We start from the raw sequence: 56,065 nt of genomic DNA, 5'->3' as shown, positions 1-56,065 counted from the left end.
GAGTTCGCGATTGCGTTCGACTACGTCGCGGGCAAGTTCCAGTCGCGCAGCTGAAGCGACCGCCTCGATGTAGCGTTCGCGCACCATGCGACTCAGCTCAGCGACCGACAATTCTCCAGAAAGCATTGCCACGCGCGCCTCGGCCTCGGCCGAGCGAATGCGTGCGCCCCGCTTGCCGCCTAGCTCGAGGCGCTGACTCAAAGACAGCGTATATTCGGTTGCTTGCAGCCCTGAAAAGGCACCGCTTCCTGCGATGTTCTCCGCTTCAAAGGCAAGCTCAGGATTTGGCCGAAGCCGTGCCTGATCGATAAGCGCGCGTGCCGCGTCCGTTTCGGCCTGCGGCCCGATCAAACGCGGATTGTCTGATTGCACCTGCGCGCTTTCGTCCACACCCGCACGCGCGAGAGCTTCGTCGAGCGTCAACACCGCGCGTTCTTGTGCACGCACCGCACCGGGCAGTACTGCGAGGCTCAGCCCTGCAAAAAGGGCGCCTCGCCAAATAATGGCAAACATGAATTGATTTTTCCTCTACTGACATGCCGAATGCGCGCCGACATTGCGGCGGCAATACTGGACGTCAGATTCGAGGAGGGGGCGTCAAAATCGCTTGCTGGACTGCAGTCAGGCCGACGGGTTCGAAGAAATGCTGTGCACCGGATGAACGCTCACCGGCCCCGATATCCGCATTGCCTGCAAATTGGACTCCATGATGGCAATGGCCGTGGGCGCAGATGCCATGCTGCTCATTCGGGCTGTCCGGCAAGTCTTGACCAGTCTCGCTACTTGCAGCTTCGACACTTGTAAGTTCGCCAATTTCAGGCCCGCATACCGCCGCGTCCACGCTTACGCTGAACACCAGGCCGAAGAGAATCAGCATGGCGAAAAACGGCTTCAAGGCAAGAAGGGGCATACGGAGGGTCATGACACTTTGGCCCCGCTAGCAGGACCAATCACATGGCACAAGTCGATATTCTCTTCGAATTCCGAAGCCGTCGCGCAGCTCAATGCATAAGAACGAACAAATGCGCTATTCATGTACCGACCTGGGTCGACACAAACGCCGTAATAGAAAGATATAATATCACACTGCATCGCGTGACCGGTCATTGTTTGATGCTCGGGTGTGATTAATCCAGAAACCAAGTAAAAGTACGGATGCCATTGCAAGTTGAGCGCCAATCACTTGGAACGTCGGATAAACTCCAAGCATACTTAGTCGCGGACCGCCGGCTATCGGCGCAATTCCGATCACACCCGCTTCCTGCAAGCCCGCGATCCCTTTGCCAATCAGGACAATCGCAAGCAGGGCGATGAGCACCGAACTGTAGGCAAAGAACTTTCCGATCGGCAGCGTCCGGCTGTAGCGCAGCAGCAGCCAGGCGATGACGACAAGGAGCAAACCGGCCGTGGCAGCGCCCGCCAGCAGATAGCCCGTACTTCCCTGAGCGGACAGCGCAGCGTAAAAGAGGATGGTTTCGAAGACCTCTCTATAGACGACAAGGAATACGATCCCGAACAGGAACCAGAGCGATCCGCGCGAAAGCGCCTTGCCAAGCTTGTCGCGGATATAGCGCTGCCAATTGTCTGCCTGTGATTTTCCGTGCATCCAGACGCCAACCGACAGAAGGACCAGCGCTGCAATCAGCGAACCGAATGCCTCGATCGATTCCCGGCCGGCACCGCTGATGTCGAGAAGATAGGTCGCCGCAAGCCAAGTAAGCGCGCCTGCCACCAGCGCACCGGTCCACCCGCCATGAACAAATCGCAATGCCCGATCCTGTCCCGCCTTCCTCACGAAAGCGATCATGGCGATCACGATCAGCAATGCCTCCAGACCCTCGCGGAGGAGGATCGCGAAAGATGCCACGAAGGTTGACCAGCCCGTCGCAGATTCCGGCGCAAGGACATTTTCAGCCTGTACGAGCAAACCCTCGATGGCCCGGATCCGTTCGCTTATCGCAGAGGTCGGCAGATCTGCGTCGATGGCTGCACGCAAGTCCATCATCCCGCTCTCGATACGCACCAGAAGATCCGGATTGCGTGTCGCCAATATCGGTTCGACGGGTTCGAACCCGTCCAAATATGCCGACAGTGCGAGCTCCTTGGCCCGGGAAATATTCCCGTTCGCGTGGGCGCGTTCAGCTTCTGCGAGCCGGGTACGTGTGATGCCAAGAGGCCCCGCTGCATCGGCGATCGCCGACGGGTTGGCCCGAAGATAGGCCATGAGCGCGTCCGCGCGCACTTGCCCGATCTCTCCTGCCAGTTCGTCCGGCGTGATCTTCGTGAGAGCGGCAAGATCGGGAAAGCGTTTGCGTAGTTCGGAATCTGACTTCCATAGACGCGCCCCTTCGTCGACCGCCTCAAAGGCGACGGATCCCGAATAGAAGGCCAGGGCCCAACGATCGTCGGAGGAGAGCTGCGAGAAACCGGGCATGGCGGTGCCATCGATCCCTTGGTCGATAACCTGATAGAGACCCATAATGCTGCGCTGACGCGCGCGATCGACGTCGGTAAATGCGATCGGCGGTGGATCAAGGCCCGCAGACGCCGGCCCGCGACCGTTTCCTGACACCCCGTGGCAACTGGCACAAGTCTCCTGGTACAGCAGTCTTCCGCGCTCAAGATCGGGCGCCCTCGAAGGCGAGAGCGTGATCGGATAGATGGCTAGGAGATCCGCAGCGAGCTTTCTGGCTGCCGTGGCAACTTGATCAACGGGGGCCATCGAGAGGATATCGGCTTCAAGTTGCTTCGCGTTTGCCTCTAGCCGAACGCGACCGGGGCGTTCAGGCAATTCCGCAATACCCGATCGTACCGTACCGGCGAATTCGACCATTTCCTCATATTCGACTTCGTTGACGACTTCGCCGTCCTCGACGGCAGCTGCATAATCTACCGCCATGTAATCGAGCAGGCGCCAGATCGTGTTGGGTTCTGCCGCCAACGCTTGCGCGCTGCCGAACGACAACAGAAGGGCCAGGCAAATGCCGGACAGGCGCGCCAAATATTTCATCATGCAATCTGCTGCGTTTTCATATCGCTGCGCGCATGGCGGATAATTTCGAGAGCCGAATGGAGGAACAAAAACGCAATCGCAGCGGCCACGATGATATCAGGCCATGCGCTTCCCAACCAATAAACCAAACCGGCTGCGACGATGACCGCGACATTGGCCAGGGCATCGTTGCGTGAAAATAGCCATATCGCGCGCGCTTGAGCATCGCCTCCTTTGCGAAAGCGAGCGAGCACAAAAACGGCGGCAAGGTTGATAAGCAGGGCGACAAAACCCACCCAGCCCATGATGCCGGCTTCCGGCTGCACCATATCGAACATGCGCCAGATCGCCGCGCCGATCACACTCACACCAAGCGCCGCCAGAAACAAACCTTGCGCGAGCGCCACCCGAGCACGCGTCGATGCCGTCCATCCGAGCGCAAGCAGTCCGATGAAGGTGATCGAGCCATCGCCAAGGAAATCCAGCGCGTCGGCTTTGAGCGCCTGGCTCGCGGCTAAAAACCCGGCGGCCAGCTCGATCATGCCGAAACCGACATTGAGGATAATCACGATCCAAAGCGCGCGGCGGTATTGCGGATCGTCAACCGCCCTCTCGGGGTCGCCGGTGCAACCACAGTCTTCCGAATCATCTAAACTCATGATTTTTGAGCTTTACAATCTCCAGTTACTGGAGGATCAAGGACTTTCTGCGCACCTTTCGCAGAAAGTCTGACGGCCGATGTGCGATTGCGTCGCGGAGACACACACCCTGCGATGGCCATCATCGAGGATTAAAGAATGCAGATAGGAAAAATTGCCCGCGCGACCGGGACCAAAGTCAACACCGTTCGCTATTATGAAGAGATCGGTCTTCTGAAGCCCGCTCCGCGCTCCCAGTCGGGACGAAGGATTTACGCAGACGCCGATGTCGAACGGCTCGCATTCATCCGGCGGGCTCGGGGTTTGGGCTTTTCGGTGTCCGAAGTTCGCTCGCTGCTCGAAGTGTCGGACGCACCAAACCGGGATTGCAAGGACGCTGCGACTTTGGCACGAAATCATTTGCGCCGGGTGGAAGAGCAGATCGAACAGCTGCAGGCGATGAGACAGGAACTGATCGGCCTGGCACGGGCCTGCGATGGGGGCACTGCCACCGACTGCGGCATCATCGGCGGGCTTGCTAGAAAATCCGCCTGAAGATTGCCTTGGCAAAAGCGCAGAATCTACACTTTCGGCGCGGTGCCATCGTCGCGCTGCGTTTCTCCGGACCACCAGGTAACGAGAAACAATGCCACTCCAAGGACTATTCCGACATCCGCGAGATTGAACGCCGGCCAGTGATAGCCGCCGACATAGAAGTCGAGAAAATCGGTGACCGCTCCGTCCGCCAGTCGGTCGGCAACGTTACCCAATGCACCGCCAATGATCGAACCTATCGCGGCGGATTCGAGGCGTACGGTACTGCGCCAGAGCCATCTGGCCAGAACGCCCACGACAAGAAGCGCGAACCCGGACAGCAAATAGGGCGCGATTGGATTGCCGGAACTCAGGAGGCCGAATGTAACACCGCGATTATATCCGAGCACCAGATTGAAGAATGGAAAAACATCTATCACGCGGGCAGGGTCCATGACCACATTCACAATAAGCCATTTTGAAATGAGATCGCTCGCGAAGACTGCGACGGCGATCGAAAGACCAAGACTTCGGTACATATTGGTTCCTTGGATGATCGGCAGATATCTCTGATTCTCTGGACGATAGAAATCAGGTCTGGGCCCGGTACTCATCGATCATGTCAATGCAGAGAGGTCAACTGTCCCGCCGATCACTGGCCCAGCCATTCAGGCATCCGAATGTCATCGGCACGTGATCCCAGCGCGGGAAAATATCTGTCTCCGCCATGCCTTGATGGGCAAGCAAAACATTTTCGCCGATGTCGCAAATTGCACCGGTTTCGCGTGGGGGCACACGAGGTGGATCGCGGACTCATACTGCGGCGGTGGGAATGTCAAGAAACGGAGTCCCTACCTTCTTGCCAAATCCAAAGGTCATGTTTTTAGGATACTTTTTGCGGCTACGCGCATTTCAGAACATTCGCTGAACGGCATGGTGCGAATGAGGCGAGGCTCCTTGCGTCTGTGACTCTCTTTGCGGTTGTAGTGAGAAAGCATTGCCGTAGGGCATTCATGCTTCTGAAAAGGGAATATCGAAAATGAAAGCCTCTGACTTGTTTATCGCTGCATTAGAGGCTGAAAAGGTGGAATACATCTTTGCCGTTCCCGGCGAAGAAAACCTCGACCTGCTGGAATCCCTGCGCACGTCCTCAATCGAATTGGTATTGACGCGCCATGAGCAAGGTGCGGGCTTTATGGCGGCGACCTATGGCCGTCTGACCGGCAAGGCGGGGGTTTGCCTCGCAACTCTCGGGCCTGGTGCGACGAACCTGACAACTCCGGCGGCCTATGCCGCGCTCGGGGCCTTTCCGCTCATCATCATCACCGGGCAGAAACCGATAAAGACATCGAAACAGGCGCAGTTCCAAATTGTCGACGTTGTTTCGCTGTTTACTCCGCTATGCAAGGCTTCGACCCAGATCGTGAACGGCAATCGCATCCCCTCGCTCGTTCGCGAAGGTTTCCGACTTGCTCAGGAAGAAAGACCGGGCGCTGTGCTGCTCGAGCTTCCGGAAGATATTGCTGAAGAGGAAACGATCGAACCGGTCATACCGCCGCATCAAAGGCGTTATGCGGTCGCCGGAGATGCGGCGCTCGACGAAGCGGCCGAGCGGATCATCGCGGCTGAGCGGCCACTGCTGCTAATCGGAGCCGGAGCAAACCGCCGCCGCGCTTCGAAGGCGCTGCGGAAATTCGTGTCCGATACCGGTTTTCCCTTTTTCGACACCCAGATGGGCAAGGGCGTGGTCGACGAAGATAGCGAACTCTATCTGGGCACCGCGGCCCTATCTTCGGACGATTATGTTCACTGCGCGATCGAGAAGGCCGATCTGATCGTCAATATCGGTCACGACGTGGTGGAGAAGCCGCCATTCTTCATGGAGCCGGACGGTCAGACTGTCATTCATATCAATTACAAGGCGGCCGAAGTCGATCAGGTCTATTTCCCGCAGCTGGAAGTCATCGGTGACATTGCCGGTTCGGTCGAGCGGCTGGGAAACCGTTTGGATGGCAACTTGCAGTGTGATCGCAGCTACTACACCGCCCTGCATCACGAGATTGCTTCGCACATTTCCGAAACCAGCGACGACGACCGTTTTCCAATGGTTCCCCAACGCGTCGTTGCCGACGTTCGCAGCGTAATGGCACGCGATGATATCGTCGCGCTCGACAACGGCATCTACAAGATCTGGTTCGCTAGAAACTACATCGCTCATGAGCCTGGCACCATTCTGCTCGACAATGCATTGGCGACGATGGGCGCGGGCCTTCCATCCGCCATGATGGCGGCGATTCTCACGCCCGGGCGCAGGGTTCTCGCGGTGTGCGGCGATGGCGGGTTCATGATGAACTCGCAGGAACTGGAAACGGCCGTCAGGCTTGGCCTGAACCTCGTCGTGCTCATCCTGAACGACGCGGCATACGGCATGATCCGGTGGAAGCAGGGCCAGCTCGGCTTTCCGGACTACGGCCTGACCTTTTCCAATCCCGACTTTGTCACTTATGCCAAGAGCTATGGAGCGACCGGCCACCGTGTCGAGCGAAGCGCGGATCTGGTTTCGGTCCTGAACGCCGCATTCGAGGCTGGCGGCGTGCACCTTGTCGACCTGCCCGTCGACTATTCCGAAAACAAGAAAGTGCTGATCGACGAACTCGGCGCGAAGGTGTGCGAGCTATGAAAACGATCGTTCACAATCCCTTCGACCGCTCGCCGATTGCAGAAGTGGCGCTTGTCGACTGGGCTCAAATCGATGAATGGCTGAATGAAGCGCAGTTGCTCCACCGCGAACGCAGTTGCTGGCTTGCTGTGCATGAGCGTATCGCCATCCTCCGGCGAACGGCGGATATCATGCGCGAACGAGCCGAAGAACTGGCTCTCCAGATCGTCAGGGAGGGCGGCAAGCCCCTGGTCGATGCGCGGGTGGAAGCCGGTCGCGCGATCAATAGCGTCGACTTGTGCGTTCAGGCGCTGAGCGATGGCGGGGGCCACGAGATCCCCATGGACCTGACAGAAGCGGGTGCGGGTAGGACGGCGTATACATTCCGCGAGCCGATCGGTCCTGTCGTGGCGATCTCGGCATTCAATCACCCCCTCAACCTGATCGTCCATCAGGTTGGACCGGCGGTAGCAGCCGGGTGCCCCGTTCTTATCAAGCCTGCGCTGGAAACACCTCTGTCATGCCAGAGCTTCGTGAGCATTCTCCATGAAGCCGGCCTGCCTGAGGCCTGGTGCCGGTTCGCACCTTGCGGCAACGACATCGCCGAAAGAATGGTAACCGATTCGCGCACGGCGTTCTTCTCATTCATCGGTTCTGCGAAAATCGGCTGGATGCTTCGCTCGAAGCTGGCGCCGGGAACCCGCATTGCTCTCGAGCACGGCGGTGCGGCGCCGGTAATCGTGGACAGCGGCGTGGAGCGCGCAGCAGTGATCGCCTCGTTGCTCAAAGGCGGGTTCTATCATTCGGGTCAGGTCTGCGTTTCCGTACAGCGCGTATTCGTCCCTGCTGCAGAATTGAAAGACTTCGCCAATGACCTAGGGCGAGCTGCCGAAAAGCTCGTCGTGGGCGATCCCGCCGTTGCTGAAACCCAATGCGGCCCCTTGATCCGGACGGAGGAAGTCGACCGCGTCGAACGCTGGGTCGATGATGCCATCGCAGCAGGCGGCACCCTGGTGTGCGGGGGAAGCCGTCTGAGTGACACTCTTTTCTCTCCGACCGTCATTCTCGATCCTCCCGAAAGTGCCAATGTGTCCCGGCAAGAAATCTTCGGCCCCGTGATCTGCGTGTATGGCTATGACGATATCGACCTGGCTATCGAGCAGGCCAATGCCCTGCCTTACGCCTTTCAGGCCGCTGTATTCACCGATCGGCTGTCAATCGCCAATCATAGCATCGGCTCTCTGGCTGGATCGGCTGTGATGGTGAACGACCATACGGCATTCCGCGTGGACTGGATGCCCTTTGCAGGCCTGCGCCGCTCCGGCCTTGGTGTCGGCGGGATCGCCTACACGATGGCGGATATGAGCCTTGAGAAAATGGCCGTCTGGAACTGGCCAGAGGATGGTTTTCGATCAGATCGATAGGAGCGTTCGATGATTGTCCCGCACACGGACTATTGAAAAAGCAGTTACTTATCGCTGCTACCCGATCTTCAACATCATGAAGACTGAGACGAGAGATGGCCGCGAATTCTTCATAAAGCGGGCAGACACTTGCATTAGGGCGGCTATCGCTGCGGAGACTGTGAAGAGCAATGAAGCGGGCCGGTGCCTGTGCCTCACGCCTCTCGGCGGACCCATACTTCTGTATTCCTGGGCTTCTGGGTAAGGCCTATTCAGATGCTAGCGCCTTCCATGAGGTGGCGAATGCCATTCTACAGCTTTCGTTCGGCATGACCGTGCCCGTTCGTCCATATCGATTTCATCCGGAAATGCGAGAGGAACATTATCCGGCGCCTCGCCGTTGCAATGGTACGCAAATATTCAGGTATTTAATAGAAATTGGAGACATATCATGGAAGCCAAGAATGTGATGACCTCGAATCCTGCATGCTGCAATCCTTCGACCAGGGTACGGGAGGCCGCTAATCTCATGGTGAAAAACGACTGCGGCGAAATTCCGGTTGTAGATGATTCCGGCACACTGGTCGGAGTGATTACCGATCGTGACATTGCTTGTCGCTGCGTCGCAGACGGCAAGTCTTCTGACACGTCGGTAGAAGACGTGATGACAAGCTCTCCGATTACTGTCACACCCGACACGAGTGTCGATGATTGTCGCAGCAAAATGGAGGACAACAAAGTTCGGCGGCTTCCTGTTGTGGACGAGAGTGGCAAATGTTGCGGCATCGTTTCACAAGCCGACATTGCTCGGCACGCGAACGAAAAAGAGACCGGCGATCTGGTGCGTGAGGTATCGGAACCCACCGAGGAAGCGTCAAAGTCAGGTTGCTGTTAGGCAAATTTGAGCAATAGGTTTGGGCTTCGGGTTTGCTGAAGCGAAAACATAAATCTGACCTTTGTCTTCAGCCTGATAACCGACTTGCACATCGTATGCGTTCGGACTATCCCAAACCGGTGACGTATATTCGTGCTCTTACTTTGATCTGCTTCAGCTTCGGCCTGTTTGTGCAGGACGCAGCACAGGCAGCTGTTCCGCAGATTGAAGTGGCCGGAACGACTGATTGCGCTGAAATGGTGCAAGGCATGCCCAATCACACAATGCCCGAGCAGGTGATGGCCGATAAGGACAATGCCGAGCAGCACGGGCCTTGCTGCGAGATGACACTCGATTGTCTCGTTGCGATGAATTGTTTTCCGCCCCTGGCGCTTACCGGCTCGGGACTGGCGCATACAGAACCGCTTTTTGTTGCGCCTCAGTACCTTTCCGCGAGTGCCAGCAGGCTCGAGAGCCAGCCGCTACCGCCGGAATCGCCACCTCCACAACGCCAGCTCACCATCTAGCATTTCCCGGGCGGTGCATCGCATCGCTTGCGAGCTTGACGGATAAACAGGCCCAGCGCCCGGTCGATTGACCGCGTGCGCCGTGGACCTTCCCGGTCAGCTTGCTTTGAAAGAGTGAGAATTATGGATTGGCGAATTGGCTGGGTGCCGTTTTCGGCCCTGCTCGCCGCGCAGACTGCACAAGCACAGTCTGTCGGATACGAGGAAGCACTTGCAGCGGTACGGGGCGAACAGCCCGTTCTGGAAGCTGGCGCGCTGCGTGTTCAATCACGGCGCGAGGCAGCGGAAGCGGCGGACGAGCTTCCCGATCCGCGTGTGCGTGCAGGGATCATGAACCTTCCTGTGACCGGACCTGCCGCGTTCGACCCAGACCGGCAACTCCCCACGCAGATCGCAATCGGTATCGAGCAGGAAATCCCCAATCTCGCCCGTCGACGGGCGAGGTTCGGCGTTGCCAGTTCGGAAGTGCGCCTCGCCGAGGCACGCCTTGGCATGGCCGAGCGTATTCTTCTCGCCGATGCGGGAACGGCCTGGGTCCGGCTCCATTATGCGCAAGCGCGGCTTGATCTTGCCCAGGCTGCGCTGGACGACCTGAGAGCATTCGTTCCGGTTGCCAACAGTGCAGTTGCTTCGGGGTCGGCCCGCCCGGCGGAGAGCCTGGCAATCCGGCGCGAGCTACTCGGAATTGAAGACGCGATTACCGCTATCGAAGCCGAGCGCGAGACTGCGCAAGCGCAGATTTCCCGATATATACCGCTCGCAGATCCGGTTGCTCTGGGAGCCGCGCCATCGGCTGTCCTCGATGAGGAGCAGCTGCGGTTCGAGCTCGAAAGCAATCCCGAAATCCTGCTGGCCGATGCCGAACGAGGCCGGGCCGAAGCCGGTGTCGCGCTCGCACGCGCCGAGAAACGACCCGATTTCGGGGTGAGCGTCACCTATGGTCGCCGCAATCCTGATTTCGGCGATGCGGTGTCGATCATGGGGTCCATTACACTGCCGATCTTTACCGACCGGCGGCAGAATCCGCGCATTGCCGCTGCCGAAGCCGAAGCCGCTGCCGCATCGGCCGAGCGCGAGGATCGCAGGCGCGCGTTGGTTGCCGGTTTCGAAGCTGATCTGGCAACCTGGCGCAGCACAGTGCGGCAATGGGGACGCGCGCGTGACGAGCTTCTTCCGCTGGCGCGCGACCGCGCGGACCTCGATACAGCGAGTTTCGCGGCCGGGCGTGCCGATCTCGTCGATGTGATTGCGGCGAAATCCGCGCTCGCGCTGCTCGAACTGGAGATACTCGAGCGCGAACAGGCAGCTGTCGAGGCGGCGGTGAGGCTGCGACTGACCTACGGGGAGAGCAGGCCATGAACTCCGCGCTCGAACGATTCACACCGCGCCAGCGCATGTATGCGGCTGGACTTGGTATTGCTCTGGTCAGTCTGTTGGCGGGCTACGGTCTCTCAATGCTCGGCAGCGAGAGCGGCGGCGATGCAGCGACAGATACGGGCTGCGAGGACGTGCTCTATTGGTACGATCCGATGGTCCCTGACCAGCGCTTCGACGAGCCGGGCAAATCTCCTTTCATGGACATGCAGCTGGTCCCCAAATGCGCGGGCGGCGACGCGCAGGGCGCCGGGGGTGTGAGTATCGATTCGACGCTCGTCCAGAATTTCGGGATCCGGACTGCTGAAGCGGAATATGGCGTGCTGGAGCCTGAAATCAGCGTCACCGGCACGCTCGCATATAACGGCAGCGAGATGGCGATCGTTCAGCCGCGCGCCGGCGGCTATGTTCAGCGGACCTACGGCCATGCACCGCAGGACCTGATTGCCAGAGGCGCTCCGATCGTCGACATTCTTGTGCCCGAATGGGGCGGCGCACAAAACGAGTATCTTGCTGTTGCCGCAACCGGCGACGAAGCGTTGACCCGGGCCGCCCGCGAGCGCCTGCGGCTGCTTGGCATGCCGGACTCGATGATCGCCTCGGTCACCCGAAGCGGAAGACCGCAAACGATCATCACCGTCACAGCACCGCAATCGGGCGCGATCACGTCGCTCGCAGTAAGGCCGGGCATGACCGTGGCGGCGGGCCAATCGCTGGCCGAGATCAGCGGGTACAGTCCGATCTGGCTCGAGGCGGCGGTACCCGAGGCACTGGCTGGCAACGCGCGTGTCGGGCAGCCGGTGAGCGCCACGCTCACTGCCTTTCCCGGCGAACGGTTTGCCGGACGCATCATCGCCATTCTGCCGAGCGCGCAAGATGCGAGCCGCACGATAACCGTGCGGGCAGCGATGCCCAATCCGGGCCTGCGGCTCAAGCCGGGAATGTTTGCCCAAGTGATGCTCGCGCCTGAACGGCGCGAAGCGCTGCTGGTCCCTTCGGAAGCTGTCATTCGCACCGGCGAGCGGACCCTGGCGATGATCGCGCAGGGAGGTGGCGGCTATCGGCCCGCCGAAATCCGTATCGGCCGCGAAGCGAACGGACGGACCGAAGTCCTTGCCGGGCTGGCTGCAGGAGAGAGAGTGGTCACCTCGGGCCAGTTCCTGCTCGATTCCGAAGCCAGCCTTGCGGGCATCGACGTGCGTCCCGTCGATCAGGCACCATCCGGTGCGAGCGAAGACCGAGGGTCGGACGATGCAGATGAACCGCAGACTTATCGCGCGACCGGGACGATCGAGCGCATAAACGCCAACAGCGTGACCTTGCGCCACGGTCCGGTGCCTGCGCTCGAATGGCCGGCAATGACCATGCCCTTTGCCAGCGAAGGACCGGAACAGCTGCGCGGTTTTGCGCGCGGCGACCGGGTCTCCTTCACATTTGTGCAAGCCAGTACGGGGCCGCGCATCGTCTCGATCCGGAAAATCGGCCAATGATCGCGCGCATCATCGATAGCTCGATCGCCAACCGCTTTTTCGTGGTGCTGGCAGCGATCGGGTTGGCGCTGGCCGGTTTCTGGGCGGTACGGACGACGCCCGTCGATGCCCTGCCGGACCTTTCCGATGTACAGGTGGTGATCCGCTCGAACTATCCAGGTCAGGCGCCCCGTATCGTCGAGGACCAGGTGACCTATCCGATGGCCACGACCATGCTGTCGGTCCCCGGTGCCAAGACCGTGCGCGGCTATTCCTTTTTCGGAGACAGCTACGTCTATGTGATCTTCGAGGACGGGACCGACCTCTACTGGGCGCGCTCTCGCGTTCTGGAGTATCTGAACCAGGTCCAGAACCGCTTGCCCGACGGGGTTCAGAGCACACTCGGCCCTGATGCAACCGGGGTGGGCTGGATCTACGAATATGCGCTGGTCGACCGCAGCGGCGGTCACGACTTGGCCGGGCTCAGGAGCCTGCAGGACTGGTTCCTGCGCTACGAGCTGAAAACCATTCCCGGCATCGCCGAAGTCGCCAGCGTGGGCGGCATGGTCAAGCAGTACCAGATCGTGCTCGACCCCTATCGCATGGCTTCGCTGGGCGTGACGCACGCGCAAGTGGTCCGCGCGGTGCAGGCAGGCAATCAGGAAACCGGGGGCTCTATCGTCGAAATGGGCGAGGCCGAATATATGGTCCGTGCCTCGGGCTATCTCGGCACGCTGGCGGATTTTCGCAGCATACCCTTGCGCGCCGAAGCGGGCGGCACTCCGGTAACGCTGGACGATGTGGCCAATATCCAGATCGGCCCGGAGCTGCGGCGCGGCATTGCGGAACTCAACGGCGAAGGCGAGGTTGCCGGCGGTATCGTCATTCTGCGCCAGGGCGCCGATGCGCGCAGCGCAATTGCGGCGGTCGAAGCGAAGCTCGAACAATTGCAGGCAAGCCTGCCCGAAGGGGTCGAGATCGTCACCACCTACGACCGTTCGCAATTGATCGATGCTTCGGTCGAAAACCTGACCTCCAAGCTCATCGAGGAATTCATTGTCGTTGCCCTGGTGTGCCTGCTGTTCCTGTGGCACGCGCGCTCGGCACTCGTCGCGGTCGTCACCCTTCCGCTCGGCGTGCTCGCGGCCTTCATCGTGATGCGCTTTCAGGGCGTAAACGCGAACATCATGTCTCTTGGCGGGATCGCCATCGCGGTCGGCGCGATGGTCGATGCTGCGGTGGTGATGATCGAGAACGCCCACAAGCATCTGGAGCGCTGGGCCGAGGAGAACCCTGACACGGTTCTGTCCGTCCAGGAGCGCTGGCGGATCGTCGCGGATGCCTCGAAGGAAGTCGGCCCGGCGCTGTTTTTCAGCCTGCTGATCATCACCTTGTCGTTTCTGCCGGTGTTCACCTTGCAGGCGCAGGAGGGACGGCTGTTCGCACCGCTGGCCTTTACCAAGACCTATGCCATGGCGGCTGCTGCGATCCTGTCGATCACTCTGGTTCCGGTGCTGATGGGATGGCTGGTGCGCGGAAAGATTCCGGCAGAGGACAGCAACCCGGTCAATCGCGTGCTGACCCGGGCCTATCGGCCCGGGCTAGACTGGGTGATGCGCCGCCCGAAGACCGCTTTGGTCATCGCTGGGCTGGTCTTCCTGACCACGCTCGTTCCCTTCTCGCGGCTTGGCGGCGAATTCCTGCCGCCGCTCGACGAAGGCGACCTGCTCTACATGCCCAGCGCCCTGCCTGGATTGTCTCCCGGAGAGGCGTCAGCGCTGCTACAGCGCACCGACCGGCTGATCATGACCGTACCGGAAGTCGAAACCGTGTTCGGCAAGGCCGGGCGCGCCGATACCGCCACCGATCCCGCCCCTCTCACAATGTTCGAGACGACCATCCGCTTCAAACCACGCGATGAGTGGCGCGAGGGCATGACACCGGATATGCTGGTCGAGGAACTGGACCGCGCCGTGCAGGTGCCTGGCCTTGCCAATGTCTGGGTGCCGCCGATCCGCAACCGGATCGACATGCTCGCAACCGGGATCAAGAGCCCGATCGGGGTCAAGGTTTCGGGCGAAGATCTCGGCGAGCTGGAACGCGTCGCGCTCCAGATCGAACAGGCGGCAAAGAACATTCCCGGCGTCAGTTCTGCGCTGGCTGAAAGGCTGTCGGGAGGCCGCTATGTCGATGTCGATATCGACCGGCTGGAAGCGGCCCGCTACGGTCTCAACATCGCCGACGTGCAGCAGATCGTCTCCGGCGCAATTGGCGGTGCCAATGTGGCCCGTACAGTCGAAGGCCTCGCAAGATACCCGATCAATGTTCGCTATCCGCGCGAGATCCGCGACAGTGTCGACGAGCTGCGCAATCTGCCGGTGCTGACCCCGTCTGGTCAGCAGATCACGCTTGGTACCGTTGCGCAGGTGCGTGTGACCAGCGGCCCGCCCATGCTCAAGAGCGAACAGGGCCGTCCCACAAGCTATGTCTATATCGATGTGCGCGGGCGCGATCTGTCTTCTGTGGTTGGCGATCTGCAGGAGGTTATCGCGGCCGAGGTCGATCTGCCTCCGGGCGTCAGCCTGTCCTATGCCGGGCAGTTTGAATATCTCACGCGGGCCTACGAACGTCTGCAGATCGTCGTTCCGGCTACGCTCGCGATCATATTCCTGCTGCTTTACCTGATCTTCCGCCGGTTCGACGAGGCGCTGCTCATCATGGGCACCTTGCCGTTCGCGCTGACAGGCGGCTTCTGGCTGCTTTACCTGATGGGATACAACCAGTCGGTCGCGACCGCCGTCGGCTTCATCGCGCTGGCCGGGGTGTCAGCCGAATTTGGCGTCATCATGCTGATCTATCTGAAAGCTGCGCTGGAGCGGCGCGGTGAGGACCCGGATGCGGAGGAAGTCTCCGCCGCCATCCGTGAAGGGGCATTGTTGCGCGTCCGGCCCAAGGCAATGACCGTCGCGGTCATCCTCGCCGGCCTGTTTCCGATCCTGATCGGCACTGGGGCTGGCTCCGAAGTGATGAGCCGCATCGCCGCGCCGATGATCGGCGGGATGATCACCGCGCCGCTCCTGTCCATGTTCGTGCTTCCCGCAGCCTATCTGTTGCTGCGTCGTCCCCGGCCGGAACGGCCAACCCAACCCCAAGGAGAAGAAGAATGCGTCACACAACCCTCATAACCCTATTGGCCGCGCCGCTGGCGCTGGCAGCCTGCGATTCTGGCCAGGACACTGCCGAGATGGAGGACATGCCGATGGCTGAAGATGCAATGATGATGGACGGCCAGGATATGCCGATGGCGGATACCGGCAACGCAATGCAGTCCGCGAGTGCGCAAGGCACCGTCACCGCCATCGACGCCGAAGCGGGTACGATCACCGTCGACCACGGCCCGGTTCCCGCAATCGAATGGCCGGCAATGACCATGGCGTTCGAAGCCGATGAGCAACTGCGCAGCGAAGTAAGCGTCGGTGAGGGCATTGCCTTTGAATTTCGTACTGGTTCTGAAGGCAGTGTGATCACGTCGATCACGAAGGAGTAAATCGGTTGGGCGGTGCCAGGCAAATCTGGTGCCGCCCATCGCGAAACAGGAGGAGCATGATCCGGACACCCCGCATAACCCAGGCATTCCCCGTGGACCGCCGCACACTGATCAAAAGCGCTGGTTTTGCTGCTGCAGGCTTTGCCGCGTTCCCGCTTGCGGGATGCAAAGCGCAAGACGCATCGATGCTGGACAGCACTGACGGATCCAATTTGCTCGCTATACCGCCCTTGCAGCGTGGCGAGATTGAGCAGGGCGCACGGGTTTTCCGCTTGTCTTTGACCCCAGGCCAGAAGGAATTCGTCACCGGTGTTGCTTCGCCCACCATCGGCATCGACGCACCCTATCTGGGACCGACGCTGGAAATGCGCCGGGGCGAGTGGGTGCAGTTCCATATCGACAACAAGCTGGCCGAAGGCGCTACGGTCCATTGGCATGGTTTCGAACTTCCTGCCGCAGCCGATGGCGGACCGCATCAGTTGATCCGTCCCGGCGAACGCTGGAGGCCTTCTTTCCAAGTTCGCCAGCGGGCTTCGCTCTACTGGTATCATTCACACTTGGAGCGCGGAGCCGGGCCGCAGGTCTATGCCGGGCTCGCCGCACCGATCTATGTTCGCGACGACGAGGAAGAGCGCCTCGACTTGCCGAGCGACTATGGCGTCGACGACATTCCGCTGATCGTGCAGGACCGCGTGATCGATGGATCCGGCCGCTTGGTGTACCCGCTGAGTATGCACGCGCGGATGATGGGCGTGCGCGGGAGCCGGATATTCGTCAACGGCACTGAAAACGCTGTGTTCGACGCACAGACAGGCCAATTGCGGCTGCGCATCCTCAATGGATCGAACGCCCGCCTTTACGATTTTTCGCTCGAAGGTGATCGTTCGATGCAACTGATCGCGAGCGATGGCGGCTTGCTCGATCGTTCGCACATCGTCCGCTCGGTCAGGCTCGCCCCGGGGGAGCGCGCGCAGGTAATTATCGATCTCTCGGAAGGACGCCCGCTTCGCCTTCTTGCCAGCAGTCCCGAAAACGCCATGGGCATGATGGGCGGACGCGGAATGATGGGCGGCGGGATGATGGGGCGCGGCGATAGCGGCGATGCTTCCGCAGACGTGTTTCAAATCCTCGATATCAGGCCGGCAAGTTCGGCCCAGCGCATCAGGGTGCCGACACAACTGGCATCGCTTGCTCCAACCGACCCGTCGTCAGCCGTCCGAACCCGGCGTTTCGTTCTCGACATGGGCATGATGGGCGGCGGAATGTCCATTAACGGTGCTGCGATGGACATGAATGTGATCAACGAACGTGTGCCAGTCGGCCAATGGGAAATCTGGGAGATCGCCAACGCTTCGATGATGGCCCACCCGTTTCATATCCATAACGTCCAGTTTCGTGTGATCGACCGCGATGGCCGAGCGCCCCCACCATTGGAAACCAGTTTGAAGGATACCGTGATCGTCAACCCGCGCGAGCAGGTACGCCTTCTCCTGCGTTTTGAAGAACACACCGACCCAGACCTGCCCTACATGTATCACTGCCACATTCTCGAACACGAGGATGCAGGCATGATGGGGCAGTTCGTAGTCGTGAAGAGCTAGGAAGGACAGGCGATGAGCAAGGACCAGAGTGTGATCGAGGGTACCGCGATCGACCCGGTATGCGGCATGAGCGTTGCAATCGACGGGGCTCAGCATATCGCGACGCATGAGGGCGCGACACACTATTTCTGTTCGCCGCGCTGTCACGACAAGTTCGTCACCGATCCCGAGCTCTATCTCTCGGGCGCGCATCTCGACGCGGTCGAGGATGTGCCCGAAGGCACGATCTACACCTGTCCGATGCACCCTGAAATCCGCCAGCCCGGGCCGGGTTCATGCCCGATTTGCGGCATGGCGCTCGAACCGGAAACCGTTTCGCTGGGCGATGGCCCCGACCCCGAACTGGTCGACATGCTGCGTAGGTTCTGGTGGAGCGCGCTGCTCACGCTGCCTCTGTTCGTCTATGCGATGAGCGACATGGCACCGGGGCTCAGTTTCGACCGTCTGATAGAACCGGCCTGGGCGCAGTGGGCGCAATTTGCGCTCGCAACCCCGGTGGTTCTATGGGGCGCCTGGCCGTTCTTCGTTCGGGCCATCCAGTCGCTCAAGACGCGCAATCTCAACATGTTCACCCTGATCGGGTTCGGCGTGGCCATCGCCTATCTTTTTAGCGTCGTGGCGACGGTCGCGCCCGATCTGTTCCCTGCAGCGTTCCGCGACCATTCGGGACGGGTCGGGGTCTATTTCGAGGCGGCAGCGGTCATCACGACGCTCGTTCTGCTCGGACAGGTCCTCGAGCTCAAGGCCAGGGGTTCGACCTCGAGCGCCTTGCGCGCACTGCTCGAGCTGGCACCGCCCAGCGCGGTCAAGATCTTTGGCTCAGGCGACGAGCGCGAGGTGCCGCTCGATCAGCTAACCACAGGCGATCGTCTGCGCGTTCGACCCGGCGACAAGGTTCCCGTCGATGGCGAAATCGAGGAGGGATCGAGCGCGATCGATGAATCCATGATCAGCGGCGAACCGCTTCCGGTCGCCAAACAGGCTGGCGACATTGTCATCGGCGGCACGGTCAACCAGACTGGAGGGTTCGTCATGCGCGCAACCGGCGTGGGCAAGGACACGATGCTGTCCAAGATCGTCCAGATGGTGGCCGACGCGCAGCGCAGCCGCGCACCGATCCAGCGGCTCGCCGATCAGGTGGCTGGCTGGTTTGTGCCTGCGGTGGTTGTGATCGCCATCGCCACCTTCGTGGTCTGGGCAATCTGGGGTCCCGCCCCTGCGCTTGCCTACGCATTGGTCAATGCCATTGCGGTCCTGATCATCGCTTGTCCCTGCGCGCTTGGCCTCGCTACGCCGATGTCGATCATGACAGGCACAGGCAAGGGTGCCCAGCACGGCATCCTGATCCGCAATGCCGAAGCGCTGGAGACACTCGAGAAGATCGATACGCTGGTGGTCGACAAGACCGGCACGTTGACGATAGGCAAGCCCGATCTGGTGGCGGTGAAGCCTGCAGACGGCATCGACGAAACTGAATTCCTGGCAGCGGTTGCAGGTGTCGAAATGGGCAGCGAGCATCCGCTGGCCCATGCCATCGTCGAAGGCGCAAAAGCGCGCGGCGTCTCGCCCGCCAATGCCACGGATCTCGCTTCGACGACCGGGGAAGGTGTTGAAGCCAATGTCCAGGGGGGCCGGGTTGCGATCGGCAACGAAAAGATGATGCGGCGCGTCGGGATCGATGACGAGGCCTGGCTCGGCTCGGCCGAAAATGGCCGCAAGCAGGGTCAGACGGTGATGTTCGTTGCGTTCGATGGCCGTCCGGCAGGGCTCATCGCGGTGGCCGATCCGATCAAGCCTACCAGTGCAGCGGCCATTGCGGCTCTGCACAAGCGCGATATCCGGGTCGTTATGCTCACGGGCGACAGCCGCGGCACTGCCGAAGCGGTCGCGCGCGAAATGGGTATCGACGAGGTACACGCCAATGTCTCGCCCGAAGACAAGCACCGCAAGATCGAAGAGCTGAAAGCGCAAGGTCGCCGGGTCGGCATGGCCGGGGACGGGATCAACGATGCTCCTGCGCTGGCTGCCGCCGATGTTGGTATTGCCATGGGCACTGGTACCGATGTGGCGATCGAAAGCGCCGGGGTCACACTGGTTCGTGGTGATTTGACAGGAGTGGTGCAGGCCACCGTGCTGTCGCGCGGAACGATGCGCAACATCCGGCAGAACCTGTTTTTCGCCTTCGCTTACAATACGCTCGGCATTCCGGTCGCAGCAGGCGTACTGTTTCCATTCTTCGGAGTGCTACTCAGCCCGATGATCGCGGCAGCGGCGATGAGCTTGTCTTCGGTGTCTGTGATCGGCAACGCCCTGCGTCTGCGCGGCTTGAGCTTCGCCCGGTGAACAGCAGTGTTGATCCTTCGGACAATTCGGTTCGAAAAGGCAGCGATCACGTTATGGCTGTTATCGCCCATTGGCCGCTTATGAAGATGCCAACGAGGATGATGACCGCCGCGAATATAAAGTTCAGCGCTCGTTTGCGCTTAGCCAACAGGTTCGATGCGCGAGTACCCAGCCAGCCGCCTATACCGCCGCCGCCGATGAAAAACGCGGCAATCTCCCAATCGACGAGTCCGTCGAGGGCGTAATTGGCGGCTGTGGTCGTACCGAAAGCGGCTACAGAGACCAGCGAGGAGCCGATCGCGTTGAGAATCGGCATGGCCGTCGCGGCAACCAGACCCGGCACCACCAGAAAGCCCCCGCCGATACCGAAGAAACCGGACAGTCCGCCTACCAGCAATCCTCCGAACGCGAGGCGCGGGGTGAGGCGCAGCGCCGTGGCTCGGGTGAGCTGGACATCCGGGTCGGATCCGCCCGATTTCTCGCGCAGCATCGAGAGGCCGACGACAATCATCACCAGACCGAACAGGCCCAAAAGCAGATCGCCCGATGTAATTTTTCCCAGGCTTGATCCGGCGGCAGCTCCGACAACGCCGAATGCTGCGAATAGGCCTGCGCAGCGCCACTTCACATTGCCGCCTCGCGCATGGAACAATAAGTTTGCCAAGGCGCTGGCCGCCACCGCAGCAGCGGACGTGGCGATAGCGACATGGGTGTCGTGAACACCGACGACATACACAAGCAACGGCACTGCGAGGATCGATCCCCCACCGCCGAGTAGTCCAAGCGAAAAGCCCACGAGGAGGCCCGAGGTAAGCGATAGGAGCGCCACGATGACGCCGATATCCATCATCCGGGATTGTCCAACATAACTGAAAGCCTGTTCAATGGCCGTCTGCTGGACCGGTCGTATCGTCGGCGGAGCTGCAATAGATGGCGTAGAGCGTTTCCAGCACCCGGCGCGGCGCATCGCCGCAAAGCGAATAATGGATCGTGCGGCCATCGCGCCGCGCTGCGACCAGGCCATCCTTCCGCATAAGCGCCAGATGCTGCGAAACCACGGTTTCCCGAAGTTCCAGCAGTTCGGCCAGCTCGCCCACGCTGCGCTCGCCTTCAACCAATTGGCAGGCGATCATCAGGCGGTTGTGGCTGCCCAGCGCCTTGAGCAATGCCACCGCCTTTTCGGCTTGATCGCGAATATCTTCGGCTTTCATACTTGCATATATGCGAAGGTATGAATATAAAGTCAATCGTAATCTGCTGCCGCGCAATCGCGGACCCGGACCTTTGAACCTGAACCAGGATGATGCCTTATGACCCAAATCAAGATCCTCAATGGCAGATTCGCCGTCTCGACCGCTCCGCCTTCCGAGGGCGACCTGCGCGCATTGGCGGAGGATGGTTACAAGGCGGTCGTCAACCTGCGCTGCCAGGATGAGGCGGATCAGCCTCTCGCCCCGGACCGCGAAGGTGAAGTGGTGGCATCGCTCGGCCTTGAATATTGTCACTTGCCGGTGGCGGGCGGCACCATATCGGACGAGCTCGTCGATGAGTTCAGGGCCAGTGTCGAAGCGCTTCCGAAGCCGGTGCTGGTCCATTGCGCCTCGGGCAAGCGCGCAGGAGCCTTCACAATAATGCATCTGGCGTCGCAGCAGGGAATGAGCGGCGATGCGACCCTACAGAAGGCGGCGGATATGGGCTTCGTGTGCGACGAACCGGCGCTGGAAAACTTCGTCCGTAATTACGTCGACCGGGCGCAGGACTGACCTACGCAGAACCGCTCTCAACCAGCATACGAAAAGACTATTCGATGAAACCCGACATAGAGGCATTTTTCGACACGAACACGAACACCGTGACCTATGTCGTGTCCGATCCTGCAACCAAGGCGTGCGCGGTGATCGATCCGGTGCTCGATTTCGATGCCGCAGCGGCGCGAACGGCGACTAAGTCCGCCGATAAAGTGATCGAATTCGTCCGGCAAATGGATTTCAAGTGCGAGTGGATCCTGGAAACCCATGTCCATGCCGATCACCTTTCCGCCGCACCCTACATCCGCCGCGCACTAGGCGGCAAACTTGCTATTGGTAGCGAGATCACCGTCACGCAGAACACCTTCGGGCCGATATTCAATGCCGGAGTGGACCTGCCACGCGATGGACGCCAGTTCGACCATTTGTTTGCCGATAATGACAGCTTTGACCTAGGCGCCATATCGGCCCAGGCACTCCATACGCCGGGACATACGCCCGCGTGCATGACCTATGTTATCGGAGACGCCGCCTTTGTCGGCGATACGCTGTTCATGCCCGATTACGGCACGGCGCGGGCCGATTTTCCCGGCGGCGATGCACGCACGCTCTATCGCTCTATTCGCCGGATTTTCGAGCTACCGGAGGAGACGCGGCTGTTTATGTGCCACGACTACCTGCCGGAGGGCCGCTCGCAGCACCAATGGGAAACGACGGTGAAAGAACAAAAGCACAGCAACATTCATATCCATGCCGGGGTCGACGAGAATGCATTTGTAGCCATGCGTGAGGAGCGCGACAACCAGCTGGGTATGCCGCGCCTCATCCTGCCATCAATCCAGGTCAACATTCGCGGAGGGAATATGCCTCGCGCAGAAGGAAACGGTACGATCTATCTGAAACTGCCGGTCAACGTTTTGGGTGAACCACAGACGCCTCCCGAAGAAACTGGTCCGCGCACCCAATAAGTCTGCCATCGACGTATCAACCTGAGGGGGAAAGAACTCTATGATCCGGAATATGGAAAACAGCCTAGCGACATGGGCCGCAAAAGTGCGATTGATCGATCCGGTCTTCCGCCTCTGTTTGAGCCTCATATTCATCATAGGCGGATTGGGGCATTTTCTTGCGCATGAATATATGCTGGGCCGGATGGCATTGTCGCCATGGAAAGATCACGTTGCTCTAATTGGAGATGCGTCCATTCTTTTGTGGCTGTCTGGCTTGGTTTTCATCGGTGCAGGAACATCACTGGCCTTGGGGTGGATGACCCGGCTCTCATGCACCGCGTTATTTCTTACCCTCGTTCCGATAACTCTTGCGATCCATATCGCCCCAGGTCACACAGGTCCTTTGCTCAAAAATATCGCTATCCTGGGGGCGCTGGCATTCGTCTTCGTTCGAGGACCAGGAAGTCACTCGATGGATAAAGCGCCCGGTCGCGCTGCTCGTTGAGCGAAGAGCAAGCTCACCTACCACATACGAGCAAAATCTCGCAAAAGATTTTGGCTTGCTTTTCAAGATTTTGGCGCTTCAGCCGGAGGCGTTTGTCCACGCCCCCATAGAGCCCAGATAGATATCGAGGTGCTCGAAACCCTTGCTGGCCAGCCAACCCGCCGCAACGCTCGCCCGCATGCCGCTCGCGCACATCAGCGTGTAGTGGCGGTCGCGGTCGAGCTCTTCCCACCGCGTGTTGAGCTCACCGACATAGATATGTCCTGAGCCGTCGATGCTTGCTTCTTGCCGTTCGTCCGCGTCGCGCACGTCGAGCAAGGTCCACTCGCCGCTGTCTTGATCGAGCCTGCGCGCGACTTCCTCGGTGCCAATCATGGGAATGCTGCGCATCGCTTTGCCCTGTGCGGCGGCTGGAACCACGCCGACATAGCCGCCCACAACATTATCGAGACCGATGCGCACCAGATGGGCCATGGCCTGGGCTAGCTGGCCTTCCTCGGAAGCAATGAGGGCGATCCTGTCGCCTTCACCGAGGAACCATCCGGCAAAGGCCGGTATCATTCCAACCGGAAGGCACATGGCACCCGGCAGATGGCCGGCAGCGTAGGCGAGCGGCTCGCGCACATCGACCAGGTGATCGGCGCCGCTCTCGCTAAGGTCTTCCAGCCCCAGACGCCTTGGCCGCATGACGCGCGGCGCGGCATCGGACCCTGCAAGGTTGAGCCGCTCCATCAGCCGGAAATAGGGCGGCTGGTAGTGGTGCTCTGCTACCTTCGCCTCGATGAACTCGTCGCGGTCGGAGATGCGCAGGCGCGGGTTGTTGCGCCGCTCGTGGCCGATTGTCGAGAATTCCCGGTCCGCCATTCCCGACCCGCAGACCGAGCCCGCACCATGCGCCGGGTAGATAATCGCCTGATCGCCGAGGCCGCAAAGTTTCTGCAGGGAGTCGAATAGAAGGCCCGCGACTTCTTCCTTGCGCTCGGGATAGAAATCGGTGCGCCCGACATCGCCGACGAACAGGGCATCGCCGGTAAAGACGCCGACCGGCCCCTCGGAATATTCGCTGTCATGGATGACGAAAGCGAGATGATCGTCGGTGTGTCCAGGTGTTTCAAGCACTTCGATCTTCAATTGACCCAGCTCGAAACAATCGCCTTCGCGCGCGGTCCTGGCAAAGATGACTTCGCCTGCCGCGTTGGGCCCGTGATAGACCGTGGCTCCTGTCAAATTGGCCAAGATCGGCGAGCCGCTGAGCAGATCCTCATTGCGATGGGTTTCGAAGATATGCGTTATCTCCAGCCCTTCGGCCCGGGCCTTTTCGACATAGACCTCGCAGTCCCGGCGCGGATCGATGACCGCTGCCTTTCCGCCCGAGCCGATGATGTAGGAAAGGTGTGAGAGACCGGGGGTTTTGATTTTCTCCAGAAACATGCGACTTCCTTGTCTGTTGCTCAAAGTCTGTAACGTTCGGGCTCGTTACAGATTGAAAAATGTTACGACGTTTAATCGATCCCGAGTTCGGCCTTGATGGCGGCAGGACTTTCGAAACGTTCGGCTTCGGGCCTGCCGATGGCAGGCTTTGCGTTGATCCAGGTATCTTCGCACACGAATTCAAGCAGGCTCGCCGCTAGATCAGCATGACGGCAGCGGAAACAGCCTTCTGCCAAGCGTTCGTCCGTAATGACGGCATCGCCGGTGTAAGGCTCATCCAGCAGCCAGCCCGGCCGTGCGGCCGTCCATTTGATACCTTGGGCGTCGCTGAGCATCGCTTCCATGGCGCGCATCTGCTCGAGTATATTGAACAATGCAGGCTTGGCGGTGAGCTCAAACCAGGCCGGGACGCTCGACTGATGTTCGACAAAGGCAGCGGAGATCACGGCAATGCGGTCGATCTTCGTCTGTGCCATCGCCCCGAGCAGGTTGCGCGTGCCATCGGTATAAAGCGGCGGTGGATCGATCGCATTGCCCGGACCAAAAGCGACACCGAGGGTCGAGATAACCGCGCGGCAGCCATCGAGATCGCCAGCGAAATCGTCCGACAGCACATCGCATTCGATATATTCGAAGTCGCCCACCCGCTCGTCTGGTCCGGGCACCGTGTGTTCGAAGGCGCGGATCGGTATGTCCCGGGCAAGGGCATGCCTCAGTAGCTCGGTGCCGGTCTTCCCGCCTGCGCCGAAGACAGCGATGGGCCTCGTATCGGTCATCTGCTTGTTCCTGTTAAAACTGGTGAGGGCGACGAAGGGCGGAGGCGCGGGCGCATGGGGTAACCGACGGCCCGCCCATGCGCCCTGCCAGTATCAGGCTCCCTCGGCTGGACAGGTGGTATAGCCCCAAAAGCCAAACTCATCCTTGGCTCTTGGCGCTGCCACGATCATCTCCTGCATCTGCAGGCTCGCATCGCCTTCATCATCCAGCATGCGGGTTCTGATCCGAAGCTCACCGTTCGAATAGCTGCCGGGGCCATCGGCAGTGACGGGGATCAATTTGCCATTGATCTTGATTGCTCCGCCCCCGTCGCCGTCATAGACAAATGAGGGAAAGGCCACTTCGGTCAGGCGGAACTGGCAGGCCTGTCCTGCGCCCAGAGCAGCAAGATCCGCGTCATTCATGGTCCCGGGAAGCATCAGGCCTGAGTCAACATTTGCCAGTGCACTGGCCGCATCCTCGATCGGCGCGGCAGTGGCAGGCGGGTCGAGCTGGGCTTCGCGGTCGTTGCCCGGAGCGGTGTTCGAATTGCAGGCGGCAAGCGGTAGCGCGATGAGCGCCGTGAAAGCTATCTTGTTCATGGCTGCATCTCCTCGGGCAGGCGTTCTTCGGTCCGAGGACCGTTCTGCTCGATATCGTCGATGAGATATTTCATCTCGGCGATTTCGCGGCGCTGGGCGACGATGATGGCCTGAGCGAGTTCGCGCACGCGAGGATCCTTCAGGCTCGCGCGTTCGCTGGTCATGATCGCGATCGAGTGGTGCGGGATCATCGCTGCCATATATTCGGTATCGTCGACGGTGGTCTGGCTGCGCACCAGCCACAGCGCGAGGGCGAACACGAAGGCGCCGACGCCCAGAATAATGAAGTTCTTGGTCCGGTCCTTGTACATGCCCCACATGAAGAGCAGCATGACAACCATCATCATCGCGCCCATGACAAACATCATCCAGAAGCGCGTTTCGCTCCAGAAAAGATCATCGACGGTAAAGGTGTTGGCATACATCAGGAAGAACATGATCACGGTCGAGGTCGACACCATGGCCATGAATCGCCAGTAGCTGCCGCCCCCTCCCTTGTCCGAGTGGGTCGTCTTTTCAGTCATGCTTTTTCTCCTTTGTGCATCATGGTCCAGAATAGCTGCGCCGAGCAGCTGATGAGAGCGAAGCCGGTGAGGGCCTCGACGCCGGCCAGGACTCTCAGGTGCTCGGTCGGATAAATGTCGCCCAGGCCCAGTGTGGTCACGTTGATGAGCGAGAAATAGAAGTAGTCCATCCAGTCCATGGAAGGCGCCTTGTCGAAACCTCCCAGGCCCCATTGCGCGCCCAGCCAGAAACCTGCGGCAAAAAGGATCGCCACGAGGAAATGCGACGCGAGCACGAGCAGCGAAACGGCAAGCTTTGCCTGCGTATCGCGGCGCCGGTCGAGAAGCCGGTGACCGACACCCAGAATGGCAAGGTGCGAAGCGACAGCCGAGAGGAACAGAAAGACGGAGAGAAGGAGCGCGGTGATCATGCGAGAAGCTTCGCGCCCATCCACAGACCCATTCCGATCATGAACAGATTTTCGGTCAGCGAGACAAAGCCGAGCGGCACATTGCTGCTGCCGCCCACGCAGGCGCATTTAAGCTCGCGCTTGTCGATGTAGACAGCCTTGAAGACGCTGACAGCGCCGACTGTGCCGATGAACAATGCCAGCGGGGCCGAGAGCCAGGTCAGCGCGCCCGCGGTCATGAGAATGCCGGCAGCGGCTTCGCCGAACGGGTAGACGAAGCCATAGGGCACCCAGCGCCGTGCGAGCAGGTCGTAGTTGAGGAACATCGTCGAGAAACTGCGCACGTCCTGAAGCTTCTGAACGGCGAGCAGGGTCATCGACAGGCTCACGAACCATTCTGCGGCCCGGACAGTGAAGAGGTCGTCAAAAAACGCCCAGCTCAGCCCTAGCGCGAGCAGCAGCGCGACCGCGAAAATCGCAATGACCGGCTGATAGCTGGTTTCGCCTTCCTCAGGCTGCGAGCGGCTCTTGCCGAAGAATTCGCGGACATCGTCATAGCCGCCAATGCGCTTGCCTTCGATAAAGGTCTGCGGGGTGGTCTCGACGTCGTACTTGTCCTTGAACGCATCGGTTTCCTCCCTGCTGGTCAGGTGATGATCGTCGACCTCGAAGCCTTGCCGCTTGACAAGATCGACCGTCTTGATGCCATAGGGACAGACATGGTCCTCCATCACCATGCGGTAGACCGCCGCTGTTCGGGTCGTCATGAATCGCTCCATCTGTTTTTCTTGACGTTTCGCTTCGTCAACTCAGGTTTTCGGGAAACGGTTTCGAAAAAGCCCGGCGTAAAAGCGGCAAAGCTGGTTGAAGAAGGTGCCATCAACTCTTCTCTCCTGACCGATCATCTTTGTGAGAAGCGGGCGCTTCGGAATTGCGCGAGAGGTAGATCCATTCCCCCACGAACACCGCGACGATGCCGATCGCCGCATAGGCGACAACGGCAGGATCGCTGCGCAATTTGGCCGCGGTAAAGGCTGCGAGGACCACGCCATCTGCCGCGAGTGCTGTAAGAAGTATTGATGCTCGCGCGCCGACTTCCTTGCGCAGGTGACGCAGGACGCCCCAGTGCACCAGCATATCCATGACGAGGTAGAAGAAGGCGCCCAGCGAGGCGATCCGCGACAGATCGAACAGGACGGCAAGCGTCCCGGCAATGACCACCGTATAGACCAGCATGTGGCTGCGTATCCCGCCGCTCATGCCGAAATGGCTGTGCGGGATCATCTTCATGTCGGTCAGCATCGCAAGCATGCGCGACACGGCAAATACGCTCGCGATCACGCCCGAAGTCGTTGCGGCGATCGCGATCGCGACGGTGAAATAGAAGCCCAGTTCTCCCAGCGCCGGACGCGCCGCTGCTGCGAGCGAATAATCGCGCGCCTCGACGATCTCGGATATGCTCAGGCTCGAACCCACCGCCACTGCGACAAGCAGATAGATCACGATACAGACCGCGATCGAGATCATGATCGTCCGGCCGACATTCTTGTGCGGGTCGACGATTTCGCCGCCGCTATTGGTAATCGTGGTGAAGCCTTTGAAGGCGAGGATTGAGAAGGCAACCGAGGCGAGCAGGGCTTCTGCATTCGTCAGCGAAACGGGCTGCGAAAACGCGCCTGATGAAAAACCGCTGGCCCAGATCGCCGCGACTGCGAATAGCGCGATGCCGCCGATCTTGATGGCGGACATGATGAGCGAGAAGCCACTTACCGACTTGTTGCCCGCTGCATTGACGAGATAGGCGAAAATGATGACGGCAAGCGCTGCGAGAGAAACGAGCCACCCGCTGCTTTCGAGGCCGAACGGGCGCAGCGCGTAAGTGGCAAAGGTGCGGGCCACGAGGCTCTCGTTAATCACCATCGACAGCGCCATTAGGAGCGAGGCAGAGGCGGCGATCACGCCGGGTCCGTATGCTTTCTGCAAGATCATCGCGATGCCGCCCGAAGACGGCCATTTGTTCGACATCTTGATATAGCTGTACGCCGCCAGCGAGGTTACCAGCGCGCCAGCGATGAAGGATAAGGGGAAGAGCGGACCGGCAAGCTCGGCGATCTGCCCGGTCAGCGCGAATATGCCGGCACCGATCATGACGCCGGTTCCCATCGCCACGCCGCCCAGCAGGGTTATCGAGCCAGCTGTTTCGCTTTGATTCTCGTGCTCATGGTCTTGCAAGACTTTCCCCTGTCGATGGTCTCCCGTTCAAGAAAGATCATGCCGGACAGTACGTTCGGTCGGGGCTCATCCCTCAATATTTTTGAGTATGTGGCGGGGCGAAGCCCCAACCGCATCATAAATTTGCAGGAACTGAGCCGATCGACAAAGCGCTCCGAACACGCGTGCTGTCCCACAGACCAGCGGTTAGATGCTCACTTTCCCGCGATGCTGGAGATAAGCCTGAGCTTCGCGCACATCGAGCTCACGCGTGCTATTGCCTGCTCGCAGCATGAACCGGGCCACGCTCCCTTCGGAAAAATAGATCGGCTCCAAGCTCTTCTCCACAATAACTCGGCAAACGATCTTTTCCTCGAGTTTGTGGAACCTACAATGGATCAGAGCACACGCGTGTCCTCCAAGACCCTCTTTTGCTGTGTCCATCAATAAACGTTCGAAGCCATCCTGGTTGGCGGGCTTAAGCGTTTGCATGTCCGCCTCGATGCCCGCGATGCTGCCATCATCTTCGACACCGATAAGGAGAGTGCCGCCCTCTTGGTTGAGGAACCCCGCCAGGGTTTTGACGATGACTTGCTGCAAGCTGCGGTTGACTTTCTCCTGACGCCTGTCCCAACGGAAGGAAGATTTGAATTCCAGCTGCTCGCTTTCGCCGCGAGCTATTAGTAATGGAAGTTCTTCATTGAGTTCGCGTTCCAGAAAGCGAACTCTGGACCGCTCGTGCACGAGCCGAACATGATACACTCCAAAACCCAGTCCGATCGCGCCGCCGATCGCGGCATATATCAAGCTCATTGCAAACATTTCGAACGCAAACGCGGAGAGAGTCCGGTCGATTATGAAGCTGAGTGCGCTGTCTTGGTCGGCAAAGGCCAAGGCACCAAACTCGTACCAAAAGACGAGCGTCGTGAGCGGGTGAAGAATCACTACACCCAGAACAGCGCCGATGGCGACGTGAACTAACAGGGATCGCCTCTCTCCTTGGGACGGAGTTCTGGGAATGGCTCTAGCTCCAGTAATAATATGCGATCGAAATGAGCCAGACGAGGCCTTGCCCCTCTTGGACCAAGTTACCGCGACAAGCTCTGTCTATCGACTGAAACGCTTCTGAAAATATCGGAAAAGCGGCACCGCGATTAAAGCAATATACCAACCATACAAAAAACTTCCAAGAGCGCCTGCCAGAAAGCCCGAGAGGGTCAGCCACTCGAAACCGGGAAGCAGCGGCGCCCACGCTTCGTGCATGTGCGCCTGTTCGGGCGCGAGCAGGCCGAAACCGATGCAGATCAGGTAGCTGAAAAGCAGGAAGAGGCTGAGTGTCCAGCCCCATATGAAAATTGAGGTTTTGACCGAATAGTCCGACATGATGGTCCTCCGTCAGAGTTGGCGCAAAAAGGGCTGCCCATATTCACGGGTAGGATGCGAACACGCTCCGCCCGCCTGGGCCGAAGGCGATGACATCATAGGGCTGCACCTGGTCCCCGAGTTCCATCCCGGGCGAGCCAAGCGGCATTCCGGGCACGGCCAGGCCTGCCACTCCTTCGGGGCGTTCGCGTAATAGCTTCGCGACGGCATCGGCCGGCACGTGGCCTTCGATGATATAGCCATCGACTTCCATCGTGTGGCACGACCACAGATCCTGCGGTACACCCCTGGCTGTCTTTAGTGCAGCCATGTCGTCGGAGTCGACCGAGGCGACCTCCGCTTCGAGCCCGTGTTCTACGTGACCGGCCCAGTTAAGACAGCACCCGCACCCTGCGTCGCGGTACATCGTGTATGTCGCGGCCTGGGCCGCATTCGAGCAGGCTGCAAGGGCGAGGAGGAGCGAAGCCGCCAGCGAACGACTGAACGGTTTTGATGGATTGATGAAACTCATTTACATTTGCCTTTCCTGAGGCCGCGCCGAGCAGAATGACTTTGCCAGAATGTGTCCGCGCAAATTCTGCGCCGGCAAACGACGCGTGCTTTTGACTCAATGCCTTTACGCATCAATTGCTTCTTGCCCTCAAATTATCTTGAGGGTTTGCGCGAAGTGTCGCGTATAGGAACCGTGCAACCGACAGGAGCAAGGGATGCGTGATAATCAGACACTCGATGCGATGCTCGGCACGATGGCGTCGCAGGAGGCTGGCGACGTGCCGCCCGACTTCATGAACGGCGTCTGGCAGCGCGCAGGACAGCTTGGCGAAATTGCCGATCAGCGACGCAGAATGGCCTTGTTCGCCGGTCTGTTTGTCGTCGGCCTGGCGGCAGGCGCAGGGACCAGCGGATGGCCGTCCGAATATGGCGCTCCTACAGAAATTGTTGGCGAGAGCCTCGTTGGCGGAGAATCCCTGTCGCCCGCTGCTTTGCTTCATGTGGGGTCATAGGCGTTGAAGAAGTTTCACCTTGTCCTCGCGGTCCTGCTGGCGGCGCTCGCCGGATGCCTCGGAGCGCTTGCCGCCGATCGCTGGTCCAACAACGATGCCGAGGGTAGCCTGCACCAGTTCGTGCACGATGAACTCTCGCTCACGGCTGATCAGGAGCAGCGGCTCGACGCGCTCGAAGCGCGTTTCGCGGTAGAACAGGCAAGGCTCGAAGCCTCTGCGCGCGCAGCCAACGCCCAGCTCGCCCAGGCAATGGAAACCGAGCACGAATACGGGCCCGAAGTCAGTGCCGCGATCGACGAGGTGCATGCGCGCATGGGCGATTTGCAAAAAGCGACCGTGCGCCACGTCTTCGACATGCGGGAAATTCTCGATCCCGATCAGCAGCTTCAGTTCGACCGGAAAGTGTCCGCGGCCCTCACGCGCGATCCGCGTGACTGATCAGCCTTGGCAGTGGTGGATGACACTTCGAACGAAGCTCTGATCGGGCGGGCGATAGCCGGTGACAAGCGGGCGTTCACAGCTCTGGTCGAGCATGAGATCGCTAGGTTGATTGCGCTCGCCACGCGTATGCTGGGTTCACCCTCGCGGGCCCAAGATGTCGTCCAGGACAGTCTCGCTTCGGTCTGGCTGACACGGCATCGCCTCGATCCGAGCAAGCCCATCGGTCCTTATTTGACGACAATCGTTCTCAACCGGTGCCGCGACAGGCTCCGCCGGAGGAAAGTTGCGGGCTTCCTTAGTTTGCCGGACGGGCGGGAAGCCGACGCCGTTGCCGACGATGCCCCCAATCCCGAAAATGTTGCCGGAGCCCGCGAACAGCTGCGGCTGGTCCAGGCCGAAATCGGGCGCTTGCCGGTGCGGCTGCAAGAGGCGCTCGTGCTGGTCACTGTCGAGGGATACAGCCAGGCCGAGGCTGCCGAGCTGCTCGGCACCACGGAGAAAGCTGTCGAGACGCGCATCTATCGTGCGCGCAACCGGCTGAAGGAGCGGTTCGAAAACTTTGAGGGGTAGCGCAGGTGGCCGCGTAAGTGACGGTATATGCCTTCTCAGGAGCCCCCTATGCCTGCCGTCAATCGCCGAAAATTTCTTGGAACAAGTGCCAGCGGGCTGGGCCTGCTTGGCCTGGGCGGTGCCGTTCCCGCTTGGGCGCGAGGCGGAGATCTGCTCTCCGGGGCCGCCCGGCGAGGTATCGATGAGGCGACCGGACCGAATATCGATCTGACGGTTGCGCGCTCGGCTTTCTCCACCGGCAACAGGCGTGGCGGCGCGATTGCCGTCAATGGCAGCATCCCTGGGCCACTCCTTCGCCTGCGCGAAGGGACCACCGTCCGCCTCAACGTCCATAACCAGCTTGAGGAAGACACCTCGATCCACTGGCATGGCCTGCTCGTGCCGTTCCAGCTCGATGGCGTGCCGGGCGTAAGTTTTCCCGGCGTGAAGCCGGGCGAGACCTTCACAGCGGAATTTCCCGTGCGGCAGGCAGGCACCTATTGGTGGCATTCGCATAGCGGGCTGCAGGAACAGGCCGGTCATTATGGTCCGATCGTGGTCGATCCCGCAGGTCCCGATCCGGTGCAGGCCGACCGCGAATATATCGTGGTGCTGAGCGAGTTCAGCGAAATGTCGCCCCACACGATATTCGACAAGCTCAAGAAGGGCGAAGGCTACTTCAACTACAACCAGAATACCTGGACCGACGACTATCCGCTCTCGGGCGAGGATCGCCGGATGTGGGCCAGAATGCGCATGATGCCAACCGACATCCTCGATGTGTCGAGCGCAACTTATACATATCTGCTGAACGGTCATGGACCGCTCGACAATCTGGAATATCTTTTCCGTCCGGGCGAGCGTGTGCGGCTTCGGTTCATCAATGCCGGCGCCATGACATTTTTCAATATTCGCATTCCCGGCCTGCCGATGACCGTGGTTCAAGCCGACGGGCAGAACGTCGAGCCGGTCGAAGTGGACGAGTTCCAGATCGGCGTCGCGGAAACCTACGACGTCGTGGTGACGCCGGGTGAGCAGCAGGCTTACACGCTGATGGCGGAGTCGATGGATCGGTCAGGTATGGGCATCGCAACGCTGGCGAGCACGCCCGGCGCGCGTGCGGCCATCCCGCCGCTGCGCGATCCCCCGCTGCTCACTATGGCCGATATGGGCATGAGCGGTATGGACCATGGCTCCGGCGGCGATGCTGGTATGGCCGGCATGGACCATGGCGCTGGCGGGATGGCCGGAATGGATCACGGATCGAGCGGAGCGGCTGGCGCGGACGGGATGTCCGGTATGGATGGCGGTTCGGCGGAGATGACCGGAATGGCTGGCATGGCGGGAGGCATGCAGATGCGCGATACCTCGCTATTGCCTCCCGATGTGAAGGTCGGACCGGGCATCGACATGGTGTCGATGAACCCGGTCGACCGGATGGGCGATCCCGGGATTGGCCTTGCCGATGTCCCGCACCGTACCCTCGACTATCGCAAGCTGCGCGCGCTGACACCAAACAAGGACTCGCGAAGCCCTTCGCGCCGGATGGAAATCCATCTTACCGGGAACATGGAACGCTACATGTGGTCGTTCGACGGCAAGAAATTCTCCGCCGTCTCCGAGGAGCCGATCCGCTTTGCCTATAATGAACGCGTGCGGGTAAAGCTGATCAATGACACGATGATGGCACACCCGATCCATCTGCACGGACACTTCTTCGAGCTGGTCAACGGTGCACCTCCAAACCGTCAACCACTGAAGCACACGGTTATCCTGCAACCGGGTGGCAGCGCGCAGTTCGACCTGACGGCGGACGAGCCGGGCGACTGGGCCTTCCACTGCCACCTTCTCTATCACATGCATGCCGGGATGTTTCAGATCGTCACGGTTGCCAATCCTGCCGGAGAGGGCGCATGAAGATATCTATCATCAGCCTGCTTGCCTCGGCCGCCGCGGGTTCGGTTCTCGCCTCCCCCGCCGCGGCGCAGCATGCGGGTCACTCGCCAGTGGAACCGCAGCAGAGCGCCGAGGCGCAGGCTGACGCCAAAACAAAGTGCGAGGCGGCAGCCGAGCGCCATCGCGCGATGGGGCATCCGGTAGCAGAGGGGGCTTGCGGCCCCGCTGCCCAGCCTGAAGTTGCGATGGACCATTCGACGATGGATCATGGTTCGATGCCGCAGGGCAGGCCTGACGAAGGCGCGATGGATCATTCGCAAATGAACCGCGGCGACATGGGGCAGGCGGAAGCCAGCAGCTCGTCGATGGACCATGGGCAGATGGATCACAGCCAGATGAACCATGGGCAGATGGGATCGCAGGACATGCAGGGCATGGACCATTCGGCGATGCAGATGGGCTCGAACGACGATATCCCGCTGCTGCCGCCTCCTCCCGAAGCTGGGAGCGGTCCCGCGCGCGCGGCGGTTGCGATCTGGGGCGAGGAAGCCATGAACGAAGCGCGGCGCGAACTTGTCCGTGAGACCGACGGCGGGATGCGCTTCTGGTTTCAGGGCGACCGCCTTGAGTATCGCGCACGCGAAGGAGCTGATGGATATCTTTGGGATATCCAGGGATATTATGGCGGTGATATCGACAAGTTCTGGTTCAAATCCGAGGGTGAAGGCAGCTTCGGTGAGCCCGTCGAGGGCGCCGAGGTCCAGGCGCTCTGGAGCCGCGCCATCGCACCCTTCTTCGATTTCCAAGCCGGTGTCCGTCAGGATCTGACGGGGCCCGAGCGCACCCATGCGGTCATCGGTGTCCAGGGCATTGCCCCTTACCAGTTCGAGATCGACGTCGCGGCGTTCGTATCGAGCAAGGGCGATGTAACGGCGCGCTTTGAGGGCGAGCTTGATCAGCGCATCACGCAGCGGCTGATCCTTCAGCCGCGTGCCGAAATCGCTCTTTCGGCGCAGGATATTCCTGAACTGGGTATCGGCTCAGGTCTCGACCGGATCGAGGCAGGTCTGCGTCTTCGCTACGAGTTCGCACGCGAATTCGCGCCTTATGTCGGCGTTTCCCAGGAATGGCGGATTGGACAAAGCGCCGATTTTGCACGCGCCGCAGGGGAAGACGCGAGCGTGACGAATTACGTCGTGGGCTTGCGATTCTGGTTTTAAAGGAAGGAAATATCCAATGAGGATAAGACTATCTCTAAGCGCGGTCGCCCTGGCCTTGGCTGCAGGCGGCACTCCCGCCCTGGCACAATCCATGGACCATTCGGCGCATTCGGAACATTCGGTATCAACGCCGATGGATCATACGGAGCAGGGCATGAACCATGCCGAGCATATGGCTGCGATGAACGATGACGTTGCTGGGGCAGAAGCAATTCTGACATCATATCGCGATGCCCTGACGTCGCGCGATGCAGAGGCCATGGCTGCGCTGTTTGCCCAGGAATCCTTCATTTACGAAAACGGCAAGGCGGAAGGCAGCTTCACGCATTACATGGAGCATCACCTGGGACCGGAACTCGATGCAATAACCAGCTTCACCTTCGGCGAACCGACGCTCGCAGTCACCCGGATGGGACATATGGCGTATGGCCGCGAAACGTACACCTATCGGATCGAACTGGCCGACGGTCGCGTAATCGACCGCGAAGGGGTTGCGACCTCGGTCCTCGCCCATGATGCAGATGGCTGGAAGATCGTTCAGTACCATTCATCGTCACGCGCACCGCGTAATAACTGATCTGATCGGGGGAACACCGATTGGCGACACGCTCTTTCAAGCTGCGTCTTCATGTGCTGGGCAGCAAGCTTCACAAATGGCTGGCAGTCTTTGTCGGCGTCCAGGTGCTACTGTGGATGATCACCGGGGCGCTGATGTCGTTCCTCGACATCGAAGAGGTTCGGTCCGAACATGTCGTTTCGCGCGCGCCGGAGGTTCTGCCCGCCGATGCTGTCATGCCAGAATGGCTCGATAGCAGAGAGGGGGTGGTTTCCCTTGCGACGCGCGCGGTCGCCGGCAGGGCCGTAACCGAGGTCCGCCGGGACGATGGAAGCGTCACGCTCCGCGACCCGGATAGCGGCATGCTCATCTCGCCCCTTCCCGCCGCGAGCGCACGGGCCATCGCCCGACGTGCCTGGACCGGGCCACCGACCACCGTAGCGACCACACGCCTCATCGAAGACGCTGTCGGGACCGAATTCCGGGGTCCGTTCCCGGCGTGGCAGATCACTTACGGCGATGAGGATAATACCCGCGTCTACATCGATGCATCCAGCGGCTCGGTGCTCGCTGCCCGCAGCGACACCTGGCGCTTGTTCGACTTTGTCTGGGGGCTGCATATTATGGACTGGACGCAGCGCGACCGGATCAACAGCTGGTGGCTGCTGTTGTTCGGGATCGGCGGGACAATCATCGCGGTTTCGGGCTTTGTCTTGCTTGCCAACCGGTTCCCTTGGATCAGGCGGCGGGCGAAACATGTGCCGAATGCCCCCTGAAGCCGCTCCCAGTTTAATCAGGTTCGGCTCGGGCAAAGCGGACCAGAAGGATCGTGAGCGCCGGCACGATCGTCCACATCGCGATCGGAATCAGCGCCAGACCCGTGATTGGCTCCTGCGGCATCAAATCGCTGTAGCGCCAGCTCAGGAAGCTTTCTGCCGGAAGCGAAGTAGCGATCATTTCAACGGCGATGGCGACGACAAGCCCGAAACCGAAATAGACCGCATAGGGCATTTTGGCGGCTTGCCAGGGCCACGCGCGCCCGCCGCGCAATGCTGCAAGGCTATACGCTGTCAGCAGGATCACGCCATCGCCCAGGCTTGCAATGCCGCAGCGAATGGTCTGCTCATAAGGCTCGAGATTTCCCGGCTTGAAAAACGGCATCTGGAAAATCTCCCAGACGAACGCGATCAGGCTTCCACAAAAAAAGATCAGCCAATGGGTTCTGGTCATGCTGCAGGTACGCCCGAAAAATCTGCGCAAGCAAATAGCGATCGTCCGGATTTCCAGGTCCCGGACAGAGTCCTTGGCGCCCCGAAGCGTGAATCAGTCACGGTCTTCGCGGCTCTCGGTCTTGGCCATGCGAGCAGCGCGTTCGAGAAATTTCCGCATGTCACCTGCTGCCAGTTCGGTAAGCGGATGTCGGCTCGCCTCAGGGCGCGGTTCGATCATGTCCGCTCGTTTCCTGATCTGTTCGATCTGTTCATCGCTCGCCCCGGACAAAAGGCCGAGAACTATGTTCTCGAGAGTTATGAGGCGAATGCGCATTTGCACCAGTTCGGCATGATCGGGCTCCGGGATATCCCAGCTGCCGTTCTCATTGACCGTGCTCACGACTGCTTCTCCGACGGCTCTGTTGTCACCATGATCTGTCCCATTCATCTCTACAGGCTTCGGTCAAAAAGGGTGACCGAAAAACACCATTCCTGCAACCGGCTGTGCGATCGGCTCAGCCGTCTCCGGTGGGCGCGGTAATTGTTTGAGGGGAGGAGCTACCGGCTGCGTAAAGAGAATGAATGCGCACAGCACCCATCGCATGACCGACGAAAGGAAATCGATTATGAAACGGACAGTTCTAGCTCTCATACTCGCCACTGGCCTGACAGCCACTCCGGCGATGGCCCAGCAACAGCATGACCACGGAGCTCAAGCTGCGGCACAGCAGCAGGATCACGCTGGCCACATGATGCAGGATTCCGACGCTATGGCGGCCCATCGCGAGAAGATGGCAGAAATGCGCGCGCTGATGCAGCAGGCCCACGCGGCGAGCGATCCTGCCGAACGCCAAAGGCTTATGGCCGAGCACCGCACAGCGATGCAGGAACACATGACGGGCATGATGCAGGGGGACAACGCCGATATGATGGCGGCCTGTCACCAGCGCATGATGATGATGCACGACATGATGGAGCAGATGGCGGCTCACCAGAACATGCCGCAAGACGATTAGGAGATGGTGGCCGGGCTTTCGTTTTGTGCCTGAGGCTGGCCACCCTCACCAAAGCGCTGTGCAAGGCAAGAGACCCAACCCATCGCGTGAGTCAAATTTGAACCCTCACGCGCCGTCGTTCGCCGCGCTCTATCAAGGTAAGAGATGAGGGTTCGCAGAGCATTGCCGACACAATAGGTCGCACGACTGTCGCCAAGACCGGAGTCCGTAGAGAATGAAACCAATCCAATTCATGGCTATTGTGGCCGCCAGTCTGCTCTGGATAAGTCCGGCCCAGGCCCATGGCGACGAAGAACATGGTGAAGCGGCCAGTGCTGTCGTCTCCGATGCGGCGTCAGAAGATATCCAGTCTGCGCAGGGGCACGGCGATACGGCTGCTGATCATGACGGGGCGAATGGACAGGATGCAGGCGAAGGCGACAAGGGCGTGGTCGGTGTGCTCAAATCGCTGCATCCCGCCACCGTACACTTTCCGATCGCCTTGTTCTTTATGGCAGCTCTCACCGAGCTATTCATCATCGCACGGAAGGGCACAGGCCTAGAGCCGGCAGTGCGCGTACTTGTTTATGGCGGTGCCGCCGGGGCGGTCGCGGCGGCCATATTCGGTTGGATCCATACCGGTCTATGGTTCGGCGGAGATACCGCGATGCAGGTTCATCGCTGGAACGGAATGCTGATCGCCGTCCTCGGTCTGGCGATGGCCTATCTGGCGAGCCGTGCTTCCGCGAGCAGGACCCCGCTTCGCGCCGCAATCTTTGCCATGGCCGCTCTCGTGCTGGTGCAGGGCTTTCTGGGCGGCGAGCTTGCGCACGGTGCCAATCATCTTGGTATCTCCTGGCTTTGAAGGATAGGATGATGCGCAGATCAAATCGGAACGCGTTTGTTGCCCCCCTTTCTGCGGCGGCATTGGGGCTAGGGCTCGCTGCCTGTGATCAGACGCAGGACACTTCATCAGAAGCTGAAGCCTTGCCACTGTATACGGCCCCGCCGACCGAGAGCACAGGTGCTGGCGAAGGCGAAAGAGACAACGCTGCCTCTCCCGCTGGAGAGGCCAACACGAACCGGTCGGGTGAAGCTGCGACTGCCGGTAGGCAACCAGACCGACCGGCGAGCACTCCGGTAGTAGCGTCGTCCCCTGCGGCCACTCCCCCGCCGGTGAATGCCCAGCCTAGCAACACACCCGATCCTCATGCGGGCCACTATATGCCATCCATGCCCGACCATGACATGCCCTCGATGTCCGATCAGGCGGATGGATCGTGACCTGGCGTTTCGCCTTCTGATCGGCCCAAAAACGGCCGACGCTCGTTTTACCAGTCACTACGAATAACAAGTCGTCGTTTGCCAAAGGCGCTTTATCTCATCTGTCCGATTTTGGGGGTATTGATGGGGGTATTTGCAAGACGACTCAAAAAGTTTATTAGGTAAATCAGCACGTTATATGCTCTCTATATTTCCCTCCTCCGCTACCAAGATCGATGCCCGCCATGTTGCTCTCGCATTCCCATTGGTCCGCATTATTCCACAAGTTTCCAATTCTACTTGGAATGGCGTTTCAACGCCGGCCTGTTTGGGTCCGGCCAGTGTCAGCCTGAAGCCGGAGCCTTTCTGAAAGGACTTTGGCGGCATTTCCGCCAAGCGCAAAAGCGGCAGTATCGCAGCATTCCCAACTGAAATGTCAAACCCGATTTGGCGAGAGGGCTCGGAAGCGACGGGTCCGACCGAACGGGAAGCCAATCAATCGAAGAATGGGTTGGTGTGCAGATATAAGTCTCGCGTCAGAGACTGAGTTCAACTTCCGGTGCCGCGGTTTCAGGCACTCACCTAATCCTTCGTGACCATCGCGGATTTTCAATGAGCTACGTAAAGTTCCGGGTTTTTGCCCACGGACTACCCAGCGATGGTGATTGCTCGAGCTGTTTTGGGCCAGATCTGAAGCGTACGGCATCGCCCCGCCGTCCGTTCTAAGGTTGGGATGGCTTTCTTGCGGAGCACTCTGATGGCCGCGATTCAAATCGGTCGGGTGAAACTGCTGAGTGGGTTATGACAAAAGGGAGATGACACTAATGCCCTTAGCAGATGTGCCATCACTCAGCTTTCTCGGGGCGACGGGGACTGTGACCGGATCGCGTTACCTGATCGAAGCCGGAAAGCGACGGATACTGGTCGACTGCGGGCTTTTCCAAGGCTTCAAGCAATTGCGGCTCAGGAACTGGAACCCGTTTCCTGTTTCACCGGAAACAATCTCAGACGTCCTCCTGACTCATGCACACCTCGATCATTCGGGCTATCTTCCCGGTCTGGTCAAGCACGGGTTTCGCGGCGTTATTCATGCTACCGCATCGACGCTGGAGCTATGCGAACTCTTGCTGCCGGACAGTGGTCATTTGCAGGAGGAAGAGGCCCGCTATGCCCGCCGCAAAGCCTATTCCAAGCATCGCGAGCCCCTGCCGCTCTATACAGTGGAAGATGCCGCCGCCGCGCTCGACCGCTTCGAACCTGTCCCTTTCGAAGAGGCAATTCACCTTGGTGATGACATTTCCGCCCGGTTCGTACCGGCCGGACATCTTCTTGGTGCAGCATCGGTGCGGCTGACTATCGCAGGGCGAACGATTCATTTCAGCGGCGATCTGGGGCGGGCGAAGGATTTGATCGTCCGCGAAGCTGCGCCTTTCGCCGGTGCCGATATCCTTGTCGTCGAATCCACATATGGCAACCGAAGCCACCCCGACAGCGATCCCGAAGCCGAAATGGCCGAAGTCATCAATCGAGTTATCGGGAGAGGCGGGACCATCCTCGTCCCCGCCTTTGCGGTGGGCCGCATTCAAGGCGTTATGCTGTTGATCTCCCGGCTCAAGGCGAACGGCACGATCCCCGATGTGCCGGTCTATCTCAACACGCCGATGGGGGTGAATGCGACGGCGATCTACAGCCGCCATCACTCTGAACACCGGATCAGCCGCGCAGAGTGCCGGGCGATGTTCGAGTTGGCGATCCGCGTCCGAAGCGTTGAAGAATCCATCGCGCTGAACAAGAATACCGAACCCAAGATCATCATTTCCGCGAGCGGGATGTTGTCTGGTGGCAGGATCCTCCATCACGTCATCAACTTCGGGCAGGATGCGAGAAACGCGATTGTGCTGTCCGGTTTTCAAGCTGGTGGTACGCGCGGTGCCGCGCTGGCGGAGGGCGCGCGCAATCTAAGGATTTTTGGAGAGGATCGCCCAATCCGCGCCGAAGTCATCCAGCTGGAAGGGCTGTCTGGACATGCCGATGCCGACGAACTGCTTGACTGGATGGGCGGCGCGCGCCCGCCCCGAATGACTTATGTAACGCATGGCGAGCCCGACGCCGCCGATGCCTTGCGCTTCCGCATCGAACATGAACTGGGCTGGGACGTACGCGTACCCGAACACCTCGAGCGTATCGATATCGGCAATCCCAGATGAGATTTCTTGCGCGATATGTGGTTACCTGACCAGACCGGCCCTTAGCGCCTCAGCAGATGCGCGGCAGTTGTTCGCCAGTCTGCAAATCGAGCGCACGGGTGGTGCCGATAGTTTCTATCTTCGCATCCGTTCTTCCTTCCCGTTCGCACACAACGCCGATGATCGCCGCCGCCTTGTCGTGCCGCTGCAGAATGGTGAGAGCCCGGTCAGCATCGCCACCAGCCACAATTGCGGTGAAGCGGCCTTCATTCGCCACGTAGAGCGGATCGATACCAAGGATTTCGCAGGCACCACGAACTGGATCCGAAATGCGTATCTTCGCCTGCTTGATCGCAATCGTCACATCGGCGCAGCGCGCGATTTCGATCAGCGCCGTCGCCAACCCGCCGCGCGTGCAATCGCGCAAGCAATGCAATTCAATACCGCCATCAATGAGCGCCGAGACCGGCCCGAAAAGCGGGGCGCAATCGCTTTCGATCGGGGGCTCGAACCCGAGGCTTTCGCGTGCGGCCATCACCGCCATACCATGGCGGCCGATATCCCCGCTGACGATGACAGGGTCCCCGGCGCGCACAGCTTGTGGGCGGATCGGCGTGCGCGATCCAATTTCGCCGACCCCCGATGTGGCAATGTAAACGCCGTCTGCCTTGCCGCGCTCGACAACCTTGGTGTCGCCTGCAACCACGCGTACGCCCGCCTGTGCAGCGGCATCTCTCATCGTTTCCACGATCCGAATGAGGTCAGCCAAGGCGAACCCCTCTTCGATCACGAAAGCCGCGCTTACTGCCAGCGGGCGTGCGCCGCTCATGGCAAGATCGTTGACCGTGCCGAAGATCGCCAGCGATCCAATATTGCCGCCGGGAAAAAACAAAGGCTGCACCACATAGGCATCGGTCGTGAAAGCCAGTTCGGAGCCCGAGCGGCCGATCGCGGCTGAATCGCCGGTCAAATCCTCTTCAGAGAATGCAAAGGCGGGCTTGAACACCGTGTCGATCAGACGCTGGGTGAGCTTGCCTCCACCCCCGTGAGCCATCTCGATCCGATCCGCGGAATTTGCCGGGACCGGACAGGCACCATAGCTGGCGGGTCGGAACGTCATGCAGCCTCCGGTGCCCTGCGATAGCGGTAGTAAGCCGCGCAGGCGCCTTCGGAGGATACCATGGTGGCCCCCAGCGGGTGTTCGGGCGTACACAGCTTGCCAAACATCGGGCACTCATCAGGTTTGCGAACGCCACGCAGAACTTCGCCGCTGATGCAGGGTGTCTGGCGTTCGGTCGGTACGCGGACCTCTGGAAAACGCTTGAAAGCATCGAACCGTGCGAAGCGGGACCGCAGGGCGAGGCCGCTGTCCTCAATCCGGCCCATACCGCGCCATGCTTGCCCCTGTACCTCGAAGACCTGGCCCACCGCCGCCCGCGCGGTACGGTTTCCGTCATGGCGGACGGCTCGCCGGTACTGGTTTTCTACGTCGGCGCGATTTTCTTCCAGCTGCCGCACGCAGAGCAGGATGCCCTGCAGGATATCCAGCGGTTCGAAACCCGTTACCACGATCGGAATACGGAATTGCCGTGCGATCGCGTGATAGTCACGATATCCGGCGACTGCGCACACATGGCCAGCGGCGAGAAAGCCCTGAACCCGGTTGGTTGGATCGCCGAGCAATTGCCGCATTGCCGGCGGCACCAGGACATGGCTCGAAAGCAGCGAGAAATTGGCGAGACCCTTCCGCTCGGCCTGCAGGACAGCCATCGCGGAGGTGGGCGCAGTCGTCTCGAAGCCGATGGCGAGAAACACGACCTCGCGCTCCGGGTTTTCGCGTGCCAGCTCGACTGCATCGAGCGGTGAATAGACCATGCGCACGTCGGCTCCGCCGGTGCGAGCTGCAAGCAGGCTCTGCTCATGCCCCGGGACGCGTAACATGTCGCCGAACGTGCAGAGGGTCACTTCCGGCCGCGATGCGATGGCGCAGGCAGCGTCGATAATTCCTGGTGGGGTGACACAAACCGGACATCCCGGTCCGTGCACCAGCGAAAGCATTCCGGGAAGCATGCGATCAATTCCGTAGCGAACGATTGCATGTGTCTGCCCGCCGCATATCTCCATGATTGTCCAGGCACGGGTCACGGTCGCAGCGATTGCGTCTGCCACCCTGCGCGCAGCATCGGGATCGCGGAATTCGTCAACGTACCTCACGCACGAGCCTCCGGCGGCACCGCTTCGAGCATGGCCAGCGTGCGCGCCGCTTCGTCTTGGTCGAGCCGCGCAATCGCAAATCCGGCATGGACAATGACGAAATCGCCGATGGCTGCGTCCGGTACGAAGGCAAGCGAAATGCGCTTTGTTACGCCTGCGAAGGCTACGCTCCCCTCGCGCGCCAACGTTCCGCTTGCGTCTATGGATAGGACTTGCCCGGGAATTGCGAGGCACATCAGCTTTCCTCCTGCATCAGAGGAGAGGCGGCGAAAGCGGCCTGGCCGACCGCAAGTCCTCCATCGTTGCACGGGATCTTGCGGTGCAGGTAGGGCTGGAAGCCGGCTTCGCGAAGGTCACTGGCGACCAGTTCGCAAAGCAGCGCGTTCTGGAAGCAACCGCCGGTCAGCACGACCTTCCTGACGTCGGCACCCCGCGCGACGCTACAGGCCGCTTTGCTCAGCCAAACATGAAACCCTCCAGCAAGGTCGTCAGTGTCGACACCTGCCAGCACGGACTCGCAGAGGGCTTCCAGCATCGGCCGCCAGTCAATTTGTCTGGCTCCGCTGATTTGGTTCAGGAAGGGTGCCGGCAACGCAGCGGGGTTGCGCGAGCGAGTTGCTGCAAATTCTACTGCCATCGCCGCCTCGCCCTCGAAACTCGAAACGTGACGCAGCCCGAGCACCGAGGCGACGACATCGAACATTCGGCCCACGCTCGACGTCAGCGGCGCATTGATTTTGCGTTTCATAGCTTCCCGCAGGATGACGCGCTGGGGAGGCGTGAAGGACGCGACCGCTGGTAATTCTTCCCGTTTCCAGAATGTGTCACCATAACACTGTGACAGTGCGCCGATGGCCGCGCGCCGGGGCTCGCGAATAGCGCTATCCCCTCCGAGAAGCGGGAAATTGCGCATATGAGCGATGCGGCGCCACCGGCTGCCGTCGACCAGCAGGAATTCGCTTCCCCAGATAGTCCCGTCGCCGCCGTCACCGCTACCGTCCCAAGCGATCCCGAGGACGGGACTCTCGAGCCTGTGCTCGGCCATCCCGGCAAGAACATGTGCCAGATGGTGCTGAACTTTGTGCGCCGGTAAATCGTTGGTTTCGGAGATTTCGGTCGAGTAATATCCGGGATGGCCGTCATGCGCGACAAAGCAGGGCTGCACTCCGTGAAGCCGTGCGAACCGTTCCGTCGAGCCATCATAAAGTGCACGTGTTTCCGCGCTATCGAGGTCGCCAATGTGCGGCCCCAGAATGATCCGCTCGCCAACACCTACCGCCAGACTGTTCTTGAGGTGACCGCCCAAAGCCAGGACAGGTTTATCCTGTTTGTCGGCTTCCAGAACCACCGGTGCAAGGCCGCGCGCGCAACGCAGGATCGCTTGTTCGCCACCAATCATGCGAACGACCGAATCGTCCACTCGGTTCAGAATCGGGCGGTCATGGGTGAGGATCAGATCGGCGATACCGGAGAGGCGGGCGAGCGCTTCCCCATCGTCCGCTGCAAGCGGTTCTGCAGTTCGGTTGCCGCTCGTGCAAACGATTGGAAAGCCAAGGGCTTGCAGCAACAGGTGGTGGAGGGGGGTAGTCGGCATCATCACACCGACAAAAGGATTTCCCGGCGCGATATTCACCGCGAAGTTGACCGGCTCATCGGCCAGCCGCGTCAGCAGGACGATCGGTCCGGACGCAGAGCACAGCAAATCCTCCTCGGCCTGTGTTACCTGTGCAATCTTCCGGACATGCTCCAGCGCCGGCACCATCACTGCAAACGGCTTGGCCGGGCGACGCTTGCGGGCCCGCAGGGTCGCAACCGCCTCAGCACACCGGGCATCGACCAGCAGTTGAAAGCCGCCGAGCCCTTTTACAGCGACAATGCTGCCTTGCCGGATGGCAGTCACGGAGCGCTCGAACGCTTCCTTGGGCGAGGCGATGATACCGCCTGCCTTGTCGAGAAGCGTCAATTGCGGCCCGCATTCCGGACAGGCGTTGGTCTCTGCGTGAAACCGGCGCGAGGCGGGGTCGCGGTATTCTCTCTCGCAGGCTGAACACATGGGGAAATGCCGCATGACTGTCCGCTCGCGATCGTACGGCAGTCCCTCAATGATGCTGTAGCGCGGGCCGCAATGCATGCAGCTGGTGAAGGGATAGCGATACCGGCGATTATCAGGGTCGCTGATCTCGGCTCGACAGGCATCACACACCACGAGGTCGGGCAGGATTCGTCCGCAAGATTCGTCCTCGACGGCCGAAGCCAGGCATTGAAAACCCGTCCCACCCTGTAGATCGAGCACCCGACTTGCGACCGTCTCGACGACTGCAGGTGTGTGTGCCTCGGTCTCGATCCGGGAGAGGAAGCGGGCAACCGCTGGCTCTTCGCCTTCAACCTCGATCGCGACGCCGCCAAGCGTGTTGCGGACCCATCCTGCCAGACCTTCATCCTTCGCCAACCGATAGACGAAAGGTCGAAACCCGACACCCTGGACGCAGCCGCCGATCCTCAGCGCAAAACGCGAAGTGGCTTCTGCAGCTTGATCGGATGGAGGCAAGTGTCTCATGGTCTACCAGCCCGGACCGTCCGGGATGTCGAGGTCGACGCTACGGATGACTACATGCAGTGCGTCGGGATCTGCCGGGTCGCGCGCTTCCTCGATCTCAAGCCGCGCGCCTTGCGCCAGCGTGCCTTGGACTTCCTCTTCGAAATGCTCGCGAAAATGGGCCGGTGAGAACTGGCTTAGCGCGCCAAGGGAAACACACACCCGCTCGATCGAAAGCGCGCCGGACTCATCCGCGAGCGTTTCAAGGTGACTGACAAGATCTCTCACGATTCCGGTTTCATGCATCGACTTTGCCCTCCAATAATCGCGTTGCCTCCGAAAGAACTGCCTTGCTGGCGGGCGTCACCGCAGCGGCGATCCGGTGAGACAGAGGCTCGCCGACGGCGAAACTCTCTCCCTCGATTGCGTAAACAATGATCCGGGCCGGCGCGGAGCCCAACCGCTCAGCCAGCGCAATGCATTGCCCAAGGCCGAAGGCGTGGCTCGACAGGGCGTCCAGACCAGTCGGAAGCGGACCCGTCGCAAGATCAAATCGCGAGATATGGCCCGGGCGCCCCTGCGGTGCCGCAGCATCGATACAGATCATGGCATCGAACTGCTGCCACTGATCGAGCATCGACAAGAGGTCGCCGCTCTGCCGCATGAGGGTCGCGCCTTCGGGCAGCAATCCGTCCATCGCATTGGCGATTTCCCACGCGGCCGCATCGTCTCCCCGATCCGGATTGCCGATCGCCAGCACCAGCAGCGAGTGAGGCGCGTTCATGAGCGATGCACCGTGAGGTCGAGGAAATGTGCCGCGCACGAGATGCACGGGTCATAATTGCGGATGGTCATCTCGCAGCGGGCGCGAAGGGTGCCGTCATCCTGGTCGACGAGCGGAGCGGCGACTGCGCGCAAATCGGCTTCGACGCTGCTCTGATTTTGCGAGGTTGGCGGTACGATGCGGGCATCGCGGATCGTCCCATCCTCGGCAAATTCATAGCGGTGCCAGCAAATCCCCCTTGGGGCTTCCGTGCAGCCGAATCCCGCCGCAGCACGCGGTTCCACCGGCACGAAGGGCAGGGCGGGTTCCTGATAGGCGGCAATCAGCCGCACGGCTTCGTCGCAGGCGTGGAGAATTTCGATCGCTCTGACCACGATGCTCTGAAACGGGTTGCGGCAGACAGCGCCGATGCCTGCGGAGCTTGCCAGATCCTGGACCGACTGCGGCAGGCGATCATGATTGATCGCGTAGCGCGCCATAGGGCCGACGAGATAGGCACCGCGGCGCTTCATATGGCATTGCAGCGCTGTCGAGTGCGGAACCTGTCGCTCTTCGAACTCGTGCTCGAACCGCTCGATCGCAATGTCGAGGCCCTTGTTGGAGACGAGCCGCCCCGCGGTGATGGGATATTCTTGCTCGTGGCGAAGGGCCACGAACTCGTAATCGCGTTCGAGTGCAGGAAACGGGAATGTGGAAACCCACTTCACGAGCTCCTCGGCAAGATCGCGGGCCTGCTTCATTGTCTCACTCAGATCCTCAAGCTCTCGCTTGGTCGGCACACGATGGAAGCCGCCAGCGCGAAGACTGACAGGATGAATCTCGCGCCCGCCGAGCAGACTCATCAACGCATTGCCGGCTTGTTTGAGGGCAAGACCGCGGCGCACGGCATCACCATGCCGCTGGGCCATTTGGATGGCGTCGGGATAGCCGAGGAAATCGGGCGCATGCAGCATAACGACATGCAGCGCGTGGCTCTGAATCCATTCCCCGCAATAGATCAGTCTCCGGAGGGCGCTGACCTGCGGATCGACTGTCACTTCGAACGCATCCTCGACCGCATGAATGGCACCCAGCTGGTAGGCGATCGGACAAATGCCGCAGATGCGCGCAACGATATCAGGCAGTTCGGTGTAGCTGCGGCCGCGCAGAAACGCTTCGAAGAAGCGAGGCGGCTCGAAAATCCTGAGGTCCGCTGCCGTGACCTCGCCGTTTTCGATATGCAGGTCGAGCGCGCCTTCACCCTCGACACGGGCGAGATAGTCGACCGTGATTGTTCTAGTGGTCATGCGCCTCGCTCTCCCGGCGGAACGGATCGGACCAGCCGTAAAAGGTTCGCAGGACATCGCGGATTTGACGTTTCCCGGCACCCAGCTGTCTCCACTGCTCGCTCAGGGCAGGAATATTGGGAGCCTCCATCGGGCCGAAACACCCGTAGCATGCGCGGCGATAGGCCGGACAGATCGCGCCGCACCCGGCCTGCGTGACCGGCCCCAGGCACGGCTCGCCCAAGACCATGACGCAGGTGTTGCCGCGGCGCTTGCATTCGAAGCACACGCTGTATTGCGGGATGACCGGCTTGCGGCCGGCAAGAAAGGCGCCGATCACTTCAAGCAGTTGCCGCTTGTCGATCGGGCATCCCTGCAGCTCGAAATCGACGGTCACATGGGCAGAGATTGGCGTCGAGGTTTCCAGCGTGTCGATATAATCGGGTCTTGCATAGACTGCCGCGACGAAGTCGCTGACATCAGCGAAGTTGCGCAGCGCCTGAATGCCGCCCGATGTGGCGCATGCACCGATCGTGACGAGATGTTTCGACTGCGCCCGGATGTCGCGGATTTGCTCAGCATCGTGAGCCGTGGTGATGGATCCTTCGACCAGCGAGAGATCGTAGGGGCCTTGCGCCATCTTGCTCGAGGCCTCGGGGAAATAGGCGACGTCGACAGCCCCGGCCAAGTCCAGCAAATCGTCCTCGCAATCGAGCAGCGTCAATTGGCAGCCGTCGCAGGAGGCGAATTTCCAGACGGCGAGGCGCGAGAGCTTTGCCATCGCGTCAGATCTCCCGCACCGAGAGGATCGGGGCAATGAGCTCGAGCGGGAAGACCGGGCCGTCCTTGCAAACGAAGTGCGGACCGAACTGACAGCGCCCGCAATGGCCGATCGCACATTTCATGTTGCGCTCCATCGACAGGTGGATGCGGGCAGGACTCACGCCCGCGCCCAGCAAGGCTTGCGCGCTAAAGCGCATCATGATCTCCGGCCCGCAGACGAATGCCAGACAGTTCTCGGGATCGAAAGCCGTGCGCTGGATCAGGGTCGGGACGACACCCACATGACCGCGCCAATCCGCGGCGGAATGATCGACAGTCGCATGGAGCTCGACATCGGGCCGCTCGCGCCAGTCGCGGATTTGACGCGGAAACAGAATATCCTTGGGCGACCGGAAACCGATCAGGACCGTGACCCGCCCATATCGCTCGCGCCTCGCGAGCACCGCCTCGATGGCCGGGCGCAGCGGCGCAAGACCGAGACCCCCTGCCACGATCACGATGTCCCGGCCTTCCGCCCTGTCGAGCGGCCAGCCGCTACCGAATGGTCCACGCAGCCCGACCTCGGCACCTTCCTCCATGTGCGAGAGTGCATGGCTCACCATGCCGACGTCGCGGATGGTGTGCGAAAGCCCGCGCCCGGTTTCCCATGCAGCGCTTACGCTGATCGCGGCTTCGCCAATTCCGAATGCGTAGAGCATGTTGAACTGGCCGGGATTGACGCGAGTGCGCTCTCCACCACGCGGTTCGAGGCGCAGAGTTGTCACATCATCCAGTTCCCGGACCCGCTCGACGACGCGATAAGGTGTCGGCACCAGAAGGTCTGCTGGGGCAAATCGCACATCCGGCATCAGGACTTGCCGTACACATCGAGGATCTGCATCCGCGTCGCATGCAGTCGCTGGGTCAGCACCGGCAAGAGGCGCTTCATCATCTCGTAGCCGAGATCATGATCGGCATCGCATTTTACGCGGAGGCACTTCGCGTCGATGCTGATACCGCGCATGTCCTCCATGACTCGGGCGTCGAACAGCCAGCAATAGGGCGCCACCAGCCAAGATACACCGACAACGTCCTGCGCCCCTAACGTGGCTATGACTACCGGGCTCTTGCCCGGCACTGCGACCTCGAGCGCAACCTTGCCTTTGGACAGGATGAAAAAACTGTCGGCGCGGTCACTCTCGTGCGCCAGGTATTCTCCGGGCTTGTAATGGGTGTTGCGTGCGCATCCCGCGATCAGCTCGGCGAAGTCGGGCGGGAAATCGGCAAAAAACCGATGTTGCCCAAGTATCTGGTCCATCGTCGAGACGACCGCGCTCATTTGGGCACGCCCGTCTCCGCGCGAATGGCGCGAGCTTCCTCGGTCAAGTCGATCCCGACCGGGCACCACGTCATACAGCGCCCGCAACCAACGCATCCTGAAGTGCCGAACTGATCGATCCAGTTCGCCAGCTTGTGCGTGAGCCACTGGCGATAGCGGGAACGGGTCGAACTCCGCACGCTGCCGCCGCGGATATATGAGAAGTCGAGCGAAAAGCAGGAATCCCATTTTTGCACTCGCTCGGCCGTGCGATTTGCAAGATCCCCGGTATCTTCGGCGGTGGTGCAGAAGCACGTGGGACAGACCATCGTGCAATTCCCGCAGGACAGGCAGCGATTGGCGACATCGTCCCAGCGAGGGTGGTCGGGATTATTCTGGAGCAGCTCCTTGATCCCGTCGGTCTCCATGCGACGGCCCATGCCGGCCGATGTTCGCTCCAGCACCGCATTCGCTTGGCTGAGCGCGGTTTCATCGGCTTGTCGGTGCGGAATACCCGCGAGCATCTGCGCACCGGCTTCGCTGCCGATCTCGACGAGAAATTGGTGCAGGTCATCATCAAGAAGCTCGGTAAGAGCGAGGTCGAAGCCGGTCTTTGCACGCGGCCCGGCATCCATCGAAACGCAAAAGCAGGTCTCGGCGGGCTGGCTACAATTGACCGCGACGATAAAGACTCTGTCGCGGCGCGCGACATAGGCGCGGTCGGGCGTCGCACCGTCGCGCAACACCTTGTCCTGTATCTCAATGGCGCGCAGTTCGCAGGCGCGTACGCCTACAAAGGCGTATGGCCTTGCCGGATCGGGAGCGAGATCAAAACCCAGTCCATCTCCCGCATCGCGGGAGGCCGACCACACTGTTTGCACCGGGGGATGGAGAAAGCGCTTCCAGGAATGCGGGCCCACTGCATAACCGAACACGGCCGCATCCGCGCGCGGCTCCAGCGTGTAATGTCCCGGAGCCTGCCGATCGGTCCATCCGGCGGGCAGGTCGGCTATGCTGTCGATGTGATCGTAGACTATCGCTTCGTCGCGCAGAACCGGACCGACAACCTGACGGCCGCTGTGTGTAAGCGCTTGAATCAGCAGTTCGAGGTCGTCCGGGCCGATCAGGGCCGGTGGTCCGTGCTTCGCCTCTTCCATCATGCCATGGCTCCCAGGCCGACACGCGCGTGTGTCCCGTCAGAGCAGTCTAGGCACCCGTCCATGACGACCCATACGCATAGGTCCGTATTGCGCTGAGACAGGAGCAGTGCAGCTTTCTATGGTCGTGACCGTCTCAACACTCGATGTCGGAAATCGATAGTTTTCGGTCAGGAGCAACCATTGGCTGCAGGTAACTGACTTGGAGAAAGGATCGTGACGCATCCGCTCCATCGACGCCCACATTCGCGAGCGGTGCCGGGACGGAAACCCGCCGATCCCTGTCGTAGAGATCGTCCAGCAGGATGATATCGCCTGAGTCGTCAATGACCGCCGTGAAATAGGTCACATAGAGGGGCAACGGTTTTGTAATCGCGATCCTTGTGGTTTTCCCCGAGGCGACGATGGAATCGATCTCTTCGCGGGTTCTGACGTCCTGCAACAGCGCCGCCGCATAGCCGATCGCATTATCGGTGCGGATGCAGCCGTGGCTGAAGGATCGTACATCTTCCTCGAACAGCTGCTTGTTCGGGGTGTCGTGCATGAAGACAGAGAAGCGGTTGGGCATGACCAGCTTCATCTGGCCAAGCGCATTGTTCGGCCCAGGACGTTGGCGATAGCGCCCGCCGCCCCAGACATAGCCGCGAGCCCGGGCGAGCGACGGGTTGCGCCGGACGAGTGAGCCAACACTTTCGCGAACGATGCTGGCGGGGATCTCCCACCATGGATTCAGAATTACCCCCTCGATCTCAGTCTCGAACACAGGGGTGGGCGTACGGCGCTTGCCAATGATGACGCGCCATTTGTCCGCGACCTTGCCCTCGCGCCACAAGCTCGCCTCGAACTGGGCAATATTCACCAGGACGTAATCCTCACCCAGCGAACGGGGCATCCAGCGCCAGCGCTCCATATTGCGCGCGATCGTGCGCCTGTGCTGGGCGTCATCGTCGATCTGGTAGGCAAATCTCAGTGCAGCGTACTCTTGGTGAGCAGGCCGCAGCAGGGCAAAAAAGCTATCGAGCTTGCCGTGTGCAAGGCTGCCCGCCAGCATGGTTTCGAGTGGGAGATCCGCGTCTGTGTCGTTGATGTGCCAGCTGGCTCGACCGGAGTTGTTGGCGGTTCCCAGAAGGTGCATTCTCGCAAGTCGCAGCGACAAGCGGTCAGCCTCGTCGTCGATCCGTTTCGGATCTCCGGACCTTCTCGCCTGTTCGAGCGAGCTCGTCGAGATTACCGGCAAGGCATCGAGCGGAGCTGCATCAAGCCAACGTTCCAGGGTCGCGAGGTCTGCGTTCGACCACCTCTCGCCCATGCCATGGGGTGCTGCAGGAGCCTGACAGGCAATCAAGGCGAGGAAGGCCAGCAGTGCCCGGCTACTCTGCGCTTTCATTGCGTAACCCCTGTCTCATCGAGTTTCTCGCCCGAGCGGTCCATTGCAGTGAACTGACGGATGGAACTGCAGCCAGTCTACGCGCCATTCCCGGCATTGTGGATGCCACGTGGTACCCGCTTATGCGGCACGATAGACTACGTATTTCCACGCGATCCTTCGCGCTGCACGTGAAGCCCTGCGTTTGCAGGGAGAGCGATTGTGGAAATTCTCGGCACCGACTTGCAGGCGGCTTTGCCGTTCGTCGTGATCGGCTTTTTTGCGCAACTGATCGATGGTGCGCTCGGCATGGCCTTTGGCGCAATAGCCTCGGCCTTGCTGGTTGGTGTGATGGGCGTGCCGCCCGCGCGGGCATCCTACCAGATCCACATCGTGAAGTGTTTCACGACAGCTGCGTCGGGTGTCAGCCATGCTTTAAGCGGCAACATCGACAAGCGACTTTTCCTGCTTGTTCTACCTGCGGGAGTTGCCGGCGGCGTGCTTGGAGCATACGGGCTTGCGCGGCTGGACGGGGAGGCCATCAGACCCTTCATTTTCGCCTATCTCGGTGTGCTCGGCGTCTTGCTTATCGGCAAGGGACTGCGCAAGACCGCGCGCAAACAGACCCCTAAAGGCGCGGTTCCGCTGGGTTTTCTTGGCGGCATTCTTGATGCGATAGGCGGGGGAGGATGGGGGCCGGTGGTTAGTTCCGGGCTCATGCTCCAGGGCACCGAGCCGCGCAAAGTGGTGGGTTCTGTCAATGCAGCGGAATTCTTCGTGGCGATCGCGATATCGGCAGCATTCCTCCTCCATCTCGGGCTCGAAGAGTTTACTGCCGCGACACTGGGATTGCTTTTAGGGGGTGTACTTGCCGCTCCTCTTGGTGCGCTCGCCGCGAAGTATCTTCCTGCGCCAGTGATGCTGGTGATCGTCGGCACAGTCCTGACAGCCTCGACCATCTACTGGCTCGTGCAAGAATTTCTTTGAAAAAACAGTATCATGGGCAGCGTTGGCTCCGCACCCTCCATGAAACAATTTACGGATAATTACCTAGATACTGAAGCAAGAGGAACGGGGATAGGTATTACCGCGACCCGAAGCCAAGAGATTGGCAAAACTTAGGAGGCGGCCCTCGGGTCGCCTCTTTTTTGTCAGTCGCTTCCTTGCGCCGATCCCGCTCGATGCCGGGCTGCATGCTCCTCCAACCAGCGAGCGGCACCGCCAATTGTCACAAACTGCGCAGCGTCCCTGTCCGGTATGTCGATTTCGAGCCGCATGTGTAGTGCGGCAATAAGGTTGTAGATATCCATCGAATCGAGATCGAGCGCCTCACGCACGTCCTCGGCGTCCCCTATGGCCACGGGGGCGACATCGGGCGCAATAGTCTCGATTTCCTCAATTACGATGGTGCGTGCTTCTTCATAGGTCATAGCTTGTCCGGTTCCGATAAAAGCTGTTCGATCCGCCTCAGCAGCAGCGCGCCGCGGTGTCCGTCGTTTGCGCGGTGATCGCCCGCCAGTGAGGCGGTTATGACCGGACATACAACGGGCCCTTCCTCCACGGCCCAAGGTTGCTGCATCACGCTGCCGAAGCCGACGATCGACACTTGCGGCGGGTAGATCACAGGCAGTAGACTTTCGACCCCGCGGTCACCGAGGCTGGAAACGGTCGCGGTTGCATCGGCGATTTCCGAAGAGCGGAACTGTCCACGACGGGTGCGTGTGACAAGACCGCGCAGGCTTTCCATCAGCTCGCTCAGGGTGAGAGTGTCGGCGTGCCGAATACAGGGCGCGGCCAGACCGCCGCCCCTGATCGCGACCGCAGTGCCGAGATGGACGTCAGGGGACGCTGCGAAACCCTCTTTGCTGTAAAAGCCATTGAATTCCGAAAATTCTTTCAAGGCGACAGCCACCGCCTTCAGCTGCAGCGCACCAAGCAGCAAGCGCCCGGGCGGCGGGCGCTCGGCATTGTAATGATCCAGCCAACCCAGAGTGGCCGAAAGATCGAACCGGTGCGTGAGATAATAATGCGGGATTTCACGTTTCGAGCGGGACATGGCTGCGGCAATGGCGCGGCGCATGGCGGAAAGGTCGGGACCCGGGTCCGACACAGCCTCGGGCCGCATGCGTTCAGCCCTTTCGACATCGACAAGCTGGATGGCACCGTCCGGTCCGCTACCCTTCACCGTGGCCAGGTCGATCCCCAGTTCGGCAGCGTGTTTGCGTGCCGCGGGCGAGGCGCGAGGACCTTGGCCGGTACCGCGAGGAAAAACCAATTGGCGGGCAGGGGCAACGCGAGGCGCTGCTGTCTTGATCTCTGGTTGCGCGGGTCGGATGGATGATTGCTCACCCGCCATCTCAGAGCCGTCGATCCGCGCGAGCGGAGTGCCAACCGGAACCACGTTTCCCGCTTCGACCAGCAATTCACCGATGTGGCCCTTTTCGAAAACTTCGACTTCGATTGCGCCCTTGTCGGTTTCCACAACGGCAATGATGTCGCCTTGCTCCACGGCATCGCCGGGCTGTTTCAGCCATTCGACCAGCGTTCCTGCTGCCATGTCGGCGCCAAGCGAGGGCATGACGAAAGTGCCCATAGCTATCGGCCCAGCACCGCCAGCGCGGCAATGACGATCTTGTCTGTGCTGGGCAGGGCCGCTTCCTCCAGATGCCGTGCATAGGGTACGGGCACCTCTTCGCTGCAGACGCGAGAGAGCGGGGCGTCCAGCGTCCAGAAAGCACCTTCGATAATTCGCGCCATGATCTCAGCCGCAAGGCTGCCGGATCGCCATCCTTCGTCGATGATGACGCAGCGCCGGGTTTTGGCCACGGTTGCCAGGATCGCCGCCTCGTCGAGCGGGCGCAGAACGCGCAGGTCGAGCACTT

The 56,065-nt window shown here is 60.4% G+C and carries 59 protein-coding genes (2 of these 59 running past the window's edge); 25 read left to right on the top strand and 34 right to left on the bottom strand.

The window, feature by feature from the left end:
* The 4 genes from E0502_RS14870 to E0502_RS14855 form a co-directional block, all read right to left on the bottom strand.
* Window positions 1-447: the 5' portion of a TolC family protein gene (locus E0502_RS14870; protein ID WP_240049145.1), read on the bottom strand. Its footprint begins 741 nt before the window's first position; the window shows 447 of its 1,188 coding nt (coding positions 1-447); it begins with the start codon at window positions 445-447; the stop codon falls past the left edge of the window.
* A 130-nt stretch (window positions 448-577) separates the two neighbouring features.
* Window positions 578-922 (bottom strand): hypothetical protein, encoded by a 345-nt coding sequence (locus tag E0502_RS14865; RefSeq protein WP_137678721.1) that lies wholly within the window; start codon window positions 920-922, stop codon window positions 578-580.
* 159 nt (window positions 923-1,081) lie between these two features.
* Window positions 1,082-3,013: a cytochrome c/FTR1 family iron permease gene (locus E0502_RS14860; protein WP_094063313.1), complete on the bottom strand. Its 1,932-nt coding sequence runs from the start codon at window positions 3,011-3,013 to the stop codon at window positions 1,082-1,084.
* Window positions 3,010-3,651, bottom strand: coding sequence for a cation efflux transmembrane domain-containing protein (locus E0502_RS14855; RefSeq protein ID WP_011413839.1), 642 nt, complete (start codon window positions 3,649-3,651; stop codon window positions 3,010-3,012). Before E0502_RS14855 ends, E0502_RS14860 begins: the two co-directional genes overlap by 4 nt.
* Before the next feature lie 138 nt (window positions 3,652-3,789).
* On the opposite strand from E0502_RS14855, the gene E0502_RS14850 reads away from it, so the two are divergent.
* The gene (locus tag E0502_RS14850; RefSeq protein ID WP_010412699.1) at window positions 3,790-4,185 is read left to right on the top strand and encodes a MerR family transcriptional regulator; all 396 of its coding nucleotides are present in this window, start codon (window positions 3,790-3,792) and stop codon (window positions 4,183-4,185) included.
* Window positions 4,186-4,211: 26 nt separating this feature from the next.
* On the opposite strand, the gene lspA is transcribed toward E0502_RS14850, so the two are convergent.
* Window positions 4,212-4,703 (bottom strand): signal peptidase II, encoded by a 492-nt coding sequence (gene lspA, locus E0502_RS14845; protein WP_010412703.1) that lies wholly within the window; start codon window positions 4,701-4,703, stop codon window positions 4,212-4,214.
* 500 nt (window positions 4,704-5,203) lie between these two features.
* Here lspA and E0502_RS14840 point away from each other — a divergent pair, with 500 nt between their 5' ends.
* The 10 genes from E0502_RS14840 (at window position 5,204) to E0502_RS14795 (ending at window position 19,961) form a co-directional block, all read left to right on the top strand.
* Window positions 5,204-6,844 (top strand): acetolactate synthase large subunit, encoded by a 1,641-nt coding sequence (locus E0502_RS14840; RefSeq protein WP_011413840.1) that lies wholly within the window; start codon window positions 5,204-5,206, stop codon window positions 6,842-6,844.
* Complete coding sequence (locus E0502_RS14835; RefSeq protein WP_137678720.1) at window positions 6,841-8,247, top strand: aldehyde dehydrogenase family protein; 1,407 nt, start codon at window positions 6,841-6,843, stop codon at window positions 8,245-8,247. The genes E0502_RS14840 and E0502_RS14835 overlap by 4 nt, the downstream gene beginning before the upstream one ends.
* A gap of 430 nt (window positions 8,248-8,677) precedes the next feature.
* The gene (locus E0502_RS14830) at window positions 8,678-9,121 is read left to right on the top strand and encodes a CBS domain-containing protein (protein WP_090479084.1); all 444 of its coding nucleotides are present in this window, start codon (window positions 8,678-8,680) and stop codon (window positions 9,119-9,121) included.
* A gap of 119 nt (window positions 9,122-9,240) precedes the next feature.
* Entirely contained in the window at window positions 9,241-9,627 is a 387-nt protein-coding gene (locus E0502_RS14825; protein ID WP_240049144.1) for a hypothetical protein, read from the top strand.
* A 123-nt stretch (window positions 9,628-9,750) separates the two neighbouring features.
* A complete protein-coding gene (locus E0502_RS14820) occupies window positions 9,751-10,986 on the top strand; it encodes a TolC family protein (RefSeq protein WP_137678719.1) in 1,236 nt (411 codons plus the stop codon).
* On the top strand, window positions 10,983-12,491 hold the full coding sequence (locus E0502_RS14815) for an efflux RND transporter periplasmic adaptor subunit (protein WP_011413841.1): 1,509 nt from the start codon (window positions 10,983-10,985) through the stop codon (window positions 12,489-12,491). Before E0502_RS14820 ends, E0502_RS14815 begins: the two co-directional genes overlap by 4 nt.
* Entirely contained in the window at window positions 12,488-15,655 is a 3,168-nt protein-coding gene (locus E0502_RS14810; protein WP_010412724.1) for an efflux RND transporter permease subunit, read from the top strand. Before E0502_RS14815 ends, E0502_RS14810 begins: the two co-directional genes overlap by 4 nt.
* A complete protein-coding gene (locus E0502_RS14805) occupies window positions 15,634-16,017 on the top strand; it encodes a copper-binding protein (RefSeq protein ID WP_225982093.1) in 384 nt (127 codons plus the stop codon). The genes E0502_RS14810 and E0502_RS14805 overlap by 22 nt, the downstream gene beginning before the upstream one ends.
* Before the next feature lie 56 nt (window positions 16,018-16,073).
* Entirely contained in the window at window positions 16,074-17,618 is a 1,545-nt protein-coding gene (locus E0502_RS14800) for a multicopper oxidase family protein (protein ID WP_049762430.1), read from the top strand.
* Between the two features lie 12 nt (window positions 17,619-17,630).
* Window positions 17,631-19,961 (top strand): heavy metal translocating P-type ATPase, encoded by a 2,331-nt coding sequence (locus E0502_RS14795; RefSeq protein ID WP_010412733.1) that lies wholly within the window; start codon window positions 17,631-17,633, stop codon window positions 19,959-19,961.
* A gap of 46 nt (window positions 19,962-20,007) precedes the next feature.
* Here the strand turns inward: E0502_RS14795 and E0502_RS14790 are convergent, their stop codons facing one another.
* Window positions 20,008-20,811, bottom strand: a complete 804-nt coding sequence (locus E0502_RS14790; RefSeq protein ID WP_010412736.1) for a sulfite exporter TauE/SafE family protein — start codon at window positions 20,809-20,811, stop codon at window positions 20,008-20,010.
* A 31-nt stretch (window positions 20,812-20,842) separates the two neighbouring features.
* Entirely contained in the window at window positions 20,843-21,172 is a 330-nt protein-coding gene (locus E0502_RS14785) for an ArsR/SmtB family transcription factor (protein ID WP_010412740.1), read from the bottom strand.
* A gap of 99 nt (window positions 21,173-21,271) precedes the next feature.
* Between E0502_RS14785 and E0502_RS14780 the strand changes: the two genes are divergently transcribed.
* The 3 genes from E0502_RS14780 to E0502_RS14770 are packed head-to-tail and all read left to right on the top strand — an operon-like array spanning window position 21,272 to window position 23,164.
* On the top strand, window positions 21,272-21,724 hold the full coding sequence (locus tag E0502_RS14780) for a protein tyrosine phosphatase family protein (RefSeq protein WP_010412743.1): 453 nt from the start codon (window positions 21,272-21,274) through the stop codon (window positions 21,722-21,724).
* A 44-nt stretch (window positions 21,725-21,768) separates the two neighbouring features.
* Window positions 21,769-22,677 carry an MBL fold metallo-hydrolase gene (locus tag E0502_RS14775; protein WP_010412746.1) on the top strand — a complete coding sequence of 303 codons (909 nt, stop codon included), beginning with the start codon at window positions 21,769-21,771 and terminating at the stop codon, window positions 22,675-22,677.
* Window positions 22,678-22,717: 40 nt separating this feature from the next.
* Entirely contained in the window at window positions 22,718-23,164 is a 447-nt protein-coding gene (locus tag E0502_RS14770; protein ID WP_081432281.1) for a DoxX family protein, read from the top strand.
* A gap of 78 nt (window positions 23,165-23,242) precedes the next feature.
* Here the strand turns inward: E0502_RS14770 and E0502_RS14765 are convergent, their stop codons facing one another.
* The 10 genes from E0502_RS14765 to E0502_RS14720 form a co-directional block, all read right to left on the bottom strand.
* On the bottom strand, window positions 23,243-24,595 hold the full coding sequence (locus E0502_RS14765; RefSeq protein WP_010412751.1) for an MBL fold metallo-hydrolase: 1,353 nt from the start codon (window positions 24,593-24,595) through the stop codon (window positions 23,243-23,245).
* Between the two features lie 71 nt (window positions 24,596-24,666).
* Window positions 24,667-25,371 carry an NAD(P)-dependent oxidoreductase gene (locus E0502_RS14760; RefSeq protein ID WP_010412754.1) on the bottom strand — a complete coding sequence of 235 codons (705 nt, stop codon included), beginning with the start codon at window positions 25,369-25,371 and terminating at the stop codon, window positions 24,667-24,669.
* Between the two features lie 93 nt (window positions 25,372-25,464).
* Window positions 25,465-25,953 (bottom strand): DUF6692 family protein, encoded by a 489-nt coding sequence (locus E0502_RS14755; RefSeq protein WP_010412757.1) that lies wholly within the window; start codon window positions 25,951-25,953, stop codon window positions 25,465-25,467.
* The gene (locus tag E0502_RS14750) at window positions 25,950-26,477 is read right to left on the bottom strand and encodes a DUF305 domain-containing protein (protein WP_010412760.1); all 528 of its coding nucleotides are present in this window, start codon (window positions 26,475-26,477) and stop codon (window positions 25,950-25,952) included. Before E0502_RS14750 ends, E0502_RS14755 begins: the two co-directional genes overlap by 4 nt.
* Entirely contained in the window at window positions 26,474-26,887 is a 414-nt protein-coding gene (locus tag E0502_RS14745) for a potassium channel family protein (protein WP_010412763.1), read from the bottom strand. The genes E0502_RS14750 and E0502_RS14745 overlap by 4 nt, the downstream gene beginning before the upstream one ends.
* Entirely contained in the window at window positions 26,884-27,633 is a 750-nt protein-coding gene (locus tag E0502_RS14740; protein WP_165327860.1) for a glutaredoxin family protein, read from the bottom strand. Before E0502_RS14740 ends, E0502_RS14745 begins: the two co-directional genes overlap by 4 nt.
* A gap of 112 nt (window positions 27,634-27,745) precedes the next feature.
* Window positions 27,746-29,029 carry an APC family permease gene (locus E0502_RS14735; protein WP_240049169.1) on the bottom strand — a complete coding sequence of 428 codons (1,284 nt, stop codon included), beginning with the start codon at window positions 29,027-29,029 and terminating at the stop codon, window positions 27,746-27,748.
* 255 nt (window positions 29,030-29,284) lie between these two features.
* Window positions 29,285-30,022, bottom strand: coding sequence for an AlbA family DNA-binding domain-containing protein (locus E0502_RS14730; RefSeq protein ID WP_010412772.1), 738 nt, complete (start codon window positions 30,020-30,022; stop codon window positions 29,285-29,287).
* A 162-nt stretch (window positions 30,023-30,184) separates the two neighbouring features.
* Window positions 30,185-30,460 carry a hypothetical protein gene (locus E0502_RS14725; protein ID WP_010412775.1) on the bottom strand — a complete coding sequence of 92 codons (276 nt, stop codon included), beginning with the start codon at window positions 30,458-30,460 and terminating at the stop codon, window positions 30,185-30,187.
* A 43-nt stretch (window positions 30,461-30,503) separates the two neighbouring features.
* On the bottom strand, window positions 30,504-30,971 hold the full coding sequence (locus E0502_RS14720) for a DUF411 domain-containing protein (protein WP_033193265.1): 468 nt from the start codon (window positions 30,969-30,971) through the stop codon (window positions 30,504-30,506).
* A gap of 196 nt (window positions 30,972-31,167) precedes the next feature.
* Between E0502_RS14720 and E0502_RS14715 the strand changes: the two genes are divergently transcribed.
* From E0502_RS14715 to E0502_RS14685, 7 genes are read left to right on the top strand one after another with little or no spacing between them, the layout of a single operon-like run.
* The gene (locus tag E0502_RS14715; RefSeq protein ID WP_029140031.1) at window positions 31,168-31,464 is read left to right on the top strand and encodes a hypothetical protein; all 297 of its coding nucleotides are present in this window, start codon (window positions 31,168-31,170) and stop codon (window positions 31,462-31,464) included.
* 3 nt (window positions 31,465-31,467) lie between these two features.
* A complete protein-coding gene (locus tag E0502_RS14710) occupies window positions 31,468-31,902 on the top strand; it encodes a periplasmic heavy metal sensor (protein WP_010412783.1) in 435 nt (144 codons plus the stop codon).
* Window positions 31,903-31,914: 12 nt separating this feature from the next.
* Window positions 31,915-32,475: an RNA polymerase sigma factor gene (locus E0502_RS14705; RefSeq protein WP_373288747.1), complete on the top strand. Its 561-nt coding sequence runs from the start codon at window positions 31,915-31,917 to the stop codon at window positions 32,473-32,475.
* A 48-nt stretch (window positions 32,476-32,523) separates the two neighbouring features.
* The gene (locus E0502_RS14700; protein ID WP_010412790.1) at window positions 32,524-34,371 is read left to right on the top strand and encodes a copper resistance system multicopper oxidase; all 1,848 of its coding nucleotides are present in this window, start codon (window positions 32,524-32,526) and stop codon (window positions 34,369-34,371) included.
* Window positions 34,368-35,570: a copper resistance protein B gene (locus tag E0502_RS14695; protein WP_137678717.1), complete on the top strand. Its 1,203-nt coding sequence runs from the start codon at window positions 34,368-34,370 to the stop codon at window positions 35,568-35,570. The genes E0502_RS14700 and E0502_RS14695 overlap by 4 nt, the downstream gene beginning before the upstream one ends.
* A gap of 16 nt (window positions 35,571-35,586) precedes the next feature.
* Window positions 35,587-36,147, top strand: coding sequence for a YybH family protein (locus E0502_RS14690; protein ID WP_240049143.1), 561 nt, complete (start codon window positions 35,587-35,589; stop codon window positions 36,145-36,147).
* A gap of 20 nt (window positions 36,148-36,167) precedes the next feature.
* Entirely contained in the window at window positions 36,168-36,902 is a 735-nt protein-coding gene (locus E0502_RS14685) for a PepSY domain-containing protein (protein ID WP_240049141.1), read from the top strand.
* A 13-nt stretch (window positions 36,903-36,915) separates the two neighbouring features.
* Here E0502_RS14685 and E0502_RS14680 read toward each other — a convergent pair whose 3' ends face one another.
* Entirely contained in the window at window positions 36,916-37,356 is a 441-nt protein-coding gene (locus E0502_RS14680) for a hypothetical protein (protein ID WP_137678716.1), read from the bottom strand.
* A 93-nt stretch (window positions 37,357-37,449) separates the two neighbouring features.
* Entirely contained in the window at window positions 37,450-37,737 is a 288-nt protein-coding gene (locus E0502_RS14675) for a hypothetical protein (RefSeq protein WP_011413855.1), read from the bottom strand.
* 226 nt (window positions 37,738-37,963) lie between these two features.
* On the opposite strand from E0502_RS14675, the gene E0502_RS14670 reads away from it, so the two are divergent.
* From E0502_RS14670 to E0502_RS14660, 3 genes are all read left to right on the top strand, one after another.
* Window positions 37,964-38,353, top strand: a complete 390-nt coding sequence (locus E0502_RS14670; protein WP_240049140.1) for a hypothetical protein — start codon at window positions 37,964-37,966, stop codon at window positions 38,351-38,353.
* A 214-nt stretch (window positions 38,354-38,567) separates the two neighbouring features.
* Window positions 38,568-39,197 (top strand): DUF2231 domain-containing protein, encoded by a 630-nt coding sequence (locus E0502_RS14665; RefSeq protein ID WP_137678713.1) that lies wholly within the window; start codon window positions 38,568-38,570, stop codon window positions 39,195-39,197.
* 1,222 nt (window positions 39,198-40,419) lie between these two features.
* Window positions 40,420-41,802: an MBL fold metallo-hydrolase RNA specificity domain-containing protein gene (locus E0502_RS14660; protein ID WP_204517976.1), complete on the top strand. Its 1,383-nt coding sequence runs from the start codon at window positions 40,420-40,422 to the stop codon at window positions 41,800-41,802.
* A gap of 49 nt (window positions 41,803-41,851) precedes the next feature.
* Here E0502_RS14660 and hypE read toward each other — a convergent pair whose 3' ends face one another.
* The 12 genes from hypE to E0502_RS14600 all read right to left on the bottom strand — a co-directional run bounded on the left by hypE (window position 41,852) and on the right by E0502_RS14600 (window position 53,204).
* Entirely contained in the window at window positions 41,852-42,901 is a 1,050-nt protein-coding gene (hypE, locus tag E0502_RS14655; protein WP_137678711.1) for a hydrogenase expression/formation protein HypE, read from the bottom strand.
* A complete protein-coding gene (hypD, locus tag E0502_RS14650) occupies window positions 42,898-43,995 on the bottom strand; it encodes a hydrogenase formation protein HypD (protein ID WP_137678710.1) in 1,098 nt (365 codons plus the stop codon). The genes hypE and hypD overlap by 4 nt, the downstream gene beginning before the upstream one ends.
* Entirely contained in the window at window positions 43,992-44,231 is a 240-nt protein-coding gene (locus E0502_RS14645; protein ID WP_137678709.1) for a HypC/HybG/HupF family hydrogenase formation chaperone, read from the bottom strand. The genes hypD and E0502_RS14645 overlap by 4 nt, the downstream gene beginning before the upstream one ends.
* Window positions 44,231-46,552, bottom strand: coding sequence for a carbamoyltransferase HypF (gene hypF, locus E0502_RS14640; protein WP_137678708.1), 2,322 nt, complete (start codon window positions 46,550-46,552; stop codon window positions 44,231-44,233). The genes E0502_RS14645 and hypF overlap by 1 nt, the downstream gene beginning before the upstream one ends.
* Before the next feature lie 3 nt (window positions 46,553-46,555).
* A complete protein-coding gene (locus E0502_RS14635) occupies window positions 46,556-46,837 on the bottom strand; it encodes a hydrogenase maturation nickel metallochaperone HypA (protein ID WP_137678707.1) in 282 nt (93 codons plus the stop codon).
* Window positions 46,830-47,315 carry a hydrogenase maturation protease gene (locus E0502_RS14630; protein ID WP_137678706.1) on the bottom strand — a complete coding sequence of 162 codons (486 nt, stop codon included), beginning with the start codon at window positions 47,313-47,315 and terminating at the stop codon, window positions 46,830-46,832. The genes E0502_RS14635 and E0502_RS14630 overlap by 8 nt, the downstream gene beginning before the upstream one ends.
* Complete coding sequence (locus tag E0502_RS14625) at window positions 47,312-48,601, bottom strand: Ni/Fe hydrogenase subunit alpha (RefSeq protein WP_137678705.1); 1,290 nt, start codon at window positions 48,599-48,601, stop codon at window positions 47,312-47,314. Before E0502_RS14625 ends, E0502_RS14630 begins: the two co-directional genes overlap by 4 nt.
* On the bottom strand, window positions 48,591-49,361 hold the full coding sequence (locus E0502_RS14620; protein WP_137678704.1) for an NADH-quinone oxidoreductase subunit B family protein: 771 nt from the start codon (window positions 49,359-49,361) through the stop codon (window positions 48,591-48,593). Before E0502_RS14620 ends, E0502_RS14625 begins: the two co-directional genes overlap by 11 nt.
* Before the next feature lie 4 nt (window positions 49,362-49,365).
* Window positions 49,366-50,211, bottom strand: a complete 846-nt coding sequence (locus E0502_RS14615; RefSeq protein WP_137678703.1) for an FAD/NAD(P)-binding protein — start codon at window positions 50,209-50,211, stop codon at window positions 49,366-49,368.
* Window positions 50,211-50,681, bottom strand: a complete 471-nt coding sequence (locus tag E0502_RS14610; protein WP_137678702.1) for a cyclic nucleotide-binding domain-containing protein — start codon at window positions 50,679-50,681, stop codon at window positions 50,211-50,213. Before E0502_RS14610 ends, E0502_RS14615 begins: the two co-directional genes overlap by 1 nt.
* Window positions 50,678-51,820 carry a 4Fe-4S dicluster domain-containing protein gene (locus tag E0502_RS14605; RefSeq protein ID WP_204517974.1) on the bottom strand — a complete coding sequence of 381 codons (1,143 nt, stop codon included), beginning with the start codon at window positions 51,818-51,820 and terminating at the stop codon, window positions 50,678-50,680. Before E0502_RS14605 ends, E0502_RS14610 begins: the two co-directional genes overlap by 4 nt.
* A gap of 133 nt (window positions 51,821-51,953) precedes the next feature.
* Window positions 51,954-53,204, bottom strand: a complete 1,251-nt coding sequence (locus E0502_RS14600) for a L,D-transpeptidase family protein (protein WP_137678701.1) — start codon at window positions 53,202-53,204, stop codon at window positions 51,954-51,956.
* Window positions 53,205-53,405: 201 nt separating this feature from the next.
* Here E0502_RS14600 and E0502_RS14595 point away from each other — a divergent pair, with 201 nt between their 5' ends.
* Window positions 53,406-54,170, top strand: a complete 765-nt coding sequence (locus E0502_RS14595) for a sulfite exporter TauE/SafE family protein (protein ID WP_338047333.1) — start codon at window positions 53,406-53,408, stop codon at window positions 54,168-54,170.
* A 164-nt stretch (window positions 54,171-54,334) separates the two neighbouring features.
* Here the strand turns inward: E0502_RS14595 and E0502_RS14590 are convergent, their stop codons facing one another.
* The 3 genes in view from E0502_RS14590 to E0502_RS14580 are tightly spaced (at most 2 nt apart) and all read right to left on the bottom strand, a layout consistent with a single transcriptional unit that may run on beyond the window.
* Window positions 54,335-54,613: an acyl carrier protein gene (locus E0502_RS14590; protein ID WP_137678699.1), complete on the bottom strand. Its 279-nt coding sequence runs from the start codon at window positions 54,611-54,613 to the stop codon at window positions 54,335-54,337.
* Window positions 54,610-55,776, bottom strand: a complete 1,167-nt coding sequence (locus E0502_RS14585) for a dihydrolipoamide acetyltransferase family protein (protein ID WP_137678698.1) — start codon at window positions 55,774-55,776, stop codon at window positions 54,610-54,612. The genes E0502_RS14590 and E0502_RS14585 overlap by 4 nt, the downstream gene beginning before the upstream one ends.
* A 2-nt stretch (window positions 55,777-55,778) precedes the next feature.
* Window positions 55,779-56,065: the 3' end of an alpha-ketoacid dehydrogenase subunit beta gene (locus E0502_RS14580; RefSeq protein WP_137678697.1), read on the bottom strand. 688 nt of this gene lie beyond the right edge of the window; 287 of the gene's 975 nt are visible here — the last part of the coding sequence; its start codon lies off the right edge, out of view — the gene reads right to left on this strand; its stop codon occupies window positions 55,779-55,781.

It is taken from the genome of Parerythrobacter lutipelagi (assembly GCF_005434975.1).
Lineage (GTDB): Bacteria > Pseudomonadota > Alphaproteobacteria > Sphingomonadales > Sphingomonadaceae > Parerythrobacter_A > Parerythrobacter_A lutipelagi.
Note: the sequence above shows the minus strand (reverse complement) of the source record. Positions and strands in the feature narration are given on the sequence as shown.

Bases quoted from the DNA above. Each gene is read 5' to 3' on its own strand.
- E0502_RS14620 (WP_137678704.1), bottom strand. From the start codon at position 49,361: ATGGCAAAGCTCTCGCGCCTCGCCGTCTGGAAATTCGCCTCCTGCGAC.
- E0502_RS14835 (WP_137678720.1), top strand. From the start codon at position 6,841: ATGAAAACGATCGTTCACAATCCCTTCGACCGCTCGCCGATTGCAGAA.
- hypF (WP_137678708.1), bottom strand. From the start codon at position 46,552: ATGAGACACTTGCCTCCATCCGATCAAGCTGCAGAAGCCACTTCGCGT.
- E0502_RS14765 (WP_010412751.1), bottom strand. From the start codon at position 24,595: ATGTTTCTGGAGAAAATCAAAACCCCCGGTCTCTCACACCTTTCCTAC.
- E0502_RS14775 (WP_010412746.1), top strand. From the start codon at position 21,769: ATGAAACCCGACATAGAGGCATTTTTCGACACGAACACGAACACCGTG.
- E0502_RS14600 (WP_137678701.1), bottom strand. From the start codon at position 53,204: ATGAAAGCGCAGAGTAGCCGGGCACTGCTGGCCTTCCTCGCCTTGATT.
- E0502_RS14715 (WP_029140031.1), top strand. From the start codon at position 31,168: ATGCGTGATAATCAGACACTCGATGCGATGCTCGGCACGATGGCGTCG.
- E0502_RS14800 (WP_049762430.1), top strand. From the start codon at position 16,074: ATGATCCGGACACCCCGCATAACCCAGGCATTCCCCGTGGACCGCCGC.
- E0502_RS14745 (WP_010412763.1), bottom strand. From the start codon at position 26,887: ATGATCACCGCGCTCCTTCTCTCCGTCTTTCTGTTCCTCTCGGCTGTC.
- hypE (WP_137678711.1), bottom strand. From the start codon at position 42,901: ATGACGTTCCGACCCGCCAGCTATGGTGCCTGTCCGGTCCCGGCAAAT.
- E0502_RS14660 (WP_204517976.1), top strand. From the start codon at position 40,420: ATGCCCTTAGCAGATGTGCCATCACTCAGCTTTCTCGGGGCGACGGGG.
- E0502_RS14725 (WP_010412775.1), bottom strand. From the start codon at position 30,460: ATGTCGGACTATTCGGTCAAAACCTCAATTTTCATATGGGGCTGGACA.
- lspA (WP_010412703.1), bottom strand. From the start codon at position 4,703: ATGTACCGAAGTCTTGGTCTTTCGATCGCCGTCGCAGTCTTCGCGAGC.
- E0502_RS14785 (WP_010412740.1), bottom strand. From the start codon at position 21,172: ATGAAAGCCGAAGATATTCGCGATCAAGCCGAAAAGGCGGTGGCATTG.
- E0502_RS14630 (WP_137678706.1), bottom strand. From the start codon at position 47,315: ATGAACGCGCCTCACTCGCTGCTGGTGCTGGCGATCGGCAATCCGGAT.
- E0502_RS14695 (WP_137678717.1), top strand. From the start codon at position 34,368: ATGAAGATATCTATCATCAGCCTGCTTGCCTCGGCCGCCGCGGGTTCG.
- E0502_RS14850 (WP_010412699.1), top strand. From the start codon at position 3,790: ATGCAGATAGGAAAAATTGCCCGCGCGACCGGGACCAAAGTCAACACC.
- E0502_RS14690 (WP_240049143.1), top strand. From the start codon at position 35,587: ATGAGGATAAGACTATCTCTAAGCGCGGTCGCCCTGGCCTTGGCTGCA.
- E0502_RS14720 (WP_033193265.1), bottom strand. From the start codon at position 30,971: ATGAGTTTCATCAATCCATCAAAACCGTTCAGTCGTTCGCTGGCGGCT.
- E0502_RS14780 (WP_010412743.1), top strand. From the start codon at position 21,272: ATGACCCAAATCAAGATCCTCAATGGCAGATTCGCCGTCTCGACCGCT.
- E0502_RS14605 (WP_204517974.1), bottom strand. From the start codon at position 51,820: ATGATGGAAGAGGCGAAGCACGGACCACCGGCCCTGATCGGCCCGGAC.
- E0502_RS14645 (WP_137678709.1), bottom strand. From the start codon at position 44,231: ATGTGCCTCGCAATTCCCGGGCAAGTCCTATCCATAGACGCAAGCGGA.
- E0502_RS14830 (WP_090479084.1), top strand. From the start codon at position 8,678: ATGGAAGCCAAGAATGTGATGACCTCGAATCCTGCATGCTGCAATCCT.
- E0502_RS14735 (WP_240049169.1), bottom strand. From the start codon at position 29,029: ATGGGAACCGGCGTCATGATCGGTGCCGGCATATTCGCGCTGACCGGG.
- E0502_RS14625 (WP_137678705.1), bottom strand. From the start codon at position 48,601: ATGACCACTAGAACAATCACGGTCGACTATCTCGCCCGTGTCGAGGGT.
- E0502_RS14750 (WP_010412760.1), bottom strand. From the start codon at position 26,477: ATGACTGAAAAGACGACCCACTCGGACAAGGGAGGGGGCGGCAGCTAC.
- E0502_RS14590 (WP_137678699.1), bottom strand. From the start codon at position 54,613: ATGACCTATGAAGAAGCACGCACCATCGTAATTGAGGAAATCGAGACT.
- E0502_RS14680 (WP_137678716.1), bottom strand. From the start codon at position 37,356: ATGACCAGAACCCATTGGCTGATCTTTTTTTGTGGAAGCCTGATCGCG.
- E0502_RS14615 (WP_137678703.1), bottom strand. From the start codon at position 50,211: ATGCCGGATGTGCGATTTGCCCCAGCAGACCTTCTGGTGCCGACACCT.
- E0502_RS14860 (WP_094063313.1), bottom strand. From the start codon at position 3,013: ATGATGAAATATTTGGCGCGCCTGTCCGGCATTTGCCTGGCCCTTCTG.
- E0502_RS14810 (WP_010412724.1), top strand. From the start codon at position 12,488: ATGATCGCGCGCATCATCGATAGCTCGATCGCCAACCGCTTTTTCGTG.
- E0502_RS14700 (WP_010412790.1), top strand. From the start codon at position 32,524: ATGCCTGCCGTCAATCGCCGAAAATTTCTTGGAACAAGTGCCAGCGGG.
- E0502_RS14610 (WP_137678702.1), bottom strand. From the start codon at position 50,681: ATGAGCGCGGTCGTCTCGACGATGGACCAGATACTTGGGCAACATCGG.
- E0502_RS14795 (WP_010412733.1), top strand. From the start codon at position 17,631: ATGAGCAAGGACCAGAGTGTGATCGAGGGTACCGCGATCGACCCGGTA.
- E0502_RS14820 (WP_137678719.1), top strand. From the start codon at position 9,751: ATGGATTGGCGAATTGGCTGGGTGCCGTTTTCGGCCCTGCTCGCCGCG.
- E0502_RS14585 (WP_137678698.1), bottom strand. From the start codon at position 55,776: ATGGGCACTTTCGTCATGCCCTCGCTTGGCGCCGACATGGCAGCAGGA.
- E0502_RS14805 (WP_225982093.1), top strand. From the start codon at position 15,634: ATGCGTCACACAACCCTCATAACCCTATTGGCCGCGCCGCTGGCGCTG.
- E0502_RS14855 (WP_011413839.1), bottom strand. From the start codon at position 3,651: ATGAGTTTAGATGATTCGGAAGACTGTGGTTGCACCGGCGACCCCGAG.
- E0502_RS14740 (WP_165327860.1), bottom strand. From the start codon at position 27,633: ATGACGACCCGAACAGCGGCGGTCTACCGCATGGTGATGGAGGACCAT.
- E0502_RS14670 (WP_240049140.1), top strand. From the start codon at position 37,964: ATGAAACGGACAGTTCTAGCTCTCATACTCGCCACTGGCCTGACAGCC.
- E0502_RS14760 (WP_010412754.1), bottom strand. From the start codon at position 25,371: ATGACCGATACGAGGCCCATCGCTGTCTTCGGCGCAGGCGGGAAGACC.
- E0502_RS14815 (WP_011413841.1), top strand. From the start codon at position 10,983: ATGAACTCCGCGCTCGAACGATTCACACCGCGCCAGCGCATGTATGCG.
- E0502_RS14840 (WP_011413840.1), top strand. From the start codon at position 5,204: ATGAAAGCCTCTGACTTGTTTATCGCTGCATTAGAGGCTGAAAAGGTG.
- E0502_RS14790 (WP_010412736.1), bottom strand. From the start codon at position 20,811: ATGATGGATATCGGCGTCATCGTGGCGCTCCTATCGCTTACCTCGGGC.
- E0502_RS14770 (WP_081432281.1), top strand. From the start codon at position 22,718: ATGATCCGGAATATGGAAAACAGCCTAGCGACATGGGCCGCAAAAGTG.
- E0502_RS14755 (WP_010412757.1), bottom strand. From the start codon at position 25,953: ATGAACAAGATAGCTTTCACGGCGCTCATCGCGCTACCGCTTGCCGCC.
- E0502_RS14665 (WP_137678713.1), top strand. From the start codon at position 38,568: ATGAAACCAATCCAATTCATGGCTATTGTGGCCGCCAGTCTGCTCTGG.
- E0502_RS14635 (WP_137678707.1), bottom strand. From the start codon at position 46,837: ATGCATGAAACCGGAATCGTGAGAGATCTTGTCAGTCACCTTGAAACG.
- E0502_RS14865 (WP_137678721.1), bottom strand. From the start codon at position 922: ATGACCCTCCGTATGCCCCTTCTTGCCTTGAAGCCGTTTTTCGCCATG.